Source organism: Vibrio intestinalis, assembly GCF_025195085.2.
In the GTDB taxonomy this organism is placed as follows: domain Bacteria; phylum Pseudomonadota; class Gammaproteobacteria; order Enterobacterales; family Vibrionaceae; genus Vibrio; species Vibrio intestinalis.
On record NZ_JANAVY020000005.1, the window covers coordinates 159,003 to 204,399 of the forward strand.

General features: G+C 42.9%; 41 protein-coding genes and 2 pseudogenes (1 of these 43 running past the window's edge). 12 read left to right on the forward strand and 31 right to left on the reverse strand.

The annotated features are described in order from the left end of the window. Positions 1–209, reverse strand: partial view of an RNA-binding S4 domain-containing protein gene (locus MU515_RS10235; protein WP_260260325.1) — the start only. Its footprint begins 277 nt before the window's first position; 209 of the gene's 486 nt are visible here — the first part of the coding sequence; the start codon lies at positions 207–209; the stop codon falls past the left edge of the window. Positions 210–758: 549 nt separating this feature from the next. Between MU515_RS10235 and MU515_RS10240 the strand changes: the two genes are divergently transcribed. Next, positions 759–2,459 carry an EAL domain-containing protein gene (locus MU515_RS10240; protein WP_260260326.1) on the forward strand — a complete coding sequence of 567 codons (1,701 nt, stop codon included), beginning with the start codon at positions 759–761 and terminating at the stop codon, positions 2,457–2,459. Positions 2,460–2,528: 69 nt separating this feature from the next. On the opposite strand, the gene MU515_RS10245 is transcribed toward MU515_RS10240, so the two are convergent. From MU515_RS10245 to MU515_RS10270, 6 genes are all read right to left on the reverse strand, one after another. After that, positions 2,529–4,115 (reverse strand): ABC transporter ATP-binding protein, encoded by a 1,587-nt coding sequence (locus tag MU515_RS10245; RefSeq protein WP_260260327.1) that lies wholly within the window; start codon positions 4,113–4,115, stop codon positions 2,529–2,531. Between the two features lie 2 nt (positions 4,116–4,117). Further along, entirely contained in the window at positions 4,118–5,158 is a 1,041-nt protein-coding gene (locus MU515_RS10250; RefSeq protein WP_260260328.1) for an ABC transporter permease, read from the reverse strand. Beyond that, positions 5,158–6,252 carry a microcin C ABC transporter permease YejB gene (locus MU515_RS10255; protein ID WP_260260329.1) on the reverse strand — a complete coding sequence of 365 codons (1,095 nt, stop codon included), beginning with the start codon at positions 6,250–6,252 and terminating at the stop codon, positions 5,158–5,160. The genes MU515_RS10250 and MU515_RS10255 overlap by 1 nt, the downstream gene beginning before the upstream one ends. A 10-nt stretch (positions 6,253–6,262) precedes the next feature. Further along, complete coding sequence (locus MU515_RS10260; RefSeq protein WP_260260368.1) at positions 6,263–8,047, reverse strand: extracellular solute-binding protein; 1,785 nt, start codon at positions 8,045–8,047, stop codon at positions 6,263–6,265. 242 nt (positions 8,048–8,289) lie between these two features. After that, positions 8,290–8,808, reverse strand: a complete 519-nt coding sequence (locus MU515_RS10265) for an NUDIX hydrolase (RefSeq protein ID WP_260260330.1) — start codon at positions 8,806–8,808, stop codon at positions 8,290–8,292. 77 nt (positions 8,809–8,885) lie between these two features. Further along, positions 8,886–9,353 (reverse strand): GNAT family N-acetyltransferase, encoded by a 468-nt coding sequence (locus MU515_RS10270; protein WP_260260331.1) that lies wholly within the window; start codon positions 9,351–9,353, stop codon positions 8,886–8,888. Between the two features lie 194 nt (positions 9,354–9,547). On the opposite strand from MU515_RS10270, the gene MU515_RS10275 reads away from it, so the two are divergent. Then, positions 9,548–10,546, forward strand: coding sequence for a 2-hydroxyacid dehydrogenase (locus tag MU515_RS10275; RefSeq protein WP_260260332.1), 999 nt, complete (start codon positions 9,548–9,550; stop codon positions 10,544–10,546). 59 nt (positions 10,547–10,605) lie between these two features. Here MU515_RS10275 and MU515_RS10280 read toward each other — a convergent pair whose 3' ends face one another. Next, positions 10,606–12,966 carry a Lon protease family protein gene (locus tag MU515_RS10280; RefSeq protein WP_260260333.1) on the reverse strand — a complete coding sequence of 787 codons (2,361 nt, stop codon included), beginning with the start codon at positions 12,964–12,966 and terminating at the stop codon, positions 10,606–10,608. A 250-nt stretch (positions 12,967–13,216) separates the two neighbouring features. Here MU515_RS10280 and MU515_RS10285 point away from each other — a divergent pair, with 250 nt between their 5' ends. Continuing rightward, positions 13,217–13,711, forward strand: a complete 495-nt coding sequence (locus tag MU515_RS10285) for a hypothetical protein (RefSeq protein ID WP_260260334.1) — start codon at positions 13,217–13,219, stop codon at positions 13,709–13,711. 12 nt (positions 13,712–13,723) lie between these two features. Continuing rightward, the gene (locus tag MU515_RS10290; protein WP_260260335.1) at positions 13,724–15,349 is read left to right on the forward strand and encodes an ABC transporter ATP-binding protein; all 1,626 of its coding nucleotides are present in this window, start codon (positions 13,724–13,726) and stop codon (positions 15,347–15,349) included. Positions 15,350–15,436: 87 nt separating this feature from the next. Here MU515_RS10290 and MU515_RS10295 read toward each other — a convergent pair whose 3' ends face one another. Then, complete coding sequence (locus MU515_RS10295) at positions 15,437–16,336, reverse strand: LysR family transcriptional regulator (RefSeq protein WP_260260336.1); 900 nt, start codon at positions 16,334–16,336, stop codon at positions 15,437–15,439. A gap of 158 nt (positions 16,337–16,494) precedes the next feature. Here MU515_RS10295 and MU515_RS10300 point away from each other — a divergent pair, with 158 nt between their 5' ends. From MU515_RS10300 to MU515_RS10310, 3 genes are all read left to right on the forward strand, one after another. Continuing rightward, entirely contained in the window at positions 16,495–18,186 is a 1,692-nt protein-coding gene (locus MU515_RS10300) for an L-lactate permease (RefSeq protein ID WP_260260337.1), read from the forward strand. Positions 18,187–18,450: 264 nt separating this feature from the next. Then, positions 18,451–19,113, forward strand: a complete 663-nt coding sequence (locus tag MU515_RS10305; protein ID WP_279257161.1) for a prepilin-type N-terminal cleavage/methylation domain-containing protein — start codon at positions 18,451–18,453, stop codon at positions 19,111–19,113. Positions 19,114–19,193: 80 nt separating this feature from the next. Beyond that, entirely contained in the window at positions 19,194–19,814 is a 621-nt protein-coding gene (locus MU515_RS10310; RefSeq protein WP_260260338.1) for a lipase family alpha/beta hydrolase, read from the forward strand. 52 nt (positions 19,815–19,866) lie between these two features. Here the strand turns inward: MU515_RS10310 and MU515_RS10315 are convergent, their stop codons facing one another. Then, entirely contained in the window at positions 19,867–22,620 is a 2,754-nt protein-coding gene (locus MU515_RS10315; protein ID WP_260260339.1) for a M16 family metallopeptidase, read from the reverse strand. 182 nt (positions 22,621–22,802) lie between these two features. Between MU515_RS10315 and MU515_RS10320 the strand changes: the two genes are divergently transcribed. Together MU515_RS10320 and arsB are read left to right on the forward strand one after the other, a co-directional pair. After that, complete coding sequence (locus MU515_RS10320) at positions 22,803–23,144, forward strand: ArsR/SmtB family transcription factor (protein ID WP_432816140.1); 342 nt, start codon at positions 22,803–22,805, stop codon at positions 23,142–23,144. 77 nt (positions 23,145–23,221) lie between these two features. Beyond that, positions 23,222–24,289, forward strand: coding sequence for an ACR3 family arsenite efflux transporter (gene arsB, locus MU515_RS10325; protein ID WP_260260341.1), 1,068 nt, complete (start codon positions 23,222–23,224; stop codon positions 24,287–24,289). 121 nt (positions 24,290–24,410) lie between these two features. Here arsB and MU515_RS10330 read toward each other — a convergent pair whose 3' ends face one another. The 3 genes from MU515_RS10330 to MU515_RS20050 all read right to left on the reverse strand — a co-directional run bounded on the left by MU515_RS10330 (position 24,411) and on the right by MU515_RS20050 (position 26,053). Next, positions 24,411–24,800: a VOC family protein gene (locus tag MU515_RS10330; RefSeq protein WP_260260342.1), complete on the reverse strand. Its 390-nt coding sequence runs from the start codon at positions 24,798–24,800 to the stop codon at positions 24,411–24,413. A 306-nt stretch (positions 24,801–25,106) separates the two neighbouring features. Next, the gene (locus tag MU515_RS10335) at positions 25,107–25,580 is read right to left on the reverse strand and encodes a GNAT family N-acetyltransferase (protein WP_260260369.1); all 474 of its coding nucleotides are present in this window, start codon (positions 25,578–25,580) and stop codon (positions 25,107–25,109) included. A gap of 278 nt (positions 25,581–25,858) precedes the next feature. Further along, complete coding sequence (locus tag MU515_RS20050; RefSeq protein WP_349775436.1) at positions 25,859–26,053, reverse strand: YHYH domain-containing protein; 195 nt, start codon at positions 26,051–26,053, stop codon at positions 25,859–25,861. A gap of 235 nt (positions 26,054–26,288) precedes the next feature. On the opposite strand from MU515_RS20050, the pseudogene MU515_RS10340 reads away from it, so the two are divergent. Further along, positions 26,289–27,245 (forward strand): annotated as a pseudogene (locus MU515_RS10340) (IS30 family transposase). Positions 27,246–27,710: 465 nt separating this feature from the next. Here the strand turns inward: MU515_RS10340 and MU515_RS10345 are convergent. From MU515_RS10345 to MU515_RS10380, 6 genes and pseudogenes are all read right to left on the reverse strand, one after another. Beyond that, positions 27,711–28,562: an IS3 family transposase gene (locus MU515_RS10345; protein ID WP_260260344.1), complete on the reverse strand. Its 852-nt coding sequence runs from the start codon at positions 28,560–28,562 to the stop codon at positions 27,711–27,713. Beyond that, complete coding sequence (locus tag MU515_RS10350; RefSeq protein ID WP_004413754.1) at positions 28,559–28,867, reverse strand: transposase; 309 nt, start codon at positions 28,865–28,867, stop codon at positions 28,559–28,561. Before MU515_RS10350 ends, MU515_RS10345 begins: the two co-directional genes overlap by 4 nt. A gap of 188 nt (positions 28,868–29,055) precedes the next feature. Further along, complete coding sequence (locus MU515_RS10360) at positions 29,056–29,541, reverse strand: hypothetical protein (protein ID WP_260260345.1); 486 nt, start codon at positions 29,539–29,541, stop codon at positions 29,056–29,058. Between the two features lie 774 nt (positions 29,542–30,315). After that, a pseudogene (locus tag MU515_RS10370) lies at positions 30,316–30,741 on the reverse strand (GNAT family N-acetyltransferase). Positions 30,742–30,863: 122 nt separating this feature from the next. Continuing rightward, entirely contained in the window at positions 30,864–32,705 is a 1,842-nt protein-coding gene (locus MU515_RS10375; RefSeq protein ID WP_260260346.1) for a deoxycytidylate deaminase, read from the reverse strand. Positions 32,706–32,857: 152 nt separating this feature from the next. Beyond that, positions 32,858–33,577, reverse strand: coding sequence for a hypothetical protein (locus MU515_RS10380; RefSeq protein ID WP_260260347.1), 720 nt, complete (start codon positions 33,575–33,577; stop codon positions 32,858–32,860). Positions 33,578–33,780: 203 nt separating this feature from the next. On the opposite strand from MU515_RS10380, the gene MU515_RS10385 reads away from it, so the two are divergent. After that, complete coding sequence (locus MU515_RS10385) at positions 33,781–34,065, forward strand: type II toxin-antitoxin system RelB/DinJ family antitoxin (RefSeq protein ID WP_260260348.1); 285 nt, start codon at positions 33,781–33,783, stop codon at positions 34,063–34,065. Next, on the forward strand, positions 34,062–34,340 hold the full coding sequence (locus MU515_RS10390) for a type II toxin-antitoxin system RelE/ParE family toxin (RefSeq protein WP_260260349.1): 279 nt from the start codon (positions 34,062–34,064) through the stop codon (positions 34,338–34,340). The genes MU515_RS10385 and MU515_RS10390 overlap by 4 nt, the downstream gene beginning before the upstream one ends. Before the next feature lie 1,048 nt (positions 34,341–35,388). Here the strand turns inward: MU515_RS10390 and MU515_RS10395 are convergent. The 12 genes from MU515_RS10395 to MU515_RS10460 form a co-directional block, all read right to left on the reverse strand. Then, complete coding sequence (locus tag MU515_RS10395; RefSeq protein WP_260260350.1) at positions 35,389–36,036, reverse strand: hypothetical protein; 648 nt, start codon at positions 36,034–36,036, stop codon at positions 35,389–35,391. A 205-nt stretch (positions 36,037–36,241) separates the two neighbouring features. After that, positions 36,242–36,724, reverse strand: coding sequence for a hypothetical protein (locus tag MU515_RS10400; protein WP_279257164.1), 483 nt, complete (start codon positions 36,722–36,724; stop codon positions 36,242–36,244). 159 nt (positions 36,725–36,883) lie between these two features. Continuing rightward, on the reverse strand, positions 36,884–37,393 hold the full coding sequence (locus MU515_RS10405) for a P-loop NTPase family protein (RefSeq protein ID WP_349775437.1): 510 nt from the start codon (positions 37,391–37,393) through the stop codon (positions 36,884–36,886). Between the two features lie 103 nt (positions 37,394–37,496). Next, positions 37,497–38,042 carry a GNAT family N-acetyltransferase gene (locus MU515_RS10410; RefSeq protein WP_260260352.1) on the reverse strand — a complete coding sequence of 182 codons (546 nt, stop codon included), beginning with the start codon at positions 38,040–38,042 and terminating at the stop codon, positions 37,497–37,499. A 148-nt stretch (positions 38,043–38,190) separates the two neighbouring features. Next, positions 38,191–38,685 (reverse strand): GNAT family N-acetyltransferase, encoded by a 495-nt coding sequence (locus MU515_RS10415; protein ID WP_260260353.1) that lies wholly within the window; start codon positions 38,683–38,685, stop codon positions 38,191–38,193. Between the two features lie 139 nt (positions 38,686–38,824). Then, positions 38,825–39,109, reverse strand: coding sequence for a putative quinol monooxygenase (locus MU515_RS10425; RefSeq protein ID WP_260260354.1), 285 nt, complete (start codon positions 39,107–39,109; stop codon positions 38,825–38,827). 9 nt (positions 39,110–39,118) lie between these two features. After that, a complete protein-coding gene (locus MU515_RS10430) occupies positions 39,119–39,505 on the reverse strand; it encodes a tautomerase family protein (RefSeq protein WP_260260355.1) in 387 nt (128 codons plus the stop codon). 659 nt (positions 39,506–40,164) lie between these two features. Beyond that, positions 40,165–40,830 (reverse strand): uracil-DNA glycosylase family protein, encoded by a 666-nt coding sequence (locus tag MU515_RS10435; RefSeq protein ID WP_260260356.1) that lies wholly within the window; start codon positions 40,828–40,830, stop codon positions 40,165–40,167. A 705-nt stretch (positions 40,831–41,535) separates the two neighbouring features. Then, the gene (locus MU515_RS10440; protein WP_260260357.1) at positions 41,536–42,033 is read right to left on the reverse strand and encodes a hypothetical protein; all 498 of its coding nucleotides are present in this window, start codon (positions 42,031–42,033) and stop codon (positions 41,536–41,538) included. A gap of 170 nt (positions 42,034–42,203) precedes the next feature. Further along, complete coding sequence (locus MU515_RS10445; RefSeq protein WP_260260358.1) at positions 42,204–42,755, reverse strand: GNAT family N-acetyltransferase; 552 nt, start codon at positions 42,753–42,755, stop codon at positions 42,204–42,206. A gap of 64 nt (positions 42,756–42,819) precedes the next feature. Next, positions 42,820–43,329 (reverse strand): ClbS/DfsB family four-helix bundle protein, encoded by a 510-nt coding sequence (locus tag MU515_RS10450; protein ID WP_260260359.1) that lies wholly within the window; start codon positions 43,327–43,329, stop codon positions 42,820–42,822. Positions 43,330–43,965: 636 nt separating this feature from the next. After that, complete coding sequence (locus tag MU515_RS10460; RefSeq protein ID WP_260260361.1) at positions 43,966–44,712, reverse strand: hypothetical protein; 747 nt, start codon at positions 44,710–44,712, stop codon at positions 43,966–43,968. Between the last annotated feature and the right edge of the window lie 685 nt (positions 44,713–45,397).

A 45,397-nucleotide genomic window follows, 5' to 3' on the forward strand; every position in this document is an offset into this window, starting at 1 on the left:
CGACGCTTGCGGGTTTCTAACTCACCGTTCACAGCCACGTAGCCTTCGGCAATCAAATGCTTTGCTTCACCGCCGCCGCCAACCAAGTTTGCTATTTTGAAGACTTTGTACAACTCAATAGGATGTGATGATACGTCGATACCTATCGCTTCAATCTCTATTTCTTCTTCTTGATCTTGCCAATCAGCATCACCTTGATACTCGCTCATCACATCACCTCTTTATCAAAACCTGAAGTCTAGCCTCTAACCCCAGATTTTAACAAGCAATTTCAGCTCTAGCCCTTATAAACCCACGCAAACGCTTGCTTTTACGTAACGCAATTTGATCGCTAAAATGCCGCCCTTATCTATAAAATCACTAAAGAACACGCATAAAAAGTCGATATATTGATAGATTGATAAATAAGCGCGTATCTACAATGGTTACGCTTCCACCAGTTTGGTGATGAAACGTTAACCAAAACAGTCAGTTATGCCATTAGATTCATTTGAATTTTTATGACTGACTACACAAATCTAAATGGATTAATTTTATTTAGACTAAAAAACCACCATACAGTATCGCGCGACGATGTTTATGGTCACGATGTGAATTCGGCGGTAGTCGGTAATTAAATATTCATGTACAAACGCTACTATGCTGCTGCCCGTAGTTAGGCTTGAAGTAGTCCCATTAACAAATTGATTAGGTCGTAGAAATCAATGGCTAAGCCACAACCATATCGCCAAATGTCATTAGTATCGTCGGAGGCTCAGATGATCAACAGCACTTTTTCGCCGCTGATCTCCATTGCCGAACTCGATATGTTGATGGGCCATCATTTCATGCACATGTTCGATGTGATGAATGACGGCCTGTTTTACATGACAGACACCGACAATGTTATCTTCTACAACCCTTCTTTTTATCAGCAATTTGGTATTGCTGATGGGCAAATCCTATTCAGTAAATGGCTCGATCTTATCCACCCTTTTGATCGCCAAGTATTACTTGAAAAAGTTGAAAACCATTTAGATACCAGCAACGAAAAGCAAGTTACGCAATATCGAGTGCGTAAAACCAATGGCCAGTATGTGTGGATTGAAGGTTCTGGCATCACCAAAACCATCAATGGCCAAACATTCATTATTGGCTGTCATCGCGATATTTCTGACGCCAAGCTCATGGAAACCTATGTCCATCAAGCAGCATTTCGTGATAACGCCTCTGGTTTATCTAATAGTCATAAACTGTCGGTTGACCTGTCTGGCCTAAGCCTGCAAGCCAACGAGCAGTACTCACTGATTTATATCCATCTCGAAGATATTCGCTCATACCAATCGCTGCACGGCCCGCATATTTTACGCGATTTGATGTCTCATCTGCTTTCATCGCTGAACACCTTTCCGGATGAATTTGTCGATATCTATCGCGTGCAATCGGATGACTTCGCCATCTTAGTCAAAGGCCAATACAACGAAGATGAGATAAACAACCTTGGCGAACGGATCTTAAGTTCTTATCGTCAATCCATCGAAATGAATGGCTACCTTTTTGGCACCGACATCAGTATTGGTATCGTGCCAAATTTTGATCGCGCCCTACCGCCGGAAGAGATCATTAAGATTGCGGCGAGAACCGGCCAATTTGCCCGCGCAAAGCATGAAAACTATCTAGGGATCTACAACGCCGCGACCAAGAAAAAGGTCGACCGCCACTTTCATATTGAACGAGAACTGGCGCAAGCGATCAAAAACAACATTCTTAGCGTACGTTTTCAGCCCATCATCAACGCCAAAGACAACACCATTGCCAGTTTTGAAGCATTGGTTCGTTGGAATGATGCAACACTAGGGCAAATCTACCCCGATGAGTTCATCGCTGTGGCTGAGAAAAATGGCCTGATCGTCGACCTTGGATATCTGGTGGTAAATAAAGCATGTCAATTCATCAAGCAGTATCAGTTAGCCCATAACAGTAAAGTTCGGGTCAACATTAACGTGTCGGTATTGCAGCTACTCAATAATCAGTTCCCTGACAGGGTGAAGATGATGATTGATGAATACCAAATCGACTCAGATCGCATCGTACTAGAATTGACGGAAACCATCATTCTCGACGGAAACAAGAGTGCAGAGTCGCAGCTTTGCCGCCTTAACGAATACGGGTTTAGATTATCACTGGATGATTTCGGTGCGGGCTACAGCTCACTCAACAGCTTCTTTGAACTGCCTTTTAAACAAATCAAAGTCGATAAGATGCTCGCTTGGCGCGCATTAGAAAACCCTGCAACCTTTGAGTACCTAAGCTTCATTACTCGTTTGTGCTCAGACAATAATGTAGATGTGGTCATTGAAGGCATTGAAAACGCAGATATGCAGCGTAAGTTCACTAAGATGGGTGTGCATTACTTACAAGGCTTTTGGTTTGCCAAACCGCTATGCCTTGCCAGTGCTAGCCAAGTAACATTAGTTTAGACAATGATTTAAGTGAGTAATGTAAACGATACATTACTCACTCCAAGCCTTGCTGAATAAAGAACTCAGTTAAGAGAGCGCCACTAGCTCTTGAGTATAAGATTGTTGAGGCTGCTCAAATAGTCGCTGAGTCTCCCCTTGCTCGATAATCTCGCCTTGTTTCATCACTATCGTGTAATGACATAAAGACTTCACCACGTTCAAGTCGTGACTAATAAACAGGTAGGTCAGCTGGTATTTTTGCTGCAAGGATTTGAGCAAATCAAGGATCTGCGCCTGTACGGTTCTATCGAGTGAAGAGGTCGGTTCATCGAGCAATATAAACTCTGGTTTTAGTACCAACGCTCTCGCAATGGCAATGCGCTGACGCTGCCCACCTGAGAACTCATTCGGGTAACGAAAGCGTGTTTGCGGATCTAAATCCACCTCTTTCATTGCTTCGACAATCACATCATCAATCTGCTGTTCTGACATCTCGGTGTGAACATGCAAGCCTTCACCAATCACTTGTGCAACCGACATTCTTGGATTGAGCGCGGAGAATGGGTCTTGAAACACCACCTGCATCTTACTGCGATAAGGCAGCATAGCTTTACGGTCTAAACCCTGAATTTGATTGCCTTGGTAGCTGATCGAACCTTCCGAATTAACCAAACGTAAGATAGCCATGCCGGTCGTTGATTTACCTGAGCCACTTTCACCCACTAACCCAATTGAATGGCCTTGGCGTAAATCAAAGCCCATATCAGTGACCGCTTTGATGTGTGAGATAACGCGTTTAAACAATCCGCCTGTAATCGGAAACCAAACTCGCAATTGTTCAACCGATAGCAATGTCGGCGCATTGTCACTCACCGCCACTGGTAAACCTTTAGGATCAGAGTTAATCAGCTTTTGTGTATAGGCATGCTCTGGTGCGGTAAACACTTGCTGGCATTCGCCAACCTCAACCAACTCACCACTTTGCATGACCGCGACTCTATCGGCAATTTTACGGACGATGCTCAAATCATGGGTAATGAACAGCATCGCCATACCAAGCTCTTGCTGTAATGCTTTGAGTAAATCGAGTATTTGCGCTTGTACCGATACATCAAGCGCTGTGGTCGGCTCATCCGCGATCAGTAGTTCTGGTTCATTGATAAGTGCCATCGCAATCATCACGCGCTGCCTTTCCCCGCCAGAAAGCTCATGAGGGTAAGCAGAAATTTTTGATGCTGCGTTGCGAATGCCCACTTTTTCAAGCCATTCAAGCGCCAATTGTTCCGCTTTGTTTTGTCTTAACCCACGGTGTATCGCTAGTGTTTCGACCAGCTGTTTACCCACTTTATGCAGCGGATTGAGCGAGACCATAGGTTCTTGGAAAATCATCCCAATTCGACCACCGCGAATACCGCGCAATTGACGTTCCGAGCAGCTCAACATATCAGTACCATCAAAGGTAATTTGACCGTTTAGATAGTGAGAAGAACCTTTAGGGAGTAATTTGAGGATGGCATTAGCGGTGACAGATTTACCTGAACCACTCTCTCCCACTAAAGCTAAGGTTTCCCCTTTGTTAATCTCTAACGAAACCTGATGGGTAACGGCATCGATTTTCCCTGCTCGACCAAAACCAACCGATAAATCTTTTACTGTAAGGATAGTTTCAGTCATGGCTATCGTCCTTGATGATGAGGGTCAAATGCGTCACGTACCGCTTCACCAATGAACACCAACAAAGTCAGCATCACAGATAGTACGGCAAATGCAGAGATACCAAGCCAAGGGGCCTGCAAATTGGCTTTACCTTGCGCCAGTAGCTCGCCCAGTGAAGGTGAACCTGCGGGTAATCCAAACCCTAAGAAGTCGAGTGAGGTTAATGTGGTGACCGAGCCAGAAAGAATAAACGGCATCATGGTAAGCGAGGCCACCATGGCATTAGGCAGCATATGACGTAGCATGATTCGGTTATCGCTCACGCCCATGGCTTGCGCCGCTCTCACATAATCAAAATTACGGCAACGCAAAAACTCCGCACGAACAATGCCGACTAAACTCATCCAACTAAACAGCACCATTATGCCCAGTAGCCACCAGAAGTTTGGCTCAACAAAGCTTGATAGAATAATCAACAAAAACAGGGTCGGCATGCCTGACCACACTTCAATGAAACGTTGACCAATAAGATCGAGCCAGCCACCGTAGTAGCCTTGTGTCGCTCCTACCACCACTCCAATCACACTTGAGATGATGGTCAGTACAAAGCCAAACAACACCGATATACGAAAGCCGTAAATGATCCGCGCCAATACATCTCGGCCTTTATCATCAGTGCCTAACCAGTTGGCAGAATCAGGCGCAGAAGGTACTGCACCTGAGATATTGAAGTTAATCGTGTCGTAACTAAAGCGAATCAACGGCCAAATGATGTAGCCGTTTTCTTCAATCAACTCGATGACATAAGGATCGGTATAATCGGCCTCAGTTTCAAACTCACCGCCAAATTCTGTTTCAGCATACTGATTGAAAACCGGCACAAACCACTGTTGGTCATACTCAACCAACAGTGGCTTATCATTGGCAATCAACTCAGCGAAAAGGCTCAACACAAACAAAATAGCAAACAACCATAGCGACCAAAAACCGCGTTTATGAGCTTTAAATCGTTGCCAACGCGCTTGATTTAGAGGATTCGGAGCTTTGTTTTTATTCCACATTAGCGCGCCTCAAAATCAATTCTTGGGTCAACCCAAGTGTAAGTTAGGTCTGAAATAATGCTCAGCACTAAGCCAAGTAACGTCATGATATAAAGCGAGCTGAACACCACTGGATAGTCGCGCTGTATGGTCGATTCAAAACCCAGTAGCCCAATCCCTTCGAGTGAGAACATCACCTCTATCAGCATTGAACCGGTGAAGAAAATACTGATAAATGCACTTGGGAAACCGGCGATGATAATCAGCATGGCGTTACGAAACACATGGCGATACAAAATGCTCTGTTCATCTAACCCTTTTGCACGCGCCGTTACCACATACTGCTTATTGATTTCATCTAAAAACGAGTTCTTGGTCAGCATGCTCAAGGTCGCGAAGCCACCAATCACCATCGCAGCAATAGGCAGTGCAAGGTGCCAAAAGTAATCACCAATTTGTTGATACCACGTCATTTGATCAAAGTTAGAAGAGACTAAACCACGCAGCGGGAACCAACTAAAATAGTTGCCACTGGCGAACAATATAATAAGAATAATGGCGAACAAAAATCCGGGGATGGCATAACCCACAATCACCAGCGCACTAGACCAAATATCAAACCGAGAACCATGATGAATGGCTTTCAGAATCCCCAGTGGGATTGATATCAAATAAATGATTAACGTACTCCACAGACCAAGTGAAATAGATACGGGCAGCCGGTCGACAATCAAATCAATCACGTTACCGCCTTTAAATAAGCTTTCACCGAAATTAAAGGTCGCATAGTTCTTGAGCATGTCGAAATATCGCTCATGCAGCGGTTTATCAAAACCAAACTGCTTCTTTATCTCTGCCACAACTTCAGGGTCAAGTCCGCGCGAACCTTTATAGCCTGTTGCGCTGTCATCACTATTTAGGTCAGTCGCTGAGCCCGCTTCATTACCGCCACCAGCAAAGCGCTCCATAATGCCAGAGCTGTGGCCTTCAATTTGGGCAATAGCTTGCTCTACTGGCCCACCGGGCGCGATTTGAATGATGAAGAAGTTGATGGTGATGATCGCCCACAATGTGGGGATCACCAACAATAATCGACGAAATATGTACGCTGCCATTTATCCCTCTTTAACGGCGTTTCTCTGGAAGTTTCAAGCTTTTCTGCTCTGAAATCCACCACGTATCCATGCCCAAGTCGTATTTTGGCATTAATTCTGGACGCTCAAATTTGTCCCACATTGCCACGCGGTAGGTACCCGAATGCCACTGAGGAATAATGTAGTAATTCCATTGCAGCACGCGGTCTAGTGCTCTGCCTAGATCTAGTAACAGCTCTGGGTTACTTTGGTTGTCGGCGATTTGTTGGGTCAACGCATCGACCACTGGATCAATCACCCCAGCCTTATTGTAAGACGAATCAAGGAAGTGAGAGTTCCAGACAATCATGAGGTTTGGCCCCGGATAAGGGTTAGCGCTGAACTGGCTTGAGATCATGTCAAAGTCACGATCGCGCATACGCTTAATGTACTGAGTGGTATCCACGCTGCGGATTTTCATCTCAATACCCATGCGCTTTAAGTTCTTCTGTACCGGAATCACGATGCGCTCTGTGGTTGGGCTATAGACCAAAATCTCAAACGATAGTGGCTGACCTGTCTCAACATTGGTCATCACTTTGTTGTTTAGCTCCCAACCGGCCTCTTTAAGTAACTTAAATGCCGTACGCATTTGGCTACGAATACGACCAGAGCCGTCTGTCACTGGCGGTTGGTATTCGGCAGAGAATACACGCTCAGGTATTTGGTCCTTATATGGCGCTAATATTTTTAGCTCTCCTTCACTCGGCAAGCCCTTTGCTTCGTAATCGGTATTTTGGAAATAGCTGCGGGTACGTGAATATTGATCGTAGAACATGTTTTTGTTCATCCACTCAAAATCCATCGCGTAGTTGAGCGCCTCGCGAACTTTAGGATCTTTAAACACGTCTCGATGTGTATTGAACACGAAACCTTGAGTGGTTTCTGGCTTTTGATGCGGGATCTGCTGTTTAACAATAAAGCCTTTATCGAAGTTTTGACCCGTGTAAGAGTTGGCCCAAAACTTGGCTGAATTTTCGATTCTAAAATCAAACTCGCCCGCTTTGAACGCCTCTAACATCACTGTGTCATCACGGTAATAGTCGTATTGAACTTGCTGGAAATTATGGCGACCAATATTTACCGGCAGATCTTTCGCCCAGTAGTTGTCATCAAGGGTGTAGGTGACACTCTGGCCAGATTTGTATTCCGTAATTTTGTAGGCCGCGCTACCAACAGGCGGTTCAGACAGCGGTTCGGAGAAGTTTTTATCCTGCCAAAAATGCTTTGGCAGTACTTTAGTACCTTGCGCGAAACTAAACAGTTTTTCGCGGTTTGGTGTCGCCATTTCGATACGCACTACCAAATCACTTTTCGCCGTTACCGATTTGATGTCTTTATAGTAAACCCGATATTGCGGTACACCTTCAGCCATGAATTTGTCAAAGGTAAAGGCCACATCGTGAGCGGTGATTGGTTGTCCATCGTGAAAGCGCGCTTTTGGGTTGATGTCTAATTCAAGCCAAGTGTAATCATCTGAGTAACGTACTCGCTCAGCAATTAACGGGTAATAGGCATCGATTTCATCACTAGGGGAAAACATTAACGCGTCGTATAACTCGCCAGTGCCTTGCGCCGCCACCCCACGAGAAGCATAACGGTTGAAGTTATCGTAAGTACCAACCACGCCATACGTCATTTTGCCAAACTTTGGCGCATCAGGGTTTACGTAATCAAAGTGGGCAAAATCCTCTGCATATTTGGCCGAGCCAAAGCCAACCAAAGAGGTACTTTCAATCACTTTTGCAAAGCTCGCGCTGCTGCATAGTGCAAGCATTGCGCCGATAACGACATGTCGCAGTTTAGCCATAGCTACTCCCTTAGCTTGTTTCTCTCTACCTTGGCGTAAAACCTAACGTAGTTTTAATATTATTAATTCAATCACTTGAGTAAGTATATACCGAAATTGTTCATTGAGATGATTTGTTATGAAACAAAATACGTTTTCATCTTACCCATCAATCGTTGCCGGCCTCGCCATTGAGCAGACAAAATAAAACCCACCGAAGTGGGTTAATTCTACAACATTTCTTGTGCAACCAAGTGAAGTAAGAAAGTCTCGCGTTCAATGCTCATACCTTTCTTTGGGCTCTCCGCCATGGTTTTCTCATTGTGAGCGATAGCATCATGGATATTCATCCATACTGGCTTCATGCCATTTTTGATTTCGTAATCTTCGTAGGCCGTTTCGCCTAGTTCACGATCAATTTTGCACGTGTAGCAGTAAGACGTCATGTGCATCACATCGGCATCATCTTTGTACCAAGGTCGAAACTCTTCATAGATACCAAATGGTTTAATGTTGTGAATGTTATTGGCGCCAGTTTCTTCTTCAAGCTCGCGAACCATACCTGCAATCACATCTTCGCCTTCGTCTAAGCCACCACCAGGAATGGTGTAATCGTGGTAACGCTCTGTATAGAGCAGCAAAATGTCTTCACCATCAATGACTATCGCACGCGCAGCTTTGCGCTGAAAAACGGTTTTATCGTCTAAGTGTTCTATATCTGGGTGAATTGTGGTTTTTAAGTGGCGCATACTTCAATTTACAACTGGCGGAAAAGGAGGCGATTCTATCACAGCCACCTTGAAGCTCAATGCCCTACCCACGCAACTTAAAAGTGCATAATCATTATATGTTGCGGGCCAGAGGGGCCACCATGATATAGCTTACCCGTATCGAAGAACCCGGCCTTTTGATAACAGCCATACGCGATTGGGTTTTCGCAATTTACGGTTAAGTAAATCGATTTAAAACGTGGATAGTTTAAGCTCAAATGAGCGGAAAGAGACTCTACCGCACGAGTACCAAATCCTTTTGCCTGCTGCGCGGCATCAATAAAGAATGCGCGTAGGCCAAGACCATCTTGCAAACAAAAGTCATAACCATATTGGTAATGGGTGTCGATTAAAAAGAAGCCAACTACTTGCTGTTGATGCAATATCACATGAGGGTGTACCTCATCGTTTACGTTGGCCAATATCTCCTGCATTGTACCGACGAAAGCCTGTTGTTCTTCCACTACCGTTAACTGCGACACTTCATCGAGATGATGGGTTTGCATGGCTGAAATAGTGATCACTTTAATATTCCTTTATTTTCTTTTTTGCAACATTATTATAACCAGAACAACTCTTGTGACAATATTCCCGCTTCCCCACACACTATTCATGGTTTATTTTGAAGTCATTTACGTATATCAATAGTAATTAGGTTTCGCGCCACGATTCTTTATTTTTCAAAGCATATAGGCGCCCCAATTTTGAGGTATTTTCAATGGTAGATGTCGCTGTATTCAGTTCTAAATCTTACGATGAAGTTTCATTTAAAAGCAGTAACCAAGGTTATGGGTTTAATCTCCACTTTCATGATTTCCAATTAACTGAAAAGACCGCAAAAATGGCACAAGACTGCCAAGCCGTGTGTGCTTTCGTTAACGACGATCTATCGCGCCCTGTGCTTGAGCAACTGGCAAAGCAAGGTATCAAATTGATCGCAATGCGCTGCGCCGGTTTTGACCGTGTCGATCTAGAAGCAGCCCAGCAGCTCGATATTCAAGTGGTGCGCGTACCAGCTTACTCACCTGAATCGGTCGCCGAGCATGCTGTCGGTATGATGATGTGTTTAAACCGCCGCTTTCACAAAGCGTATCAACGCACCCGCGATGCTAATTTCTCCCTTGATGGCCTTGTCGGCTTTAACTTCCATGGCAAAACCGTCGGTATCATCGGCACCGGTAAAATCGGCATTGCGACCATGCGCATTCTTAAAGGTTTGGGTATGAACTTACTTTGCTTCGACCCTTACCAAAATCAAGCAGCACTCGATATGGGCGCGGCCTATGTAACTAAAGAAGAGTTGTTTGAAAAAAGTGACGTCATCACGTTACATTGCCCGATGTCGAAAGAGAACTACCATCTACTCGACGAAGCGGCGTTTGATCAAATGAAAGATGGCGTCATGATCGTCAATACCAGTCGCGGTGAATTGCTAGATTCTGCCGCCGCGATTGAAGCGCTCAAGCGAGGTCGAATTGGGGCATTAGGCTTAGATGTTTACCACAACGAACGTGATTTATTCTTCCAAGATAAATCTAACGATGTGATTGTCGATGACGTATTCCGCCGCCTGTCTGCTTGTCACAATGTATTATTTACAGGTCACCAAGCCTTTTTAACCACTGAGGCACTGGCGAATATTGCCGATACCACGCTTGGCAATATCAACGCCACTCTAAAAAGCCAATTATCAGGTAATGAATTAATTCAATTCTAAGCTTGGCCGAAAAGAAAAAGGCTCTCTTTACGAGAGCCTTTGTTATTTGTGCGCTATTGCTATTTTCTCAGCGCGTTTAATTTCGCCTGCGCGATACCAAAAATAGTATCGATTGGGTAACTGCCTTCATCACTCGGTGTGCCGGCTGGCTTGCCCGTGAAGATTTCAATCGCCTCAGTTACATGGTCAATCGCCCAAATGTGGAACTCTTCTTTTTCGACCGCTTTTACGATATCTGGCCTTAACATCAGGTTGTGCATGTTCGAGCGCGGGATAATCACCCCTTGCGTGTTGTGGCGCCCTTTAATCACACACACATCGAAGAAGCCTTCGATTTTCTCGTTCACACCACCAATCGGTTGCGACTCACCGAATTGGTTCATCGAGCCAGTAATGGCGATATCTTGTCGGTTCGGCTGCTTTGAAAACGCTGACACCACCGCGCAAAATTCGGCCATGCTAGCGCTGTCACCATCCACGCCACCGTAAGATTGCTCAAACGTAATGGTTGTTGTCAGTGGCACGCGCGCGGTTTTACCAAATACCGAAGAGAGATAAGCGGTAAGGATCATCACCCCTTTTGAGTGAATGCTGCCGCCAAGATCGACACTGCGCTCAATATCAATCACATCCCCTTCACCATAACAGGTAGTGGCAGTGATTCTATTAGGCGCACCAAACATGTACTCACTCGTACTCAGCACCGAGAGCGCATTAACTTGGCCAATTGCGTCACCCTGAGTATGAATAAGCGTTGTGCCGTTAATGAAACCCTCCATCACAGTATCTTTCAAGCGGCTTACGCGCAGCTCTTGATTGGCCAGCGCCTCTTCTACGTGAGAAGAGCGAATCATATTAGCGTTAGCTTGGCGAGCGACGTAGTTAGACTCACGCAGTAGATTGGCAATATGGGCTGAATGGAGCGAGATTTTGTTTTGATCGCCAGCCAATCGTGCACTGTGTTCGATGATGCGGCCGATGGCCTTTCTATCACAATGCAGCATACCGTTATCGTGTACTACGCTGGATATAAAGCGTGCGTAATGCAGCTCTGAATCCTCGGTGCGTTTCATTTCGTCTTCAAAATCGGCAGTCACACGGAATAGCTCGCTGAACTCCGGATCGTAATGTTGTAGCAATTGATAAGTGCGGTAATCGCCAAACAGGATGATTTTCACATCAAGCGGGATTGGCTCCGGATCAAGCGAGACAGCACCGGTTAACGTCAATTCTTTCTCTAATGAGGTAAAGCTAAGCTGACGAGAGCGAAGCGCACGCTTGAGACCATCCCAAACGTATGGCTGTTCGAGTACCTTCTGCGCATCCATCAAGAGTACGCCACCATTGGCTTTATGCAGGCTACCCGCACGAATCAAAGAGAAATCAGTAAACACAGTACCTTTGAAGGTCGCGGTTTCTATGTATCCGAACAAGCTGTGATAGTTCGGATTTTCTTCAACCACAACTGGGAATTCACACACAGGTCGATTAACCAACACGTTTACTTTGTAACGGCGCGGCAGTTTTTTATCTAACGACGCCGCCGCTATTTCGGACTGTTCATTACCTTGCTCTAAGAAGATGTCAGCGTTGTCGACAATGTCTTTTTGCAGTTCGGTTAAGTACTGCTTAATGTCAGGGTACTGAGCGTAATCCAATTTCAGCTGCTTAATGAAATGAGCAACCACATCCAGTGTGACATCATCGTTTAACTTTTTGATCTTCTCGCTGTAAGACTCTTCCCATTCCGTCAGCTCACGCACCATATCGCGCAGCTGTACTTCTAGCGCATCAATGGTGTCACTAAAGCGAGCTTGTTCTTTGTCACTCAACTCGTCGAACGACTCTTCAGTGTGTAGTTCTTCACCATTCATGGCGACAAACTGATAGTCACCTTGCGATGTGACGGTCAGGCTAATATCCTGCTTTTTCGCCTCTTTACTGATCGACTCCAGCGCAATCTGCTGCTTTTGCGCTAGCTGGTTTTTCAGTTTATCAGCACGGGTAAAGTAGAGCTCATTATCAAACGCCAGTGGCATCGCCACCACCAGCTTTGCGATCATCTTTTCAATATCTTGTTTGAGTCGACTGCCGACCCCGCAAGGTAATTTGAGCACTCGTGGGGTTCGCGTATCTTCAAAGTTCGCAACATAACACCAATCAAACAAGCCATCGGTATCGTGCTTATGGCGGTTGAGATAGCGCAGCACCATGGTGCGCTTGCCTAAGCCATTTTGACCAATGGCATAGATGTTATACCCCTTCTCCTTAATCGACATCGCAAATTCAACTGCTTTTTGCGCCCGCTCTTGACCAACAATTTCATCAATCGGCGGCAGTTCTTTGGTCGATTTGCTTGGCAACTTATCAAGCTGCGTCTCTTGATAGAGTTGACTTGCCTGTAGCCTCTGAATCGTCATTGTCATGTCCTTATTCAAACCTTGATAATATTAGATTAGACGAATTCCATTTACATTTTAGTGACTTACACCGAAATCGCGCTCAACCGCTCAAATAACCACCAATTTCAAACAAAAACAACTCAAAATGATAATTATTTGCATCCGTTAGTGAATTGCATTTTAATATATGCCCAAGTAGGCCTCAGAGCAGCACGATTAATTCATCGGCTCTTTGGCAAAAGGATATAAATTCAAGGAGTAAGCTCAAATGGATCTACAGCAATGCTGGACTCATTACTTAAAAGCTGAGCAGTTACTAGAACAAGGCCATTGGCCTGAAGCCCACTACCTTTTCGAGCAAGTGCTGTCTCATATGCCTGAGCATGTTCACCAAGCCTTGAACAATAAAGAAACCAAGCCTTGCCAGTTCTCCTGTTTGGTGACTGGCATCCGCGACGCTTCTGTTTCGCAGTCACAGATACTCAACCGCATGGGCCAGCATCAGGCCGCGTTTGAAACTTTGAATCAAACCTACGCACTGCTGCAATTTATATCTATCGAGCCATCAGATTTGGTTCGCACTACTGACCATATTCTTAGAAAACATAGTGAAGACTTGCTACGCCACATGGGAGCATTTTGTTCTGCGCAGCGTAACGCCCAATGGATGTTGGAATTTGAACAAGTGCAAAAAGCGCATCACCACTTTGATGCATTGAAATACCAAGGTAGCGTTCACGATCATTCACAAGTGATTAATTGATAAGGAAGTACAATGTCACACACACCAATTCTTACCGTTCGTAATCTGTCTGTCAGTTTTACCACCAACGATGGCATTGTCGATGCCGTTAAAAACGTTAACTTTGATCTTTTCAAAGGCGAAACACTGGCGATTGTAGGCGAATCAGGCAGTGGTAAATCGGTATCTACCAACGCATTGATGCGTTTGCTACCGGGTAATGCCATCGTTCACCCTGAGTCCACTATTCAATTTGAAGGTAACGAAATTACATCGCTGCCAGAAAAGGCGATGCAGTCAATTCGTGGCGACCGCATTGGTATGATTTTCCAAGAGCCGATGACATCACTAAACCCATATATGCGCGTTGGCATTCAAGTCGCCGAAGCGATCATGTGTCATCGCTCGGTGAACTCTCGCCAAGCGAAACAAAAAGTGATTGAGCTGTTTAACCTAGTGCACCTGCCAAACCCAGAAACAGCCTACACGAAATACCCTCATGAATTCTCTGGCGGCCAGTTGCAACGTATCATGATTGCGATGGCGCTTATCAATGAGCCCGACATTCTGATTGCAGATGAGCCCACTACCGCATTGGATGTGACAGTACAAGCCGAAGTGTTGAACCTGATTAAAGAGATCCAAGCCAAAATGGGCATGGCAATCTTGTTTATTACCCATGACCTTGGCGTAGTAAAACACTTTGCTGATCGCGTTATCGTAATGTGTAAAGGTGATGTGGTGGAAGAAGGTGAATGCCAAGCGCTGTTTGCCGACCCACAACACGAATACACTCAAATGCTGATTAACTCCATCCCGAAAGGTGGCAAAGACCCAATTGATGCCAGCGCTGCCCCACTGCTTAAAGCAGAAGATATTCGAGTTAAATTCCTCATCAAGCAGAAGTTCATCCAAAGCCAGAACGAATATTTTGAAGCGGTTAAAGGCATTTCACTGGAACTAAAACAAGGTGAAACCTTAGGGATTGTTGGTGAATCAGGTTCAGGTAAATCAACGCTTGGACGTGCTTTAATTGGCCTGCTACCAAGCACGGGTAAAATTGAATACAAAGGCCGTGATATTGCATCGTTGAGCAACAAAGAAAAGTTCGAGCTTAAGAAAGACGTACAGATGGTTTTCCAAGACCCTTACGGCTCTCTTTCACCGCGTATGACCATTGGTGACATCATCACTGAGCCTTTGACCGTCCACCAGCCGAGTTTATCTCGTAGTGAACGTATGCAGCGCGCGCGCACAGCATTGGAAGAAGTACGCCTAGACCCGCATTCTATCAACCGCTACCCACATGAATTCTCTGGTGGCCAACGTCAGCGTATCGCGATTGCCCGTGCATTAATCCTAGAGCCTTCGTTTATCTTACTTGATGAGCCAACATCTGCGCTTGACCGCTCGGTTCAGCTAACCGTTATCGACCTTCTCAAGGACATTCAGAAGAAACATAACATTGGCTTCCTGTTTATCAGCCACGATTTAAGCGTGGTGAAAGCGTTGTCAGACCGTGTACTGGTAATGCAAAAAGGTGAGGTGATGGAGCAAGGCACAGCAGAAGAGATCTTCCACGATGCTCAAAATGATTACACCAAGAAGCTGATCGAAGCGTCATTTGACTTAGATGAAGAAGAAATCGCGGTCGCTTAATCTAGCGGAATAGATAGGTAATCGAAACAAACGCCCAACGATATTCGTTGGGCGTTTTTCTTTTCATAAAGTAGATAGCAAACTAGATTAAAAGCAGTGTGCGATTTCTAAATAACGCGTTTTAATATGCTCTATCAGCATTTTGACTTTTTTAGGCGGCTGACGGGTAAAAGGATAAACCGCATAAATCCCTAAGCGCTTACCCACTTGCTCTGGAAACAAATCAACCAGCGATCCCGCGTTAATATCTTCGTAAACCAAGCAGCGAGGCATATACGCAATACCAAACCCGCCCAGTGCGGCTTTACGCAGCGCCGTGGCGTTGTCAGTGGAGAACGAGCCACTAACACGCACTATGTAGTTCTTCTTAGGCCCTTTAAATTCCCAATCACTGGCGCCTGTGGTTTGGTAAGCGTATTGCAGGCAGTTGTGCTGAGTTAAATCATCGGGCTTTAACGGCCGGCCATAGCGCTTCACATACTCTGGAGAAGCACACACCACCCATTGTGAATCTAATATATGCCGTGCTATCAAGCTGGAGTCTTCTAAATACCCAGTGCGAATAACCAGATCGTATCCGCCATCAACCAAATCAACAAAGCGATTATCCAGTGACATATCGATGGTTAACCCCGGATGAAGTGAGCAAAACTCCGCCACAGCATGAGCAAGCACAAGGTCACCAGAGATGGTTGGCACCGACATTTTGATGTGTCCGGTGACTTTCTCACCAAAGCCTGAAACTGAGTCCATAGCCTCTTGAGTGGCCTGCTTCACACTTTTTGCACCTTGTAACAACGCCCGTCCGGCCTCGGTTAAGGTTAATTTACGTGTGGTTCGATACAGTAATTGCACACCTGCTTGTTCTTCTAAGCGGGCGATTCTTTTGCTAACTACCGAATTTGTAAGGTTATTTTGCTCAGCCACCTTACTAAAACTGCCTAACTCAAACACCTGAGAGAAGAGGATTAAATCATCTGCACGCATTTCATTATGCCATTTTAGGAATCAATCATTTTCATTATCTCCCTATATAAACAAAAAATAAAGCGTAAGATTCACATCGAATTAACAGATAAATCACAATTACTCCAATAAAAATATAAGTCAGCTCTAACCCTATTCAGCCTGAACGAGGAAGTTCCATGAATGAAACCCTACTTGCCTTAGTTGCATTCTCACCCATCGTGGTCGCAGCTATCTTACTGGTTGGTCTTAACTGGCCAGCGAAGAAAGCGATGCCGATTGCTTTTGGTTTAACCGTTGTTATTGCCCTACTATTTTGGGATATGTCTGTCACTCGCGTAGTGGCGTCAGTATTCCAAGGTTTAGGCATTACCCTTTCCGTCTTATGGATTGTGTTTGGCGCTATCTTTTTACTTAACACTCTCAAACACACGGGTGCCATTACTACGATTAGAAACGGCTTCACAGATATTTCCGCAGACCGCCGCGTGCAAGCGATCATCATTGCTTGGTGTTTTGGCTCATTCATTGAAGGTGCATCCGGTTTTGGTACGCCTGCCGCCATCGCTGCGCCACTGCTCGTCGCGATTGGCTTTCCGGCTTTAGCCGCGGTTCTTATGGGCATGATGATTCAGTCAACACCAGTATCATTTGGCGCGGTAGGCACACCGATTATCGTTGGTGTGAACAAAGGCCTAGATACTCATATGATTGGCGAGCAATTACTGGCTAATGGCTCTAGCTGGGAAGTTTACCTACAGCAAATCACATCAAGTGTGGCGTTAATCCACGCAACAGTAGGTACGCTCATTCCAGTTCTTATGGCGATGATGCTTACGCGCTTCTTCGGCAAGAACAAAAGCTGGAGTGAAGGCTTAGATATTCTGCCATTCGCCCTTTTTGCTGGTGTCTCTTTCACTGTACCGTATGCGCTTACAGGCGTGTTCTTGGGTGCAGAGTTCCCATCACTGATTGGTGGTCTGGTGGGGCTGACGATTGTTGTTACTGCTGCGAAAAAAGGCTTCTTAGTGCCTAAGAGCCAATGGGATTTTGAAGCGGAAGACAAATGGCCAGCAGAGTGGCTAGGCTCACTGAAAATTGAACTCAATGAGACCAAAGATAAACCAATGAGCCTTGCGCTAGCATGGGCACCATATGTACTGCTGGCAGTGGTATTGGTTGCGAGCCGCGTGAGTGCAGAATTCAAAGGTCTACTGAAGAGCGTTAGCTTATCGTTTAGTAACATCTTAGGTGAAGTGGGTATTAGCACTGCCATTCAACCGCTATACCTACCGGGTGGTATCTTAGTCTTTGTTGCCTTAGTTGCTGTGCTGCTGCAAGCAAAAAGCATTAAACCTTTAGGTACCGCGTTCGCTGAATCAAGCAAAACGCTCATTGGCGCAGGTTTTGTACTGCTGTTTACCATCCCTATGGTACGTATCTTTATTAACTCAGGGGTTAACGCTGCCGATCTTGCTAGCATGCCAGTCACCACTGCGAACTTCGCTGCTGGCCTAGTAGGTAGTGCATTCCCATCATTGAGTGCAACCGTCGGCGCACTAGGGGCATTCATTGCAGGTTCAAACACGGTATCGAACATGATGTTCAGCCAGTTCCAATTTGAAGTCGCGCAAACCTTATCTATTTCAAGTGTGATTGTTGTTGCATTGCAGGCTGTTGGTGCAGCGGCAGGTAATATGGTTGCCATCCACAACGTGGTTGCGGCATCGGCTACTGTTGGTCTATTGGGCCGTGAAGGCGCAACACTAAGAAAGACTGTTATACCAACGTTCTACTACCTTGTGATGACCGGTATCATTGGCCTTGTTGTCATTTACGGTTACCAGTTTACTGACGCACTAATGAAGTAATACGACTCAGGAGCTGCGCTACTCCCTCGTTGGCGTGGCTCCGCCCTTATCCCCTCATAACTCTTGGTGTTGATGTCCATTTAATCCGACAAGATCCGCTTATGTGCCCTACCACACTAGCTACCCCATCGGATATCAACACCAATTTTCTCCTTTATATTTCGCCGTTCTGTGCTGTTGAATCCATTGTTTTCATCATTACCGTTTACATTCCCGTAAAATTATCGTTACTATGAGGCTAAGGATCATTCTAGAGATAGCGGTATGAAACATGTTCCGAAGCAAGGCTTTACCTTAATAGAATTAATAGTAGTCATCGTAATACTAGGCGTTATTGCGGTGGTCGCTGTGCCGCGCTTTTTAAACTACAGCCAAGAAGCTGAAACCGCGAAAGTCGCTACACTGTTTGAAAACTTTGCAACCTCTGTAAACATTTACCAAGCTACCTGTTACGCGCGTGGTGGCGATGCGGAATCTGGTAAGCACGACAACTCTAATCCCTTTGACATTGAAGGCATCAAGTCTAATTTCTCTGGCACTTGCTACCCCGCAAGAAAGAACTCACGCAACATCAATAACCCCAATAACTGTTTTGCGACCTTTGCTACCATGGTTAACTCTAGCCATTACGACGATCACCCAAGGTTTAGCAGCACCAACCCGCAACAAGGCGGTGAAAACGCCAATCGCGTGAGTTATGACGACTTACTAATCGCCAAACAAAACGGCTTTAAAGTGTTCATACATCAAAGATTCAGATACCACTCTTACTGCCACTTTTACAGCCTTGAAGGTGACCTTAGCCAAGCGCCTTTCATTCTTTACAATGCAGTAGATGGCGAAATGGTTTCTGGCATCACTGACCTCAGCCAAGATTTAAACTGGAGTGATGAAATCACTAAGTATTCTCAAGCCACTCAACCTTAAATTTGCGTTATTGAACAACGTTTTTTACTGCCTGTTCTGGCATGATTTATTCAAGCGTGTTTATCTGAGAGTTGTTGTAAATGAAAATCGTCATCCTGCATGGGCTCTATATGCATGGCCTCGTCATGCAGCCATTAAGCCATAAATTAAGAAAGTTCGGTTTTGATACTCAAGTAATCACCTACAACACTGTGGCGATAGAACAAGAGAAAGTTTTCGCCCGTATCGATAATGCCTTGTCAGATTCTCAAACCAATATTTTAGTCGGCCACAGTTTAGGTGGGCTTATCATTAAGAAATACCTCACTTCACGCCGTCCTTCTCTGCAACAAATCAGTCATGTGGTGACCATCGGCTCCCCTATCAAAGGCGCTTCGATTGTTAATCGTATTCGTGATTTAGGTATGGACGCCATCTTAGGCAACTCTCCTGAGCATGGCCTCAATATGCATGACGACGTCTGGGAGTTTGAGCAAAAGCTAGGCAGTATTGCGGGCACTCTTCCCCTTGGTGCAAGAGCACTTCTGATGATGGATAACTCCATTATGTCGGATGGAACCGTCACCGTTGAAGAGACGAAAATCGAAGGGATGACGGATCATATTCAAATCCCAAGCACGCACACCAGCATGATTTACAGCTCATACGTGCCAAAGCAAATTAAACATTTCAGCGAGCATAACTTGTTCTCTCACTCCTAATAAAAACGCCTCGTTTAAACGAGGCGCTTTTGTCTTAACACGATGACTATCGTTACTCTGCTTTTGGTGACAGCGACACCTTAAATCGCTCTGCCTTATCGCCGAAGTAGAGTTCAGCTCGGGTGCGAACATCTTGCAAGCTGACGCTGGCCACGGTTCTATCGATATTCATTAGCGCATCGACTCCGTAATCATGCACTAAGTATCGCGCGTAAAACCAAACACGATCTTTTGCATGGTCTTTCAGTGGATACAAATCAGTCGCCAACTGTTTACCCGTTGAAGCAACTTGCTCTTTGGTCACTGAAGACGCGAAGTTTCTCACGACTTTGTCTATCGCTTGTTCGATTTTCGCTGAATCGTCCGGCGCGACTTGCGCTTCAATCACCCACTCAGAGCTATCGATGCCATCCGTGCTATTACAAATCGCTTCTGGCGCGTAATCTAGCCCCAAATCTTCACGTACATAGGCGGTCAGTTGCTGGTTCAACATGCGCTGAATGATGTCATCCATAAACACGGTTTTCGCGCCACGATGATCGACATGGCGGTTCACCGTTCTTAATTGATAGACAGTGCTTTTCTCATTGTGAATCGCCAAATCGATACGTGGTTTAAACTCCGACTTATATTTCACATCAGGAGAATGGCTTTCGACACCCTCTAGTGGAATTGACGCAATATACTGACGTAACACGGTTGTTAGCTGCGCAGGCTGTAAATCACCGACAATCACTAGTTTTTGGTTCATCTGGGTTTGCATGATGGCTTTATGTGCCTGCTTGATTTGCGCTGCCGTAACTAAAGCGATGTCTGGATCTGATAACTCAGAAAACGCGCTATCACGCTGATACATGTTCTGATTCGTTGCTTTATTCAACCGCCCAAATGGAGAGTTGAAGTAGCGCGCTCGGTCTTGATGTATTTCTTGTTTGGTCATCTCAACATGACGCTCATCGACATTGATCGACTCACTCACGCTGTACAAGAATTTAAGCGACTCAGCGACCGACTCTTTTGAGGTCATGATTTCAAAACTCGTATCCGTTACGCCGATAAAGGGAGCAACACTAATCCCATTGCGACGCAAATGCATATCGAGCGCGGAACCATTGAGCTCACCTACACCACTTTTAAAAGCAACAGGTAGCAGCATTGAAGCAGCAGGAAGAAGTTCAGGATCCAACATCTCTTTGCCTGTTAAGCTGACATAAGCCATGAAGACTTGGTCACCTACTGTGGTGTCTCGCTCAAACCAAACCTCTACGCCATTCGACAATAGCCAAACTGACATACCAAACTTCTCTTGCTGAGAGATGATTGTACCTGGCTGAGAAGGCTCAGATAGACCAGAGTCACTTACCGTCAGTGCCAAAGGCTTTGCACCCTGCTGTTCAAAACGGTTTAACATTGGCGCTATCGACGCTGTAAGCTTAGCCTGCGACTCAGAAGGTGCTCGACCTATGATGGTGCTCATCTCATCGCTTAATATGTCTTCGATTTGTTGGTTGATTTGATCAACATCGATTTTTGCTAACAGCTTTTTCAAACTGGCGCGAATCTTTTCTCGGCTGCGCACTGGCTCATCACTGGTTAATGAGTTAGCCATATCACTCGCATGATCGACGGCGTCTCGTTTATTCCAGTTGGCATCCAGGTTGTCATAATTGTGCTGATAATCGACCAATACTGAATCAAGCTCCCACTGGCTCACGCCGTGGTCACGCAAAGACGCTAGCGTATCAACTAATAACGCTTGTGCAGCTTCACGATCAGATTCAGCGAAAGATACCGTGAACAAGTTGTAGCGTCGCTGATGGATATAGTAAGGCGCGGCCGCAATTTCTTGCACTGGCTGAGCCGCATCATCAAAAGCGCTCATTAAGCGCAGCCCAATTAGCTGCAAAGCAATATCATCACGCCAAGTGTCAATGCGCTGCTCTTGATTGGTCACTAATGCACTGCGGCGATCACTGATTAAGCTGTAACTTGGGGAGTCCATCTCACCAATGGTGTCCACCCAATTATTCAGCGCAAGTTCATGGTGTAGCTTTTGCGGACGAGGTGCTCTTTGGGTTGGCTGCCAATCTCCAAATTTTTGCTCAACCAGCTTTTTCACTTCTGCTTCAGTGACATCACCCGCTACTACGATCTGCACATATTGGGGCTGATACCAAGTTTGATAAAACTCGCGTAAACGCTCTGCAGTAATCGCTGCGACAGAGTCAGAGCTACCTAAAACGTCATGCTGTTCAAATGGCGTTTTACTGATCATTCTTAGGTACACTTTATCCGCTAGGTTTTTATTTTCTGGACGTGAGCGACGAATCTCTCCCTGAACAACACCTTTTTCCTTCTCGACTTCGAAAGCATCAAGGTTTAGACCATCACCAATATCACGCATCCAAACTAGAGCGTTGTTCAATTGCTTTTTATTTGGCAAATCTATCTGATAGACGGTTTCGTGGTAACTGGTGTAGGCGTTTAAATCAGCACCAAAAGATGCTCCGCTCTTTTCAAACATTTTAATCACATCATTAGAAGAAAAATGTTTACTGCCATTAAATGCCATGTGCTCTAAAAAGTGCGCATAGCCTTGTTGATTCGAGTTTTCTTGAAACGAGCCGACATGAAACACCATTCGTACCGACACTGACTCATCTTTCATAGGGTATACATGATATTGCAGCCCATTTGTGAGTTTCCCTTCATACCAATCATGTTGCGGCTGACTAAATGCTGCACTGTCTGGATGGCTACAGCCAACCATAATCAACACCAACAACAAGTACATGCGTCTTATCATATTGAACGCCCTATATAATTAATAATATTAATAACTTAAAGTAATGATTCATTTTATAAAGTAATGATTTGTTTGTCTAAAATAAACCGAGACTTAGTTTTTTCATTGCCTTTTCAATTTATATTTGACGCTTATCTTAGATGGGCATACACTAATCGCCATTCGACGATTAACTATCATTCATTATGAATCAATGTGAATTAGCTAACCAATCTGCACTTGAGGCAAGTGAACAAGCCTTAGCCGATGAAAAGTCCTTTGCGTTACAAGCAAAAGCACTATCGCACCCAGCTCGTGTAAGGATTTTGAAAATCCTCCATACACTGGATGAGCTCGGAGGTTGCCTGAACAATGATTTAGTTAGCCAACTAGGCCTTGCACAATCTACTGTCTCTGAGCATTTGCGTATTCTAAAACAAGCGGGCTTCATTACCGCCGAAGCGCAGCCGCCAAAGATGTGTTATCAGCTTAATCGCGACCAAACTGAACAGTTCCGCCAATTGTTCAATGCTTTATTCAAGTAATATAACTAGGCTTAACCGTTAGGTTTAGACTACACTTTTAAATCGTCTTTCGACGATAAACGAATGAGATACTATCAATGAGTAATTCAGCAAATGCGACACTGACTGCTCCTAAAATGAGCTTTTTAGATCGTTACTTAACCGTCTGGATCTTCGCTGCTATGGCGATTGGTGTGGCGATTGGCGCACTTTTCCCTCAAGTAGCTGAGTGGAACGAATCCATGAGTGTGGGCAGCACTAATATTCCATTAGCGATTGGCCTTATTTTGATGATGTACCCGCCACTGGCAAAAGTTGACTACAGCTTGCTAGGAAAAGTACGTAAAGACAAAAAAGCGATTAAACTTTCACTGTTTATGAACTGGATTGTTGGCCCTATCCTTATGTTTGTTCTTGCGCTGACCTTCCTTGCCGATAAGCCAGGTTATATGGTGGGTATCATCCTAATTGGCCTCGCACGTTGTATTGCTATGGTTTTAGTGTGGAATGACATCGGCGGCGGCAACAAAGAGTACGGCGCGGCATTGGTCGCTATTAATAGCGCATTCCAAATTGTGACATACAGCTTTATGGCATGGCTATTTATCACGGTTCTACCGCCAATGTTTGGTTACCAAGGCTTTGCCGTAGACATCTCTATGCTAGATATTGCTGAAAGTGTGCTGATTTACCTAGGTATCCCATTCTTAGCCGGTTTCCTAAGCCGTAAATGGCTTGTGGCAGCAAAAGGTGAGCAGTGGTACAACGAGGTGTTTATTCCTAAGATTTCACCCATTACCCTGATTGCTTTGCTAGGCACCATCGTACTGATGTTTAGCCTAAAGGGAGAGATGATTCTTCAGCTACCTATGGATGTTGTGCGCGTTGCTATTCCGCTGGTGATTTACTTTGTATTGATGTTCTTTATCAGTTTCTTCGTTGGTAAGAAAATGGGCATCGAATACAATAAGAACGCATCAATCGCCTTCACTGCGACGGGTAATAACTTTGAGCTAGCAATTGCAGTTTCTATCGCAGTATTTGGCCTTAACTCGGATCAAGCCTTTGCCGGCGTAATTGGCCCACTGATCGAAGTGCCAGTGCTCATTGCATTAGTCAACGTTGCTCTGCGAATGAAGCAAAAATACAAGCTTGCACGAGCATAGTGCTAAACAAACTGAAACGACAAAGGCAACTCATTGAGTTGCCTTTTTGCCATTAAATCTGCTCTATGCCAACTAGAAAAGACCCATTGTCATATGTCTAGTTTTAGACCGAGTATGTAGATTATACAGTTAACTCTAAACGGTTACCGTCTGGGTCGAGAATACAACTTTCGTAATAGCCATCGCCTGTATATCTTGGGCCATCCAGTTTTTCAAAGTCATCTTCAACCAAACGCTTGGTGAACTCATCGACTGCACTCTCCGATCCCAAAGAAAATGCAATATGAATAATCCCTGTAAATTGGTCATATCGATCATCTTTTGACTCAGGAACACCCTCCATCTCCATCAGCTCTAATCGTGCACCACTGTCAAATGACAAAAAATACGATGAAAATCCTTTATTGGGATTGTGATACTTCTCGCTTGGTTTCGCATCAAAATACTTAATATAGAATTCTTTCAAAAGTTCTAAACGCTTTGTCCAGATTGCTACATGTTCAATTTTCATTGTGTTTACTCTTTTAGCTCCAGTAAGCCTAAAACTACAGCGAAAAGCGGCAGCTAAAAAGAGAACAATGCAGCTAGGATCTGTTCCTAATTTTGCTCATTTCAACAGAAATAAGTTTATAGGACTTGTAATGAGTAAGCCATTGCATTCGCAAGTTGTTGAAAAAAGGCGAAGAAAAATCTAGCGGCAGCATAAGGCACCGTTGCACCTAGCAACCCACCATTAGGTTGATGGTGAAAAGTCAGCACTTATACGATCATCCATTCTTCGCTAACCTTCGCGGCTTTGCCTGCTCATAGCTTTATGTTACGCATTTTTACTATGTGAAAAGCACTGCCTTGTGACCGTGCCCCACTTATAGTCTTCATACACGTCTTCAACATAGTCGCCTGAGGTATAGTCGCGTACCACTTCTCGCCAAAATTTGATGGCATGATCTGCGCCTGCAACTTGTTTTATTTCCCAAGAACCACCAAGCAGTTCAAACAAGCTGGATATAAATCGCTTACCTACTTTGTTTTTGCGAAAACAAGGTAATACATAAAAATCACAAATCTCATAAGCTTTCGCAGACTTCTCATCTATCGCGGTTAAAGCAGCGGGTTTACCGTCTATGTATAGTAGGTAACCAGTAACACTACCTTTCAACTGAGGATAGATCTCAAACAAACCACTCTCATCTAGTTTATCATCAATTATTCTCGAAAATTCAGCCGCATAACCTTGATAAAGATTAGCGTAAACGTGGGTATTGCTGTCGTCTACTTTCACTATATTCATCATAAATTCTCTATGATAATTGAGCCCTGAACCTAATATTATCGCTTCTTTGATTTATAGAGAATAGTAGATTAATAGAGTAATTTAACTGTTGATGGATAACATCGTGTTAAGGTACTGGATAGCGCTAACTATGGCACGTCAGAAAATCACCCCAAAAAAACAATTTTGACTTTACTAGCAAAATTAGGGCGCGTCGCGAATCCGACTTAAACGCTTTATTATATGAATTATCAGATGGCTGTATAATTAATATCTAGCGCAACTGTCTGATGTAACTAAGGTGGGCAACTACCACCGCGTTGCTTTCTGGTATGACAATGATACTCCCCTGTTTTCTTGTTGTAATGACACCCACATTTGTCAGTACCACCACTATGAGATACTTCTAATTCGCCAAAATACTGAACAGGATCTGCGTTAGTACTTTGTGCTATAAACACGAGTAACATTGCGATAAAAACATATTTCATGAGGGACCTTAGTGTTACTGAATAAGGTAGCAATTGTAGTAAAAAACCACACTATTTAAGTGACACGCATCGTATCAAATATGCAACAACAATAGTATTGAGTATTAGGTTTAGCAGTCTCGCCAAGACTCATTCATATAACGCCTTATTACCTGTTAAGCAACTTGGATTCAAGTACGAAGTGCGACACCTATAAACATAAAAACACCAAGATACGATAATAGAAGTAAAAAACATGAAATACACGCACCACACTGAGAACGAAAGATATATGATTTCTGCGCTCAGAAAGCAAGGGATTGGTACCGATAAAATCGCTAAATAACTGGCGCGTCACAAAGCCACTATCTATCGAGAAATTGAACGCAATTCTCGATACAATAGGCACTTTAAAAGCTACTCGTATCAAGATTGGAGGGCTCAGCAAATGGCTACGTTCATGTAGAAATAAACGCTATGATGAGCTCGAATTCAAGCTCTATGAAGCCTTACTGAGACTGGACTGGAGCCCTGACCAAATTGTCGATTACCTAAAAGTAAGAGGCTATCCTACCATGAGCCACGAGCTCATTTATCAGCACGTTTGGAACGACAAAATTCTCGGTGGAACACTATGGAAACACCTGCGCTAATCCACCAAGAAAAGGCGCAAAAGGTACAACTCAAAAGATAGCTGAGGTCGACTGGCAGAAAAGCGTCATATTACCGAAAGATCTGCAAAAGCCGAGCACCGAAAAGAGCCTGATCACTGGGAAATTGACACCGTCGTTGGCCACGGAACCAAGCACTGCATCGTGACTTTAGTCGACAGAATGACTGGCTACACTTTTATTGGGCAAATGGACGATAGAACAAGTAAGTCGCTCAACATAAGAATGAGCAAAATAATGACCCGCTCAGACTTACCCTTTAAGACGATAACCGCACTGAACTTCATGGCTACGCACAACTCGAAAAACATCATAACTGTTTGTTTTACGTTGCAAATCCATATCATTCATGGGAGCGATGCTCCAATGAAAATACTAATAGGTTGATAAGACAGTATTTGCCAAAGCGAACTTCCATGTCACACGTGACACTGAAGTTATGCAATCAAATTGCCGACAAATTAAATAAACGCCCACGCAAAAGACTTGGGTATCGAACACCACAGGAGTATATTCATACGCATGTCGCACTTCAAACTTGATACTAAGTGAACATTGCCCAATAGAACCAAGTTACCACGAAATCGCCCAAATATGAGGCCATGAGACTAACCAAAACTACAAAACCATTAGTAGTTCAAGAAATTACATTGTCATAAATGTTACAACCCCCGTCTCAACAAGTATTGAATGGTGACTTTCAGCAACAAGGGAAACTTTCGTGCATGGGAAACTCAACTTACTGGAAGCTCAGCAACTACGATGTAGCGATAAACTTGGCCTTGCCACACTTTAAGCCCACCGAAATTTCAACGAGCCTTCACGAAAGGCCATTGAGGTAACCCTTAAAAATTGGCATGTTTTACGGGTTGAAGGATTCAAGAATTTAAGCCGACAAACTGGAATTACCGACAAAAAAACAGGTGGCCTAAGAAATAGAAAACAACGTGTTTAGATAATTTTTACGACTTCATTGGTGCACCCCACAAAAAGTAGACAGTACATAACTACATACTTTCATACTCAACAGGGCTGACATGCCCCAACGCTGAGTGTCTTCTTTTTCGATTGTAAAATACCTCTATGTATTCAAAGATACCCATTCGGGCTTCTTCGATAGTTTTGTAGTCTTCTGCGTATATCAGTTCCACTTTCAGTCGACTGTAGAACGACTCCATCACCGCATTGTCCCAACAGTTGCCCTGTCGGCTCATGCTCGGTACACCTCCATGCTTGCGCATGAAATCCTGATATTTATACGCTCTGTATTGTACACAACGGTCCGAATGGATAATGACGCCCTTAGGCGGCTTACGTGACTCAAACGCCATTTTTAGCGCATTGGTGATGAGCTCGACCGTCATCGTTGTCCCTAGAGACCAACCTACGATACGCCTTGAATGCAAGTCCATCACTGTCGCCAAGAAGAGCCAACGGCTATTCACCCAGATATACGTAATGTCTGTAACCCACTTCTGATTTGGCGTCTGAGACTCAAAGTCTCTACGCAGTAAATTGTCAGCAACATTCGTCATCGCAGCCACATCCTTGCTGTATTTAAACCCCTTACCATTACGTGCCCTGATACCTTTTTCTTTCATGATATCAGCCACATAATTCCCACAGCAGGCATTGCCTGCTTCGTTTAGCTCTTCGGCTATTCGCACTGAACCGTAACGTGCTCGATATTGGACGTAGGTACACATAACGAGCTGTTCAAAGCGCTCTCTCCGCTTTGTCCGCTCACTCGGCGTATGACGGCACCACTTATAATAACCACCTCGACTCACTTCTAAGGTGCGACACATTAAACTAATAGAATACTCACCTACATAACTTTCAATGAACTCGTACTTCACTCTTGCTGCTTCGCGAAGTACGCCGAGACCTTTTTTAGAAATTCCATTTCATCTTTGAGTCGCTTGTTCTCGCGCCTAAGTGCTCGAAGCTCTTCGGACTCTTTCTTCGAGTAGTCGACACCGTCTAAGGTATTAAACTGTTTATCAGATAGACGTGTGAACTGGCGCTTCCAGTTCCGGATTTGCTGGGCACTGATGCCCAACTCCTTGGCAACGGAGACGGCTGTTCGGCCGGGAAGACTGGCCAGACGCACTGCTTCTTTACGGAACTCTTCGGTGTACGCTGGATTACGATGTTTAGCCATAGATCACCTCTCAATTAGACCCTAGATCTAACTTAATAAAGTGTCTACTAAACGTGCGGGACTCTGAAACCTAACGTCCAGTTAAGGGGTGAACAACGCAATACCGAAGCCGCTACATACCGCCTTAAACACTAAAAACAATGCATAGTAAAAATGCCGCGCGTTGTGAATCCCTCATGAACTGTTTGTTAGCCTAAAAGGGAAACATACTTAAGCAATATTACAGAAAAAATCGAAACCGCCATTAGGCTATATATTGAGAGCCTACTAGCGTCCTGAAACCCCCTCCCCTTCGCATCTATTAAATCTCTTTTTTGTATAAGAAAACTTGGAAGAGCATGGCTTGACTGAGCTTTGCAATCAGAACTCTCGACCACTATTATGTACTCTGAAAAATCAGTTTGATCACTTAACAATATTTCAGTTTGAATGAGCAAAGCTGCCGAACAAGTAGCTCCACCAATGTCTCTCATGGTTAGCTGGTTGCGAATGTATACAAAAACTGTATATGTTACTCCAAGCACGGCAATAAATAGTAGCGCAGCAGTAATTCCCTCGTGCTCTGTTGGTAGTGAAGAACCAATAATCAATGAGCAAAACAATACATATAGAACTAAACCAGCCCAAGCAGCTATTTCTTTGTTATTGTAGTATGTAGCATAGTGTGAACGCATATTTTCATAAAATCTTACTGCATCGTCTTTTTTTTACCATATAATTCTCCTTAAATTGCTGAAATTATAGATTTGGGCTAACGACGCATTAAGTGGTGAACAACGCAACCACCCTGCCTTAAACCTTACCACATTTAGCACCAAAGCCGACCCAGGCTGAAATTGCCAAGTGTTGAGAATCCGTCTTAAATGCTTTGTTATATTTTAGCACAATTCGTTGATTTACTTGGTAAAGAACTGAGATGCAGACCTAGTTTTCTGAACCAAATCACAAACTCGAACTTACTTGACCGGCAGACGCGCCAAAACTAAAAACGAGTAAGTCCACTCCCCTGCTAATGAGGCAACTCAATACGCTTTCAACAAGCGCCCTTTCTTAGCAAAAGCAGCGCAGAACAATGGCGATTTGCCGACTCAACTGCCAAGGTTATTAGCTAATTGGGAAATATGCCCAAAGCGACTTTGAGCCAGAGAAACAAGACGCCCAAACCACCCGAAAACTTGAATGAAGCAACCCGCGAACCTTGGCATATTTTACGGGCTAAGTGGTTTGAGAACTAGGCGATAATAGTGATTTGCTGAGTCTACTCCCAACGAATAACCAAAGGGGCAAAGAACGACTCAAAGGCATTTAAACCATTGAAATTCCGTTAAAACATAACGCCCTGTTAAGGTGTAAGCAACGCAATACCAACGCCACCGCATACCACCTTAAACACTAAACGCAACGCATAGCAAAATGCCAAGCGTTGCGAATCACTCTTAAATTGCTTGTTAGGTTTGTGATTTCCACTTCATTAGATGATAGCTTTCCGCACCATTGCCTATCGTTTCGGCAATGGTAAAACCCTGAGATAAATAGAACTCAGTGGCATTGCTATTTTGACTAAGGCACTTGAGGCTTAGCCTTGGATACCGTTTTTTGGAAAGGTCTAGCAGTTTTAATCCAACACCACCACGTAGCTTACGAGGACTAACAAACAGATGATGAATGAAGCTTTCAGGCGCCCAAATTGAGACAAAACCGACGACTTTGTTTGATTCAATTGCCATCCAAATACTTTCACCCTTTGTATCCCGCTAAAAATCTGACAGGTCGAATTCAACTGTATCCAACCATGTAAAAGTCGCTAGTCGCGATTCTAGATACAGCTTCTCTACAGCATTTAAATGATGAGATTGAAATCTTATTATTTCCATGAACTTACCAACAAACCTAACGCCGAACATAAGGTGCGCTTCACTAAACTAACAAAGCGCGCTGAACTCCATGCCAAAACCGCCGAGTATAATGCGTCACCTTGATGTTTTTGTTAAGTAAATTAACTCACGGAGCCAGATACAAGTTTTTGTAACCTTTCTATTTCTGCTCTTAATTCGGTATTTTCTGAGCGCAACATTTCTCTTTCTGATCTTAACGAACGCAGAGCCCTTTCTTTTTTATCTATTCCACCTCTGATATCTAAGAGAACTTCTAACTCATCTTTATATGGCATTATTGGTTGATATAGCTGATAAAATGCTCTACCAATTGCACCTCTAAATAATTCTAATGAAGGTTTAAACTCTCCGTTATCTAGAATATGTGGAGTTGCAATACCCGGATATGGATCTATGTACACAATCTTGGACATACCAAGTTGATAAGCCTTTTTAGCACACAGTTCACATGGGCTAGCAGATGTAAAGAGAATACCCCCTTTAACAGCTTGACCACCATGCTTCGAAATTTGTAAAAACGCATTTTCTTCTGCATGAAGGGATCTTGTGTGTACTTGATTTTTCTTCTGCTCTACTTGATTCTGAACATCTTTAAAACAAAACGATAGATTACGTCCATCCAAATAATTTTGTCTTCTGACAAAGTTAAACTTCTCATGGAGAACATTACGAAACTCTTCATCATTTTTTTCATAAAAACTGTATGCAGCTTCATCAAATCCATTAATCAAATCATCTGCACTTCTAAGTAAACAAGGAACTTGTCCCTGTGGAGTATTATTCCAACCAACAGCTTTAACAGAATACTTTGAGTCAGTAACAACTGCGCCAACTTGCCTTGATATACAACCAGAGTTTTGCTTAACACTGTAAGCAATTTGCATACAACTTTCTGTTGAAGTGGGCATTACAAGTCCGGGGTGAAGCATTAAGGCAACATACCAAGCGAGCTGAGCTCTAAGTTCACTATGACCATATTGGTTTTCTCTAGGATTGTTAATATGTATATCTGCCAGCTCAATACATTTCTGAATGTTTTGAGAGACATACTTATTATAACCACTAAGTTTTTTGGGATACTCTTTATCATCCAACTCTTGTATCTGAGATGAAGTAAACTTATGACTTTCCATTAAGTGTTTTAGTCTGTTGTTATTGTTTGTATTTACAGACATCAAATAGAAACCTGAATATCGGTCTCTAAGGTATACAGCTTCGTATGGATTACGTATTGCGTCGATGACGATATGACAAGGTTCATTGTTCTGTTTACTTACATATCTAGCCGCCTTTATTATCATATTTATTAGGGCTGGAAATGAAAACAATTTATCTTGGTCAAATTCTTTCTTATTAGCAGAGCCTGAGGCTCGAATATTATCACCAACAGTTTGGTACAATTTGGTATAACATCCTGGCATGATATCAGAAATAGCAAGTTTTAATTCGTTTGAAAACTCGGGCAGCCAGTTAAAGAAAACATCATATCCTTCTTTCTTTTTTTTACTTAATGATAACATGTCATCCTCAGACATATTATAAAAAGTTTTTATTCTATTGTGAGAATAGTCATATATTCCTTTAAAGTCAGAAAGTTTATGTGATATCAAATATAGTTCAATCTTAAGAACATCTGACAACAACAGACAGAACTCTTGATAGCTCAACCTTAATATGTAGCTTGTAATTACAGTTCTTACTTGAAGCCATTTAAAAGGGGTTCTATTTTTTTCAATGTATTTTTTAACAATTCTATATTTACGCTGTTCATTACCAATATAATGAGATTGACCAGGATCTGGCAAATCTAACTTATCCGCAGATAGTATCGCTGCAGCAGTAGAGCAACCAGAACCTGTTCTACCAGTTAACCCAATAACTAGGAATTCGCTCATTTCACTATATATTTTTTCTATAGCCAAGGATTCTTTTTTTCTATTCATTTTTTTCCTCATAATTTTTATTTACTTAACGCCCAATTAAGGGGTGAACAACGCCTCCACCCAAACCTAAAGCATTGTGTCATAGCCACTAAATTTGAAGTAGAAGCAAAAATGCCAAGCGTTGTGAATCCCTCTTAAATTGATTGTTAGGGTTAAATCTGCACGAACCGTCTCGGCACACTATCGTCTTTTAAAACTTCAGCCCAATACTCAGTTAACTGCTTTGAAGTGATAAGGTTGCTCTTACTTAATGACGCTGACAGTTGAAGAATCAAATCAGCCAATACACAGTAATAAGCAGATAGTGTATGTGGTAAAACCATTATTCTTGATTGAGTACTTGTAACATAAACAAGCATCTCTCCTCTTCCCAGTGCATAACTATCCCCAAGAGCCTTAAAGGTGCGGTGTGTAAATGCGGACAACTCTTGATAATACCTAGAACGCTCTTTACGGGCTTTTTCACCGTCTGTTTCTTTCAAATATTCTCGTGAAACTCTGTGAGGGATAAATTCGCCCTGATACCACTTTTCCAATGACTTTCTAGATTTACTTGTATCGGCTCGGAAATAAGTTAGTAGATCGAGGTTTTCTACAACATCTCTAAATAGCCTAGCTGTTATCCTGTGCTTTTTGTTATCAAGGTTTCCTAACGCTTCTATCAAGGCATCACTCGAATCAGTTAACAGCATCCTTTCAGCTTTCTCAAAGCTATTTTCATTTCTTCCAAAGCACATATTTTTATGCATAAGTGTTTCAAAAAATCCATGAAGCAAAAGTTCAGCTTCTTTAGCAAACTGTCTATTTGCATCCCATTCGTATGGATTTCTGTAGGCTTCTTGAGGACTTCTGCCCCATACAAAACTAGCCATGTCTTTCCTTATTTAACCCTAACGCCGCGTTAAGTAGTGAGCAACGCCACTACGAAACCTAGCCATACCACCGTAAACACAAAACCCAACAATAGAATGAAAAACGCCATGCGTTGGGAATCTGCCTTAAACGCTTTGTTAGTTGCCCATCTCCAGTGCTAGTGCTAACATTTGTGTGCACACCACTTTCTAAGGACTAGCACATGGACACTAGAATCCAGTTTCGCGTTGATGACGAAACAAAACGCTTAGCTCAACAAATGGCAGAGAGCCAAGGTCGTACTCTTAGCGATGCATGCCGTGAACTCACAGAGCAAATGGCTGAACAACAAAGAAAGACATTATCTCATGATGCTTGGCTTACTGAACAAGTAAACCTTGCTTTTGAGAAGTATGACTCTGGTAAAGCTGTGTTTATTGACAATGAATCAGCTAAGTCACGAATGGAAGCACGTAAAGCTAAGATTCGTAGTCGAGGCCAACAATGATTTTATGGGAAGAAGAGTCTCTAAATGATCGAGAAAAGATCTTTGAGTTTCTCTACGATTTTAACCCAGACGTTGCAGAAAGAACTGACAATATCATTGAAGCCAAAGTAGAAAACCTACTGGAGCAACCTTTGATGGGTGTACAACGTGACGGTATTCGGGGAAGGCTATTAATAATTCCCGAAGTTTCAATGGTTGTATCTTATTGGGTCGAGGGCTCGATAATTCGCATTATGCGAGTGCTGCACCAAAAACAAAAATTCCCTGCGGACTGATGCGGCGTATGGCAACTAACGCCGTGTTAAGGGGTGAACAACGCTAACCACCCTACCTAAACCATTGTGCCGTAAACACTAGATCTAATCCAAACCGAAAACGCCAAGCGTTGAGAATCCCGCTTAAACACTTTGTTAACTGGCGAACTAAAATCTAACCTCAAGCTTAATTCAAACCTTTATACAAGCAGATAGGCTTAGCCTACTTAGGATAAAGAAAACTAATCAAAAATTGAACTTATCAAATAGCTACAGCTTAAATACGACTGTGACAGGATTAGCATTTACTCATACTTTAGCCAATGAAAAACCTCAGTATAATAACGTGCGCTATATATTATTAGACGGCTTTTTGCAGTATAACTCCGTTTCCCGAACTCTAAAGAAAAACTGACATTTGGGATTACCTTACTTAGGGGAAACCTAGAAAAATAGATTCATACCTATGCTATTTGATATTGGAGCCAGTTAACGCCGTGTTAAGGGGTGAACAACGCTAAACACCCTACCTAAGCCATTGTGCCGTAGACACTAAAGCTAATTCAAACCGAAAACACCAAGCGTTGAGAATCCCGCTTAAACACTTTGTTAACTGGCGAACTAAAACCTAACCTCAGCCTTACTCAACCTTTGCTACATACAGATAGACTTAGCCCAATTAGGATAAAGAAAACTAATCGAAAATTGAACTTACCAAATCACTACAGCTCAAATCCAACTGTGACAGGATTGGCATTTACTCATACTTTAGCCAATGAAAACACTCCGTATAATAACGCGCGCTATATATTATTAGACGGCTTTTCGCAGTATAACTCCGTTTCCCGAACGCTTAAGAAAAACTGACGTTTGGGATTACCTTACTTTGGGGAAACCTCGGAAAATAAATTCATACCGATGCTATTTGATATTGGAGCCAGTTAACGCCGCGTTAAGTAGTGAGCAACGCCACCACGAAACCTAACCATACCACCGTAAACACAAAACCCAACGATGGAATGAAAAATGCCATGCGTTGGGAATCTGTCTTAAACGCTTTGTTAGGGCTCTATTTTTTTGCGACTGTTGATATAGTGTCTAAAGCTTTTTCATAAACACTTGTTGGAGCTTTCCCAATGTCTATAGATGATGGTGAAAAGTGCTCAATAAACTTAAAAGCTACTAATGGGTCTCCGCCAGACGCACGTAAGGCATCGGCTTGCGCATGATATAACTCAGCTAGTCTTGCGTAGTAACGCATAAATTGTACTGCTATTTGGATCAACAATATGACAAACCCTACTGCGCCAAAACTAAATGCAATGGTGGAAAGTGACGATGCAAAACCAGATGACGCAGTTTGAGGTGAACTTTCACTAGACTTTAAGTCATTTATTAACGTTATTGTCTCTTTTAGCTTCGCTTCAGCTACTTCATTGGAAACTGTATTTCTTTCAAGACTTAAAAGGCTATCGGCTAACTGTGCCCCTCTAGCTTCTAATGTTGCGCTAAGTGATCTGCCCGAAAAAGCAAACGACACATCACGATCTTGATACTGATAAAAGATCAACATGACAAGAACTTGAACTACAAAAAGTAATGCTGTCCCGATCATTAGCATAGTCCTTCTTGCTCTTCTTCCTCTTGCTTCTAAAGCATCTATCGAACTATCAAAGTTCATGTGCTTTGGTAGCTCGTTATTCATTTCTTCATTCATACAAATTTTCCAGACCGTTCTTGAGCCCTAACGCCGCATTAAGGTGTGAGCGACGCTTGGCTATACTTGAGCGAAGCGAAAACGCCAAGCGTTGCGAATCACTCTTAAATGCTTTGTTATGTGCAACATTTTCATATTGGAAATTGTACGAATCTCCTTTTTGAAAACAGACACTAAGACCAGAGCCACTAAATACAATCTATCGCTACTTTGGCTGGTTTAGTGATTTTTCCACTCGATAGAACACACCAAAGATAAGTAAACAAAGAACATACGATAGCACTGTTATAATGTTAAATATTGAGCCACTGACTACTATTTTATCTATCTTGTCCCTGACTAACACTCCTGAGTCGTCGAATAGCTCATATACTTTTAAGTAGCCATTCTTCCCAGTTACGACTTGCATTGTCCCAATATACAGTTCACCTAAATTCAAACCATCAGAGCTTCTTGAATACGCTTCTACTGTTTTACCATGAGCGTTCAATCTCAGAGTATCGATAAGATTTTTGCCTAGAGTCAAACTGTCAGCTGTAACTCGAAAGCGAGCCTTATTACCTTCATGGCCATCGTAAACAGCGCTAAAATGGTTAAGTGAGTCTTGCGAGATAAAAGGACGTTCTAGCTGTAGAGCAGCGAGAACTAATGCTAAAAGACACAATTTACGAAACATACTACCAATCATTGAAAGAAACCTCTTCTACCAGACGCCCCATGTTGCCCATAACGCCGCGTTAAGTAGTGAGCAACGCTACCACTGAACCTAAACTATTGTGCCATAAACACTTAAGCCAAACTTTGAACTGAAACCGCCAAGCGTTGGGAATCTGCCTTAAACGCTTTGTTAGCATGTTGTTTCCGCTACAAACTCATTCACCTGAGTACGTGTAGTGAAACGTACTTTAGTGCCGTGAAAATCACTGAACAATTGCTGATGAAACTGTCGTGAACTTTTGGATTCTCGAACCGAGTATTCAGAAGCCCATTTCAATAATTCACGAAAATTCTTCTCCGCCAGTTCCTCATTAAGTTGCTTCGAGCTCTCAGAACCGCGAGCATAAAGAGAACTTTCACATTCAGACCACTCCAAATCTAAAAATAACAGCATGTCAGCAGAAAAAATAAGCTGTTCAACTAAAGCACCAAATACTCCCTCAACTACCCAGTTGGATTGAGACTTTATACTAGCAATTTCATTTTCAATTGCTCCAGTGGATCGTTTTTGATTATAGCCACCTGGCTCCCATACAATCGAGTCCAAGTTAACTTCTTGCAATTGGAGCTTTCGGGATAACTGTTTCGACAACCAACTCTTACCTGAGCCAGAATTACCAATGATGAGAATTTTCTTCATATTACTCCTACATGCTAACGCCGCATTAAGGTGTGAGCGGCGCTTGGCTATACTTGAGCGAAGCGAAACTGCCGAGCGTTGCGAATCACTCTTAAATGCTTTGTTATGCGTAATTTTTGACGTACTTTGTCATAGCTGTTTCCGAGACTGACAAGCCGTCGATTCTATATTGATCTTTGAACTCTCCAACAACATCGAACCCTGCTTTTAGATAGAGGTTCTTTGCTGGGAAATTCTCTGATAGTACACAAAGATCAAGCCAGTCAATTTCGGCTTTTTCTTGACAGAAATTTATAACCGCATCAATGAGTCGTTGACCAATACCTTGCTTCCGGCAGGAAACATCTACACCCATACCAAGTAGAACTCGATGAGAACGGCTATCATCACCGTGATGGCGAAGATCAATGTGACCTTTGATACTTCCATAGGTGTCTTTTACAACCCAAAGCTTTCTCCAACCTAAATCGCCAAATTGATGGGAAAAGCCTTGGATAAACTTATCTTTTGTTGCTTCTGGAATTTCACTTTGCTCTCTGGACATTGGCTGGAAAAGAGGAACTTCTCCATTACCATTTTCAGACAGCTGATTTTCAAGATACGCAAAGAATGAATCTAGATCCGATATTTCCGCTTCTACTACTTCCATCTGGTACTCCGTAGTCCATCGATTACACATAACGCCGCGTTAAGTGGTGAGCAACGCAGAGCACCTTGTCTAAACCATTGTGCCGTAAACACTAAAGCTGAATCAAACCGAAAATGCCAAGCGTTGGGAATCCGTCTTAAACGCTTTGTTATGTGCGTGCTAAACGGTAGCGCCTTACAGTGCCTTCGATTTCATCTGTATAGTTGCCAAGATACTCGCCACCACAGTTTTCGATAACCTTTTGAGATGCTGGATTATCAATTGAACAAGTGACAATAACTGGATCAGTTAAAGCATAGTCACGAACCCAAGCTAGGAGATAAGAAGCAACACCTCTGCCACGAACTGAAGGTCTAGTCTCGTAGCCAATATGACCAATTACATTTTCTACGTTGGGATTGCTACCTTTACGAACTCGAATAGCACCTAAGATTTCAGAGTCTGATACACAGTAATAAGTTGTGCTAGGTAGATACCCCTTTGGCAGATTATGAGTTGCTTTCGAGCGTTCAACCAAACCAGATAAATAGGCTTCAGGGTTTTGCTCAACCCCCGAATACTTGAGGATACCCGAGTCCAAGCACTCCCTTGCGTAACTCGCTAACATTGGAGCTAAATTTGGACTTGCTTCTAATACTTCCATGCCAATTTTCCTCAAAAGCACATAACGCCCAATTAAGGTGTGAAGCACGCTACCACAATACTCAAACTGGACGCCGTAACCACTAAACTTGACCCAAACCAAAAATGCCAAGCGTGCTGAATCACTCTTAAATTGTTTGTTATATGTTCTGTTCCTCGATACTGTAATTACGCTTTACATTGGTTGTCACCTGCCCCCAATGAGACGCTTTAACTCTTGTTTGATGCAGTTCAAACGCTGATTTATCTACGAACTCTTCATACACATTAAACCGATTTGGGATGTCTGTACTTTGAGTTACTTCAAAGACTATGCACCCAACTTCTTCACGAGTGAGTTCAATATGTTGCTCTAGCGCTGTAGTCACAATTTTTAATTCGTTTTCTGGGATGTCTATATACCCAGACAAAATGACCTTTCCCATTTCACTACCTTAAACATTAACTTTGTATGTTAGGTCAGTGACATCGTCACCCGTCATACCACGAAAGCCCCAACAATGTGGTGGTTGCTCTTTAATAGTAATTTCAATATCGACTGGTGAAATCCCAAGTTGAGCTTCGATATTTGTAAAAAGAGCTTTAATGAGTGCTTTCTTAGTTTCGACTTCACGCCCTGCCATCATGTTTATTTCTATGACGGTATAGGCATCAGTTCTACCCTCTGGGTAGTAAAAGTCAGACTTATCGAGGGGAATAATTCTATGAGCACGCTTGCTTTCAGGAAGCCCTAACACTTGAGTCATAGATGCTTGAACTACATCAGATAATTGAGCTTTGATCGGGTTCAAAAGCTCTTTGATTCCATATATTACTACCACCGTTCCTCCTGTGAACGTATAACGCCGCATTAAGTAGTGAGCAACGCAGACCATTGAACTTAAAGTATTGTGCCGTAAACACTAAATTTAAAGCAAACCCTAAATGCCGAGCGTTGGGAATCCGTCTTAAATGCTTTGTTATATGAACATTGCCCAATAGAGCCAAGTTACCACGAAAGCGCCCTAAAATGAGGCCACGTAACTAACCAAAACTACAAAACCATACGTCGTTCAAGAACTTACGTCGCCTACAATGTTACAAACCATGCCGCAACAAGTAATGCGTGGTGACTTTTAGCGACAGAATCAGCTTTTGCACATAATAGACTCAACTTACTGGAAGCTCAGCAAATACGATGTAGCGGTAAACTTGGCCTTGCCACACTTTAAGCCCTCCGAAATTTCAGCGAGCCTTCACGAAAGGCCATTGAGGTAACCCGTGAAAATTGGCATGTTTTACGGGTTGAGGGATTCAAGAATTTAGACCGACAAACTGAAATTACCGACACCAAAAAACAGATGGCCTAAGAGTTCGAAAACAACAACTTTAGATAATTTTTACGACTTCATATAACGCCGCGTTAAGGTGTGAGCAGCGCTTGGCTATACTTGAGCGAAGCGAAACTGCCAAGCGTTGCGAATCACTCTTAAACGCTTTGTTATATTCGTAGTTTTTCTTTCAGCCAATCAACTACTTCTGTTTTTCCTTGCGGATTGTAATAACTTAAATGAGGGAGCCCTACAATACAGGTTTCCCTACCGTTTATCTCAGTATTAAAGCTCTTACACACCCATTTACCATGACCAGAGGCGATCGTAGTTTCATTGCCTTTAAGCAAACTTTTTAAGAAAAAATATGGAGAAGCAGATGTTTCAGCATTACCAAAAGTAATTATCAATTTGGGCTTCACAATTTCCAAAACACTTTCGTGAAATCCCCAACAAATTCCAGCCAAGCCAAAACAAAGTTCATTTGAAGACTTCGAAGTTGTAAATATTAAATTCGTAGCACATATATCACGAACATCATAGCCAAGCTGTTCCATCAGCCAGGTAACTCTCTTCTGCAAAGGAGCCTGACCTGCTTCATATTTAGAAATGCCATTTATCCAAGACTCATCTAAATACGAATTGTCAGTTCTAGTAAGCATTTGATCAATATGAGAACCAATAGAAGTAAAGCCATCTCCACCCGGGTTCAATCCCATAAGATAGATATCACCTTCCTTTAACGTGTCTGATGAGCTATATATAACTTCGCCATAGTCGTCTAATAGATATCTTAACGTTTCTTTCGCTTTTTGACGTAACTCCAATTTTGCCATTCAGCCTCCAAGAATATAACGCCGCGTTAAGTAGTGAGCAACGCTAACCACATAACCTAAACCATTGCGCCATAAACACAAAAGCCACTGAAACCAAAGTCGCCGAGCGTTGCGAATCTGTCTTAAACGCTTTGTTATATGAACTTTGCGCACCAAAGGCCAACTTACCACGAAAGCGCCCTAATATGAGGCCATGAGACAAACCAAAACTACAAAACCATACGTAGTTCAAGAAATTACGATGCCAGCAATGTTACAAACCCTGCCTCAACAAGTAATGAGTGGTGAGTTTTAGCAACAAAGGGAGCTTTTGTGCATGGGAAACTCAACTTGATGGAATTACAGCAAATACGATGTAGCCATAAACTTGGCCTTGCCGCACTTTAAGCCCACCGAAATATCAGCGAACCTTCACGAAAGGCCATTGAGGTAACCCGTGAAAATTGGCATGTTTTACGGGTTGAAGGATTCAAGAACTTAGACCGACAAACTATAATTACCGACACCAAAAAACAGATAGCCTAAGAGATCGAAAACAACGACTTTAGATAATTTTTACGACTTCATATAACGCCGCATTAAGTGGTGAACAACGCAACCACCCAAGCCTAAACCTTGCCACATTTAGCACTAAAGCCGACCTAAGCTGAAATTACCAAGCGTTGAGAATCCGTCTTAAATGCTTTGTTATGTGTAAAACCATGCTCATCTGTATAAAGAAAGATATGTATCCAAAGGCTCTTCAGTTGCCCAACACTTAAGAGTACCTTCAATTGATAAACCTAATGGGTTAAGAGGAGTACATATTCTGTCGAGAGGCACTAGAGAACTTTCGATCTGATATTCAAAAGTGTAATCGTCTGTTTGATATATAAATTTACTCCCTCGCAAACTACCTAACTCGTCATCGTGCGGCATAAAATAACGCGTGACTATATGAACTTCGTCGTCGTTTTCTTCAACTGACTGCGAAACAACATTGGCCTGCCCTTCATAACATTCAAATATTAGCTCTGAAAATTCATACTCTTTGAAAACATCAGTCACATTGATGGGACGAAAATAAATGTACGGATGACAAAGTACATTTTCATTAGTTCTAAAAACAACACTTAGTTCGTCATGAGACACTTTCTCGTATAAACTTTTCTTGAAGACTAAATGCTGGTCAAAATATATAACTTTGCACAAAATATCATTCATTAATGCAACCTCTCTTTAACTTATTGATAAATTCAAACTAGATTTTACACATAACGCCGCGTTAAGTAGTGAGCAACGCTTGCCACCAAACCTAAACCATTGTTCCGTAAACACTAAATTCAAAGCAAACCGAAAATGCCAAGCGTTGGGAATCTGTCTTAAACGCTTTGTTATGCGACTTTTCTACGCATTATATGTTGTGGACCTGCTGGACCATTGAGATAGAGTTTGCCTGTATCTTCAAACCCTGCCTTTTCGTAACAAACCTTAGCACCCGTATTTTTACAATTTACTGTCAAATAGATGTAATCACGCATAGCATAGTTGGATGTTACATACGCTGCTAATCGTTTCATACACTCAGTCCCCAAACCTTTCCCTTGCATACGAACATCTAAAGCTAGGGTCCTAAAGCCAAGAGCATTACTTGAGCAAAAGTCGAAGTGTTCTGAATAGTTTAGGTCAAGCTTAAAAAAGCCGATAACGTCACCTTTGTATCTGACAACCACCTTATCAATATGTGGAGTTGAGTCAGACAAAAACGCTTGCGGAGTAGAAGCAAATTTCACATGTTTTTCAGATAGTTGAATATCTAGAATCGACGCTTCATGAGCTTTAGCCAGTTTCTCAAATGTAATCATCATACTTCCTTGTACGCTTGTCGCATAACGCCGCGTTAAGTAGTGAGCAACGCCACCACTGAACTTAAACCATTGTGCCATAAACACTTAAGCCAAACTTTGAACTATAACCGCCATGCGTTGGGAATCTGTCTTAAACGCTTTGTTATGTGAATTCTCGATTGAAGCGCCGAACTTTTGTACGCATATTTTTCATAGGTGATGATGTATTAAACTGAATCATGCGCCCCAAAGTCCATTGTTCATACCACGCAACACCATACAACTCATGGTTATTTAAACTTGAGATAAGTAAGAGTATCTCGTTAACCGTAGACTCAAGTTCAGTGAGTAAATCATCGTATTTCCAGTCACGATACTCTTCGTGGAAGCTTTCAGCGAGTAACCCCAATTGATTCCATTTATAACCAGTTTCCGGAAAATCTACATGCTGGCTTTGAGATCTTAGGTGATGCCATTTTAGGACGAGTTTTCCCCAACCAATCAAGTAAGCCACTGTATCACTAACGCTAATGACTGTACCTTTGACGTTTCCATCTACGCCAGATTTACGAACTTTGCTTTCTGGAATTGAACGGTAGTCAGCCATGAGTTTCGGAAATATTGAGTTAATAGCTAACTCCAATTCATCCTTATTTTTTGGTACAGAAGACATTTTGACCTCCATTCACATAACGCCCAATTAACGTGTGAGCAGCGCAAACACTGAACTTAAACATTGCGCCGTAAACACTAAACTCAACCCGAAGTGAAAGCGCCAAGCGTTGCGAATCACTGTTGAATTGTTTGTTATGTTTTACCACAAACACATGATTTACATGAGAAAGAACTGCTATTTCTAACTAGTTTTCTGAAGCAAACCACAAGGCTGAAACCAACTTGACCGCCAAAGGCGACCAACATGAAACGTGTAATCCCACTTCCCTGCCCAATGAGGCAACCCGACTAAGCTCCAACAAGTGCCCTTTCTTTCCAACCAAAGCGTAAAACAGTGCTGAACTGCCGAGGCAGCTGCCAAGCTGAAATGCTAATTGGCTAAGAACCTACAAGCGACTTTAAGCCAGAGGAACTTAAACCTTGCCAGCTCGACCTGACAATGAAGCAACCCGCGAACATTGCCATGTTTTACGGGCTAAGAGATTCAAGAAATTAGATCGACAATGCGGATTTGCTGAGTCTACTAGGGACGAATTGCCAGAGGGACAAAGAACTATAGCCTAAGAACTTTAAGCCTTTGAATTTCAAGTAAACATAACGCCGCATTAAGGTGTGAGCAACGCTACCTCTTGCTTTACTTATTGCGCCGTAAACACGAAAACCAACCTAGAACTGAAAATGCGGTGCGTTGGGAATCACTCTTAAATGCCTTGTTAGCATTGTGCCAAAGGCTTAACTCTATAGTTTTAACATGATTGCTGTCATACGTTAGTATAAGCTCGTCTGCAAACTTAACACTTTCAGTATCTGTGATCCTGTTATACGCCAACCGAGCAAGTAATCCTATAAAAGCACAAACAATTAAGTACCACGCCAGATTAGGTAAACCCAATGACAAATCAAAAAGATTTTCTTTAGTCGTAACATTTAGGATAACAATACCCAATAACGCAGCCGGTAAAGCAAACATCATATACAAGGAAAAGTTCTTAATTGGTCTACTAAAGTATTCATAGATCTTACTACTTTCACTTTTGAACTCTGGCTTGAATGTGAACGCATTCTCCCTGTTTTCTAAATAACGCAAGCTGTTCTTATATAAATGAATAGCTCTTGTCGGGTTACTATTTGAAAGCAAAGTACATATATCATTGTAAGCAATATTGTACTTAAAGATAGATACAAACTGTTGCTCCACAACCAGTCTTGTCGCTAGATTGTTTTTTTGTTCAATTGCCTGAAATAACAACTCCAAATTTCTAACTTTAATCTGTTTGTGAGACGAAACCAGTTCGTGGAGAAATTTTAAGAAAGGGAGAACACCAACCAATAGCGCTATTGCAGCGCTAGTTGAAAACCAGTTTTCTGGCAATAAACTCATAATTACCTCCATAGATGCTAACGCCGCATTAAGGGGTGAGCCAACACTTAAACTGAACTCAAACAGACCGCCTTAACCACTGAACCCAACCAAACCGAAAGTGCCGAGCGTTGGCGAATCCCTCTTAAATGCATTGTTATATGAATTTTTCACCAAAGCCGAATTTATCACGAAACCCCAGCCTAAGACTGCGATCAAACCAGCAGCACATGCAATGTTGGAGTGACCCAAGAAACCGCCTTAGCCAACAAGCTGTGCAGCAGAGTTTCGACAAAAACGGTACACGGACTTAATAACCCACCGATGCTTTTGAACACACGAAACTTAACCAGCGGATGTTCAGCAAAGCATACCGGTTTCTATGAAATGATACTTTCAGCGATTTAAGCACGCCAGACTCACAACAAACATACGATGAACGCAAATAAGGCAACACACGAACCTTGGATACAAACCGGTTGAGGAAAAAAGAACTTTGGAAAATATATAGTTAAATTGCCGAAAAATCGGACGAATGGCCTGAGAGACCAGTTTGATTTTTACCCCTAAATTTCACCACTTCATATAACGCCGCGTTAAGTGGTGAGCAACGCTACCACTGCACTCAAGACATTATGCCATAAACACTGATGCATATCTTTGAACTAAAGCCGCCAAGCGTTGGGAATCCGCCTTAAACGCTTTG

Coding starts and splice junctions, on each gene's coding strand:
- MU515_RS20050 (WP_349775436.1), bottom strand. CDS start 26,053: ATGAAATATGTTTTTATCGCAATGTTACTCGTGTTTATAGCACAAAGT.
- MU515_RS10250 (WP_260260328.1), bottom strand. CDS start 5,158: ATGTGGAATAAAAACAAAGCTCCGAATCCTCTAAATCAAGCGCGTTGG.
- MU515_RS10395 (WP_260260350.1), bottom strand. CDS start 36,036: ATGAATGAAGAAATGAATAACGAGCTACCAAAGCACATGAACTTTGAT.
- MU515_RS10435 (WP_260260356.1), bottom strand. CDS start 40,830: ATGGCAAAATTGGAGTTACGTCAAAAAGCGAAAGAAACGTTAAGATAT.
- MU515_RS10460 (WP_260260361.1), bottom strand. CDS start 44,712: ATGAGTTTATTGCCAGAAAACTGGTTTTCAACTAGCGCTGCAATAGCG.
- MU515_RS10280 (WP_260260333.1), bottom strand. CDS start 12,966: ATGACGATTCAGAGGCTACAGGCAAGTCAACTCTATCAAGAGACGCAG.
- MU515_RS10335 (WP_260260369.1), bottom strand. CDS start 25,580: ATGAATATAGTGAAAGTAGACGACAGCAATACCCACGTTTACGCTAAT.
- MU515_RS10445 (WP_260260358.1), bottom strand. CDS start 42,755: ATGGCACAATGGTTTAAGTTCAGTGGTGGCGTTGCTCACTACTTAACG.
- MU515_RS10290 (WP_260260335.1), top strand. CDS start 13,724: ATGTCACACACACCAATTCTTACCGTTCGTAATCTGTCTGTCAGTTTT.
- MU515_RS10425 (WP_260260354.1), bottom strand. CDS start 39,109: ATGGGAAAGGTCATTTTGTCTGGGTATATAGACATCCCAGAAAACGAA.
- MU515_RS10310 (WP_260260338.1), top strand. CDS start 19,194: ATGAAAATCGTCATCCTGCATGGGCTCTATATGCATGGCCTCGTCATG.
- MU515_RS10385 (WP_260260348.1), top strand. CDS start 33,781: ATGGACACTAGAATCCAGTTTCGCGTTGATGACGAAACAAAACGCTTA.
- MU515_RS10300 (WP_260260337.1), top strand. CDS start 16,495: ATGAATGAAACCCTACTTGCCTTAGTTGCATTCTCACCCATCGTGGTC.
- MU515_RS10295 (WP_260260336.1), bottom strand. CDS start 16,336: ATGCGTGCAGATGATTTAATCCTCTTCTCTCAGGTGTTTGAGTTAGGC.
- MU515_RS10260 (WP_260260368.1), bottom strand. CDS start 8,047: ATGCTTGCACTATGCAGCAGCGCGAGCTTTGCAAAAGTGATTGAAAGT.
- MU515_RS10415 (WP_260260353.1), bottom strand. CDS start 38,685: ATGGAAGTATTAGAAGCAAGTCCAAATTTAGCTCCAATGTTAGCGAGT.
- MU515_RS10265 (WP_260260330.1), bottom strand. CDS start 8,808: ATGCGCCACTTAAAAACCACAATTCACCCAGATATAGAACACTTAGAC.
- MU515_RS10305 (WP_279257161.1), top strand. CDS start 18,451: ATGAAACATGTTCCGAAGCAAGGCTTTACCTTAATAGAATTAATAGTA.
- MU515_RS10240 (WP_260260326.1), top strand. CDS start 759: ATGATCAACAGCACTTTTTCGCCGCTGATCTCCATTGCCGAACTCGAT.
- MU515_RS10405 (WP_349775437.1), bottom strand. CDS start 37,393: ATGAAGAAAATTCTCATCATTGGTAATTCTGGCTCAGGTAAGAGTTGG.
- MU515_RS10410 (WP_260260352.1), bottom strand. CDS start 38,042: ATGGAAGTAGTAGAAGCGGAAATATCGGATCTAGATTCATTCTTTGCG.
- MU515_RS10440 (WP_260260357.1), bottom strand. CDS start 42,033: ATGAATGATATTTTGTGCAAAGTTATATATTTTGACCAGCATTTAGTC.
- MU515_RS10315 (WP_260260339.1), bottom strand. CDS start 22,620: ATGATAAGACGCATGTACTTGTTGTTGGTGTTGATTATGGTTGGCTGT.
- MU515_RS10245 (WP_260260327.1), bottom strand. CDS start 4,115: ATGACTGAAACTATCCTTACAGTAAAAGATTTATCGGTTGGTTTTGGT.
- arsB (WP_260260341.1), top strand. CDS start 23,222: ATGAGTAATTCAGCAAATGCGACACTGACTGCTCCTAAAATGAGCTTT.
- MU515_RS10255 (WP_260260329.1), bottom strand. CDS start 6,252: ATGGCAGCGTACATATTTCGTCGATTATTGTTGGTGATCCCCACATTG.
- MU515_RS10450 (WP_260260359.1), bottom strand. CDS start 43,329: ATGTCTTCTGTACCAAAAAATAAGGATGAATTGGAGTTAGCTATTAAC.
- MU515_RS10350 (WP_004413754.1), bottom strand. CDS start 28,867: ATGGCTAAACATCGTAATCCAGCGTACACCGAAGAGTTCCGTAAAGAA.
- MU515_RS10400 (WP_279257164.1), bottom strand. CDS start 36,724: ATGATTGGTAGTATGTTTCGTAAATTGTGTCTTTTAGCATTAGTTCTC.
- MU515_RS10380 (WP_260260347.1), bottom strand. CDS start 33,577: ATGGCTAGTTTTGTATGGGGCAGAAGTCCTCAAGAAGCCTACAGAAAT.
- MU515_RS10360 (WP_260260345.1), bottom strand. CDS start 29,541: ATGCGTTCACACTATGCTACATACTACAATAACAAAGAAATAGCTGCT.
- MU515_RS10390 (WP_260260349.1), top strand. CDS start 34,062: ATGATTTTATGGGAAGAAGAGTCTCTAAATGATCGAGAAAAGATCTTT.
- MU515_RS10285 (WP_260260334.1), top strand. CDS start 13,217: ATGGATCTACAGCAATGCTGGACTCATTACTTAAAAGCTGAGCAGTTA.
- MU515_RS10375 (WP_260260346.1), bottom strand. CDS start 32,705: ATGAATAGAAAAAAAGAATCCTTGGCTATAGAAAAAATATATAGTGAA.
- MU515_RS10275 (WP_260260332.1), top strand. CDS start 9,548: ATGGTAGATGTCGCTGTATTCAGTTCTAAATCTTACGATGAAGTTTCA.
- MU515_RS10330 (WP_260260342.1), bottom strand. CDS start 24,800: ATGAAAATTGAACATGTAGCAATCTGGACAAAGCGTTTAGAACTTTTG.